The organism is Clostridium guangxiense, assembly GCF_021043395.1.
GTDB lineage: Bacteria > Bacillota > Clostridia > Clostridiales > Clostridiaceae > Clostridium_S > Clostridium_S guangxiense.
On record NZ_JAJNKE010000023.1, the window covers coordinates 1 to 42013 of the forward strand.

The 42013-nt window shown below is 32.5% G+C and carries 41 protein-coding genes; 15 read left to right on the plus strand and 26 right to left on the minus strand.

Annotated features, from left to right (window positions below):
* Positions 1-171: 171 nt before the first annotated feature.
* The 5 genes from LQK79_RS13230 to LQK79_RS13250 form a co-directional block, all read right to left on the minus strand.
* A complete protein-coding gene (locus LQK79_RS13230) occupies positions 172-420 on the minus strand; it encodes a hypothetical protein (protein ID WP_053242399.1) in 249 nt (82 codons plus the stop codon).
* Between the two features lie 41 nt (positions 421-461).
* Positions 462-680: a hypothetical protein gene (locus LQK79_RS13235; protein WP_231016837.1), complete on the minus strand. Its 219-nt coding sequence runs from the start codon at positions 678-680 to the stop codon at positions 462-464.
* 168 nt (positions 681-848) lie between these two features.
* A complete protein-coding gene (locus tag LQK79_RS13240; protein WP_231016838.1) occupies positions 849-2537 on the minus strand; it encodes a carbon starvation CstA family protein in 1689 nt (562 codons plus the stop codon).
* Positions 2538-2904: 367 nt separating this feature from the next.
* Complete coding sequence (locus LQK79_RS13245; protein ID WP_231016839.1) at positions 2905-3486, minus strand: aminotransferase-like domain-containing protein; 582 nt, start codon at positions 3484-3486, stop codon at positions 2905-2907.
* Positions 3377-3709 (minus strand): GntR family transcriptional regulator, encoded by a 333-nt coding sequence (locus tag LQK79_RS13250; protein ID WP_053242396.1) that lies wholly within the window; start codon positions 3707-3709, stop codon positions 3377-3379. Before LQK79_RS13250 ends, LQK79_RS13245 begins: the two co-directional genes overlap by 110 nt.
* A gap of 123 nt (positions 3710-3832) precedes the next feature.
* Between LQK79_RS13250 and LQK79_RS13255 the strand changes: the two genes are divergently transcribed.
* From LQK79_RS13255 to LQK79_RS13275, 5 genes are all read left to right on the plus strand, one after another.
* Positions 3833-4510 (plus strand): phenylalanine--tRNA ligase beta subunit-related protein, encoded by a 678-nt coding sequence (locus LQK79_RS13255; RefSeq protein WP_231016840.1) that lies wholly within the window; start codon positions 3833-3835, stop codon positions 4508-4510.
* 192 nt (positions 4511-4702) lie between these two features.
* Positions 4703-5563: an AraC family transcriptional regulator gene (locus tag LQK79_RS13260; RefSeq protein WP_231016841.1), complete on the plus strand. Its 861-nt coding sequence runs from the start codon at positions 4703-4705 to the stop codon at positions 5561-5563.
* A 17-nt stretch (positions 5564-5580) separates the two neighbouring features.
* Positions 5581-6039: a GyrI-like domain-containing protein gene (locus tag LQK79_RS13265; RefSeq protein WP_231016842.1), complete on the plus strand. Its 459-nt coding sequence runs from the start codon at positions 5581-5583 to the stop codon at positions 6037-6039.
* 1 nt (position 6040) lies between these two features.
* On the plus strand, positions 6041-6982 hold the full coding sequence (locus LQK79_RS13270) for an ABC transporter ATP-binding protein (protein WP_231016843.1): 942 nt from the start codon (positions 6041-6043) through the stop codon (positions 6980-6982).
* A 4-nt stretch (positions 6983-6986) separates the two neighbouring features.
* Positions 6987-7742 carry an ABC transporter permease gene (locus LQK79_RS13275; protein ID WP_231016844.1) on the plus strand — a complete coding sequence of 252 codons (756 nt, stop codon included), beginning with the start codon at positions 6987-6989 and terminating at the stop codon, positions 7740-7742.
* Here LQK79_RS13275 and LQK79_RS13280 read toward each other — a convergent pair.
* The 4 genes from LQK79_RS13280 to nudC all read right to left on the minus strand — a co-directional run bounded on the left by LQK79_RS13280 (position 7739) and on the right by nudC (position 11650).
* Positions 7739-7879, minus strand: a complete 141-nt coding sequence (locus tag LQK79_RS13280; RefSeq protein WP_231016845.1) for a hypothetical protein — start codon at positions 7877-7879, stop codon at positions 7739-7741. The two genes, LQK79_RS13275 and LQK79_RS13280, sit on opposite strands and share 4 nt — an antisense overlap.
* 57 nt (positions 7880-7936) lie before the next feature.
* On the minus strand, positions 7937-9649 hold the full coding sequence (locus tag LQK79_RS13285) for a sensor domain-containing diguanylate cyclase (RefSeq protein ID WP_231016846.1): 1713 nt from the start codon (positions 9647-9649) through the stop codon (positions 7937-7939).
* Between the two features lie 131 nt (positions 9650-9780).
* Entirely contained in the window at positions 9781-10701 is a 921-nt protein-coding gene (locus LQK79_RS13290) for an aldo/keto reductase (protein ID WP_231016847.1), read from the minus strand.
* 136 nt (positions 10702-10837) lie between these two features.
* Positions 10838-11650: an NAD(+) diphosphatase gene (gene nudC, locus LQK79_RS13295; protein ID WP_053242391.1), complete on the minus strand. Its 813-nt coding sequence runs from the start codon at positions 11648-11650 to the stop codon at positions 10838-10840.
* 203 nt (positions 11651-11853) lie between these two features.
* Between nudC and LQK79_RS13300 the strand changes: the two genes are divergently transcribed.
* Entirely contained in the window at positions 11854-12783 is a 930-nt protein-coding gene (locus tag LQK79_RS13300; RefSeq protein WP_231016848.1) for a selenium metabolism-associated LysR family transcriptional regulator, read from the plus strand.
* 70 nt (positions 12784-12853) lie between these two features.
* On the opposite strand, the gene glgB is transcribed toward LQK79_RS13300, so the two are convergent.
* From glgB to LQK79_RS13310, 3 genes are all read right to left on the minus strand, one after another.
* Positions 12854-14761: a 1,4-alpha-glucan branching protein GlgB gene (gene glgB / locus LQK79_RS13305; protein ID WP_231016849.1), complete on the minus strand. Its 1908-nt coding sequence runs from the start codon at positions 14759-14761 to the stop codon at positions 12854-12856.
* A 76-nt stretch (positions 14762-14837) separates the two neighbouring features.
* A complete protein-coding gene (locus tag LQK79_RS20900; protein WP_269144148.1) occupies positions 14838-14963 on the minus strand; it encodes a hypothetical protein in 126 nt (41 codons plus the stop codon).
* 27 nt (positions 14964-14990) lie between these two features.
* Positions 14991-15890: a GNAT family N-acetyltransferase gene (locus tag LQK79_RS13310; protein ID WP_231016879.1), complete on the minus strand. Its 900-nt coding sequence runs from the start codon at positions 15888-15890 to the stop codon at positions 14991-14993.
* Between the two features lie 749 nt (positions 15891-16639).
* Between LQK79_RS13310 and LQK79_RS13315 the strand changes: the two genes are divergently transcribed.
* Together LQK79_RS13315 and LQK79_RS13320 are read left to right on the plus strand one after the other, a co-directional pair.
* Entirely contained in the window at positions 16640-17674 is a 1035-nt protein-coding gene (locus tag LQK79_RS13315; RefSeq protein WP_053242389.1) for a threonine aldolase family protein, read from the plus strand.
* A gap of 153 nt (positions 17675-17827) precedes the next feature.
* On the plus strand, positions 17828-18100 hold the full coding sequence (locus LQK79_RS13320) for a CD3324 family protein (protein WP_053242388.1): 273 nt from the start codon (positions 17828-17830) through the stop codon (positions 18098-18100).
* Between the two features lie 41 nt (positions 18101-18141).
* On the opposite strand, the gene LQK79_RS13325 is transcribed toward LQK79_RS13320, so the two are convergent.
* Positions 18142-18705, minus strand: coding sequence for a nucleotidyltransferase family protein (locus tag LQK79_RS13325; RefSeq protein WP_231016850.1), 564 nt, complete (start codon positions 18703-18705; stop codon positions 18142-18144).
* A 93-nt stretch (positions 18706-18798) separates the two neighbouring features.
* On the opposite strand from LQK79_RS13325, the gene LQK79_RS13330 reads away from it, so the two are divergent.
* Positions 18799-19668, plus strand: coding sequence for an FUSC family protein (locus LQK79_RS13330; RefSeq protein WP_269144151.1), 870 nt, complete (start codon positions 18799-18801; stop codon positions 19666-19668).
* Between the two features lie 628 nt (positions 19669-20296).
* On the opposite strand, the gene LQK79_RS13335 is transcribed toward LQK79_RS13330, so the two are convergent.
* Positions 20297-20734 (minus strand): nucleoside-triphosphatase, encoded by a 438-nt coding sequence (locus tag LQK79_RS13335; RefSeq protein WP_231016852.1) that lies wholly within the window; start codon positions 20732-20734, stop codon positions 20297-20299.
* Positions 20731-21399, minus strand: coding sequence for a hypothetical protein (locus LQK79_RS13340; protein ID WP_231016853.1), 669 nt, complete (start codon positions 21397-21399; stop codon positions 20731-20733). The genes LQK79_RS13335 and LQK79_RS13340 overlap by 4 nt, the downstream gene beginning before the upstream one ends.
* 140 nt (positions 21400-21539) lie before the next feature.
* Here LQK79_RS13340 and LQK79_RS13345 point away from each other — a divergent pair, with 140 nt between their 5' ends.
* The 3 genes from LQK79_RS13345 to LQK79_RS13355 are packed head-to-tail and all read left to right on the plus strand — an operon-like array spanning position 21540 to position 25173.
* Positions 21540-23885 carry a xanthine dehydrogenase family protein molybdopterin-binding subunit gene (locus LQK79_RS13345; protein ID WP_231016854.1) on the plus strand — a complete coding sequence of 782 codons (2346 nt, stop codon included), beginning with the start codon at positions 21540-21542 and terminating at the stop codon, positions 23883-23885.
* Positions 23872-24702, plus strand: coding sequence for an FAD binding domain-containing protein (locus tag LQK79_RS13350; protein ID WP_231016855.1), 831 nt, complete (start codon positions 23872-23874; stop codon positions 24700-24702). Before LQK79_RS13345 ends, LQK79_RS13350 begins: the two co-directional genes overlap by 14 nt.
* Positions 24703-24705: 3 nt before the next feature.
* Positions 24706-25173 (plus strand): (2Fe-2S)-binding protein, encoded by a 468-nt coding sequence (locus LQK79_RS13355; RefSeq protein WP_053242878.1) that lies wholly within the window; start codon positions 24706-24708, stop codon positions 25171-25173.
* 54 nt (positions 25174-25227) lie between these two features.
* On the opposite strand, the gene LQK79_RS13360 is transcribed toward LQK79_RS13355, so the two are convergent.
* From LQK79_RS13360 to LQK79_RS13370, 3 genes are read right to left on the minus strand one after another with little or no spacing between them, the layout of a single operon-like run.
* Positions 25228-26337, minus strand: a complete 1110-nt coding sequence (locus LQK79_RS13360; RefSeq protein WP_231016856.1) for a GerAB/ArcD/ProY family transporter — start codon at positions 26335-26337, stop codon at positions 25228-25230.
* A gap of 12 nt (positions 26338-26349) precedes the next feature.
* On the minus strand, positions 26350-27507 hold the full coding sequence (locus tag LQK79_RS13365; RefSeq protein ID WP_231016857.1) for a Ger(x)C family spore germination protein: 1158 nt from the start codon (positions 27505-27507) through the stop codon (positions 26350-26352).
* 30 nt (positions 27508-27537) lie between these two features.
* The gene (locus LQK79_RS13370) at positions 27538-29151 is read right to left on the minus strand and encodes a spore germination protein (protein WP_231016858.1); all 1614 of its coding nucleotides are present in this window, start codon (positions 29149-29151) and stop codon (positions 27538-27540) included.
* 236 nt (positions 29152-29387) lie between these two features.
* On the opposite strand from LQK79_RS13370, the gene LQK79_RS13375 reads away from it, so the two are divergent.
* Complete coding sequence (locus LQK79_RS13375) at positions 29388-30941, plus strand: ABC-F family ATP-binding cassette domain-containing protein (RefSeq protein WP_231016859.1); 1554 nt, start codon at positions 29388-29390, stop codon at positions 30939-30941.
* A 60-nt stretch (positions 30942-31001) separates the two neighbouring features.
* Here LQK79_RS13375 and LQK79_RS13380 read toward each other — a convergent pair whose 3' ends face one another.
* Positions 31002-32180: an iron-containing alcohol dehydrogenase gene (locus LQK79_RS13380; protein WP_053242874.1), complete on the minus strand. Its 1179-nt coding sequence runs from the start codon at positions 32178-32180 to the stop codon at positions 31002-31004.
* A gap of 218 nt (positions 32181-32398) precedes the next feature.
* Here LQK79_RS13380 and LQK79_RS13385 point away from each other — a divergent pair, with 218 nt between their 5' ends.
* Positions 32399-32800 (plus strand): winged helix-turn-helix transcriptional regulator, encoded by a 402-nt coding sequence (locus LQK79_RS13385; protein ID WP_231016860.1) that lies wholly within the window; start codon positions 32399-32401, stop codon positions 32798-32800.
* Between the two features lie 115 nt (positions 32801-32915).
* Here the strand turns inward: LQK79_RS13385 and larB are convergent, their stop codons facing one another.
* From larB to LQK79_RS13420, 7 genes are all read right to left on the minus strand, one after another.
* Positions 32916-33662 (minus strand): nickel pincer cofactor biosynthesis protein LarB, encoded by a 747-nt coding sequence (gene larB / locus LQK79_RS13390; RefSeq protein WP_231016861.1) that lies wholly within the window; start codon positions 33660-33662, stop codon positions 32916-32918.
* A gap of 67 nt (positions 33663-33729) precedes the next feature.
* Entirely contained in the window at positions 33730-34551 is an 822-nt protein-coding gene (larE, locus tag LQK79_RS13395; RefSeq protein ID WP_053242872.1) for an ATP-dependent sacrificial sulfur transferase LarE, read from the minus strand.
* 110 nt (positions 34552-34661) lie between these two features.
* Positions 34662-35852, minus strand: a complete 1191-nt coding sequence (larC, locus tag LQK79_RS13400) for a nickel pincer cofactor biosynthesis protein LarC (RefSeq protein WP_231016862.1) — start codon at positions 35850-35852, stop codon at positions 34662-34664.
* A 394-nt stretch (positions 35853-36246) separates the two neighbouring features.
* Complete coding sequence (locus tag LQK79_RS13405; RefSeq protein WP_053243480.1) at positions 36247-36972, minus strand: energy-coupling factor ABC transporter ATP-binding protein; 726 nt, start codon at positions 36970-36972, stop codon at positions 36247-36249.
* 117 nt (positions 36973-37089) lie between these two features.
* Positions 37090-37887, minus strand: coding sequence for an energy-coupling factor transporter transmembrane component T (locus LQK79_RS13410; protein WP_053243481.1), 798 nt, complete (start codon positions 37885-37887; stop codon positions 37090-37092).
* Positions 37884-38867 carry a cobalt transporter CbiM gene (gene cbiM, locus LQK79_RS13415; protein ID WP_053243482.1) on the minus strand — a complete coding sequence of 328 codons (984 nt, stop codon included), beginning with the start codon at positions 38865-38867 and terminating at the stop codon, positions 37884-37886. The genes LQK79_RS13410 and cbiM overlap by 4 nt, the downstream gene beginning before the upstream one ends.
* Positions 38868-39076: 209 nt before the next feature.
* Positions 39077-40237 (minus strand): aldo/keto reductase, encoded by a 1161-nt coding sequence (locus LQK79_RS13420; RefSeq protein ID WP_053243483.1) that lies wholly within the window; start codon positions 40235-40237, stop codon positions 39077-39079.
* 392 nt (positions 40238-40629) lie between these two features.
* On the opposite strand from LQK79_RS13420, the gene nagZ reads away from it, so the two are divergent.
* On the plus strand, positions 40630-41859 hold the full coding sequence (gene nagZ, locus LQK79_RS13425; protein WP_231016863.1) for a beta-N-acetylhexosaminidase: 1230 nt from the start codon (positions 40630-40632) through the stop codon (positions 41857-41859).
* Positions 41860-42013: the final 154 nt, after the last annotated feature.

Below are 42013 nucleotides of genomic sequence, written 5' to 3' on the forward strand. Positions count from 1 at the left end.
TTTACATTTTATAAGTAATGATCCTCAAAACAAAGATAATTGGGATAAACTTTTAAAAGTTGAAAATGATATAAATTTTTAATATGTTTTATCGAGAAACATAAACGTGAGCTTGATCTGTATCTTTTGAAAGGCTCAATGATACACTTGGTATTCCATGTATATCTATACTTATACCTCCAAAAGAAACTTGCTCATGTAAATAATTACTGTATAAAATGAACCTATACCTTGTATAAGTGCCAGAAGTCCCGTTACTACAGACATAATTGTACCGTTTATCCTGGTACTGTAAGTATCTTCAGTAACATAATAATAGGTATAACCATCAGATCCAGTAAAATGTTTTGAAGTTCCTAAAATACCAGCACACATAATAATAGATAAAGCTTTAGCCATAATGATTTTTGTTTTTTTCATAAATATCACTTCTCAACATATCTCGTGTACTTGCTTGTACACTACTTTTTTGATTTTGCTCTCGATAAAAGGTAGATATTAAATAAAATACCTAAAATACTAATAGGCCCAGCTATAATAAAAATCAAATCATTTGTCTTCTTCCAGGCAATAACAGAAATTATTCCCATACATATCATTACAATCAATGAAATAAAAACAATTATATTAATAAGCTTGTTATTTAGACTTTCTTTGTTATTAAGATTTTTATTACTCATAACATCCTCTTTTCACTAATGTTTGCAAGATCAAAAATATAAATTAATAATGTATTTTTCAACATTATTAATTATTTACTTTATTATACATTAAAGTCATATAAATAAAAGCAGATAGCCTCGTTTTTAAGCAAGACCATCTGCTTTTTTTATGAAAACTATGAATTTCTATGCATCCATTTTTTCAGCACTAATTTCCTCTTTACCTAAAAGCTTTTTAAAGCAAGATAAAGTTACCATAATACCAAGTGCTGCAAGTAAAACAGCAAATATGAGCTGAAGCCCATCAGTTAAGAATACAAAATTTCCAGTTGATAATTTTTTTACAATACCAATGATTGCTTGAGCCAATGCTGTAAAGGTAACTGCAAGCATAATACACATTGGTCCCCAAAGCATGAAGCCTTTACGTCCAGTTGTTTTAAGAAATACTGACAAAGCTATTAAAACAAGCGCTGAAAGAAGCTGATTTGCTGATCCAAACAAAGGCCAAACGTTGTTGTATCCTCCAAATGAAAGAGCGAGTCCAATTGCAAGCGTAATAATAGTAGCAAAGTAGTTATTAGTCATTAACTTCTTAAAAGGTGACATTTTACTTCTATCAGTAGTATTATCTATGAAAAATTCCTGAAAGGACATACGACCAATACGTGCAACAGAATCCAATGTTGTTAATCCAAGCGCAGAAACAAACATGGTCATGACACATACAGCAATGTACTTCGGAATACCTAAAATTCCAAGAAATCCAGCTATAGCAGACGCAAAGAGTGAAAATGGTGTTCCCTTTGGTATTTTCCCTCCTACAGCAAGCGAACCTACTGCAACTAAAGCAATAACAGCAAGTAGAGATTCAACAAGCATTGCTCCAAATCCAATGCTTAACATATCCTTTTCATTTTGTACCTGCTTTGAAGAAGTTCCAGATGAAACTAAACTGTGAAAACCAGATACAGCTCCACAAGCAATAGTTACAAATAAAGTTGGAAAAAGCATTTTACCATTTACCACAAAACCATTAAATGGTGCAAGGTTCATAGATGGTCTAGCAACAGCCACCCCAAGTACAGCTCCAACAATCATTCCTATAAGTAAGAAAGAGCTTAAATAATCTCTTGGCTGCATTAAAAGCCACATAGGTGTTATAGAAGCAAGAAAAATATAAGCAAATACAATTACAAGCCAAAAATTTTTACTAAAATACAATGGGAAAGAAATACCAACTGCTAACATTACTAATAAAAGAATAATACCCATAACAAATTCAAGCAGTTGACTTGGCTTTTTATAACGAACAAATAATCCAAATAATACTGCAACTACAATAAATAACATTGATATTGATGCTGCGGCAGCATTAGGTGTATTTTTCACTCCATTTGCGCCAAAACCATTAAATGTACTAGTAACTATATCTGCAAAAGCTGCAATAACTAATGCTGAAAATATCCATGAAAATAATAAAAATAATTTTTTTCCAGTTCTGCCTATATACTGTTCTATAATGCATCCGATAGATTTTCCTTCATTCTTTACAGACGCATAAAGTGCTCCAAAATCATGAACGGCCCCAAAGAAAACGCCTCCAACAAGAATCCATAAAAGTACTGGTAACCATCCAAACATTGCTGCAATAATTGGTCCAGTTACAGGTCCTGCTCCTGCAATAGATGAGAATTGGTGAGCAAAAACTACTGCCTTAGGTGCTGGAATGTAATCTTCTCCATCTTCTTTTGCATAGGCAGGTGTTTTAGCTTTAGGATCAATTCCCCATTTGTTAGCAAGCCATTTACCATAGATAACGTATGCTCCTCCAAGAACCACAATAGCGATTCCTATCATTAGAAGTCCACTCATTTTATAAAATCCCCCTTTTTATTGTTGAATATCTTTGATAATAAAATTGAATTTTCCCCAATCAATTTAATATCTTTTACACTCACTTATTTCTATTATTACAATACTTTTACCCCTTTTATGGATTATTGTCTACGAGTTTATTTCATTATTAACAACTTGTTAATGTATGTTTGTGATTTTTACACATATACAAATTGTAACGTATACACTTGTTACATTGACAATGTTTTTCGCATACATAAAATCAGCGTATCAAAAATATTATTTATATAATCTCGACTCTTACATTTTTAAAACTTCAGCTAATCTATCTATGCCTTCTGTGATTTCACTTACACTAAGATGTCCATACCCTAAAATTATTTCATTTTTGTGTTTGCCTTTTTCTAGCGTATTCCTTTTTCATTTTCCAAATATGTCTTTCAAGTTTTCCATCATCAAGGAATTTGGCAAGTACAAGCTGAGACATAGACTCCGTATGCACATCGGTATACATTTTAAGCTTTAAATATTTAGGTATTAATGCATCAGGAAGTATAATATAACCAAGCCTAAGGGATGGAGCGAGGATCTTACTAAAAGAGCCTATATATATCACTCTATCAGGCTCCAATTCATAAAGAGAACTTACTGGCTGACCACCATAGCGAAATTCACTATCATAATCGTCCTCGACAATATAACAATTTTTTTCTTCAGCAAACTTAACCAATTCTATTCTTCGTTGAATTGACAGAACACTTCCTAGCGGAAATTGATGAGACGGTGTCACATAAACAAATCCAACTTCGTTATTCGTATTGAGTTTATCTGTCCTCATCCCATTATTATCAACCTCAACAGAATTTATTGAATATCCGTATTTTGAAATGACATTTAAAAGTCCATAATGAATAGGATCTTCTAAAATATTTACTTCTTTTAAAATAAAGCTCTTTTGCCACAAAAGTACCTGCTCCAGCTCTACTTTCAATATATCCTTCTGCCATAAGTTCCTCGTATGCCTCTAATATAACGTTTCTAGAAACTTTTAAATCGTAAGAAAGTCTTATAGTTGATGGTAGTTTTTCCTCACCTTGAAGTTTCCCTTCCAATATCATGGTTTTAATTTGACTATAAACCTGCTTTATAAGCGATAACTCACTATTTTTATCAATAATAATTTGCATACTTTTTCATCTCCAAACCAAAGTGGTACCATAATAAATCATAAAGATTGGAACTATATAAACCACTTTACATGTGGTAATATTATAAAATAATAGCCATAATATTACAATAAAATTTAAGGAGTGAGACGATTGTTAACAATATCAGAAAATTTAAAAGAGCTTTATCCAGATGCCAAATTTGGAATGCTTGTGATGAAGAACGTAAAAAATTTACATAGTGATCCAAAATTCAGTGAAGTTAAAGCTTCAATACAAAATGAATTATTGAATAAATATCCAAACTTTAATAGAAAAGAATTTGTTAAAACTGAACCGATTTGCTTTTACAAAAATTATTATAAAAAATTTAAAAAGACCTACCCTGTTCAGCTTGAATTGGAATCAGTAGTCTTAAAAGGCAAATCCATACCAAACGTATCTACCTTAGTAGAGGCTATGTTCACAGCTGAATTAAAAAATTTGCTTTTAACTGCTGGACATGATCTTGATAAAATAAATTTTCCTCTTAAACTCAGCTTGGCAGATGGTTCTGAGAGTTTTACTGGCATTTCCGGTAAAGATCAGTCTCTTGCTAAAAATGATATGATGCTTTCAGATAGGACTTCTGTTATATCAAGCATTTTAAATGGTCCTGATTACAGAACAAGAATCACAGCTGATACAAAAAATGCACTATTCTACACTTACATACCATCTGGCATTAGTGATGATGCTATTTTCAAGCATCTAAAAGATATTAGTGACTATGTTTCTATATTTTCTCCTGATGCAAAAATTGATTTAATGGAAATATTTTAATCAATATATAGATAAACAAGCTAAAAAGTTGAAATTGCTAATACCAAATTCATTCCCATAAATTTGGTATTAGCAATTTTAATCTTTAAGCTTATTTATCCATAGTCAATTAAGTTTACAAAATAGAACACTAAAAGAGAGGATTAAAAATTTATATAGTGCTAAACTTTTACTTAAAGAGGAGGTGCAAAAATGAAATGGCTAAGACAATTAAGTCAGGTTATTGATTATATAGAAAAAAATTTAGATGGTAATATTTCTTACGATGAAGCTGCAAAAATTGCTTGTTTATCAACTTATTATTTTCAAAGAATGTTTTCGTACATTACAGGCATTACCTTATCCGAATATATACGCAGAAGACGCATGACAAAAGCAGCTTTCGAATTGCAGACAACTAATAAAAAAGTAATGGATATAGCTTTAAAATATGGCTATGAATCACCAACTGCTTTTAACAGAGCATTTCAAAGTATTCATGGGGTTTCTCCAACGGCCGCACGTACGAAGGGAACCTTGTTAAATGCATATCCACCTATCAGTTTTTCAATTTCGATCATAGAAGGTGAAAATATGAACTATAGAATTGAAACAAAAAAGGCAATTAGAATTGTTGGAATTAAAACAGCTCTTAATGAAGATATGGAGGAAAACCAAAAAATTGCTCCTGTGTTTTGGAATAAAGTACTTAAAAATCCTTTGTTTTCTGATATCTGCAAACTTACAAATAAAGAGCCCAATGGTATCTTAGGCGTAACCGCCTATATAAATCCACAAAATATTTACTACTACATTGCTGCTCCAACGGATAAACCTGTACCATCCGGCATGGTTCAATTTAAGATACCTGCCGCAACATGGGTGATATTTGAATGTAATGGTCACTTTAAGGAATCTATTCAAGCAATCTTTAAGCGCTTTCTCACAGAGTGGCTTCCTACTTCAGGCTATGAATATGCTGAGCTTCCAGATATAGAAGTTTATCCAATTAACACAGCTGGAGGGAAAAGTGGTCATGCAGAAGTCTGGATAGCTGTTAAAGCCCAAAATTAAAGAAAGAAGTGAAAAATATGAATTATCAAATTGAAATTAAAGATATTGAACCTATTAGAGTCGCATTTATGAAATACAAAGGAGTTGTCACTGAAGCAAATAAAGTATTTCCTAATGTGTTTAAATCTATTCGTGGCAAAGCAAACGGAGCCCCATTTTTCTGCTACTATGTGATGGACCCAAAATCAAAAATCGGCGAACTAGAACTGTGTGTTCCTACTCTCGAAACACCAAATGATAATGGCATTACAGTAAAGGAAACACCTAGAATAAAAGCTATTTGTGTTACTCACATTGGACCTTATGAAACTATGAATTTAGCATATGACGCAATCAATCACTATGCTCAACAAAATAGCCTAACTTTACAACCACCATTCAGAGAAGTTTATATAAAAGGACCTGGAATGTTTTTTAAAGGTAATCCAAATAAGTACATTACTGAAATTATATTTCCCATTAAAGAGGGGGTATAAAATGCTTGCAATAGAAATTAATAGTTTAGTTAAACAGTATAAAAATGGAGTTAAGGCCCTTGATAATTTAAGTTTAAAAGTAAAATGTGGAGAAATTTTTTCCTTGCTTGGACCAAATGGTGCGGGCAAATCTTCACTTATTAATATTCTTACCACCTTTTATAAACCTACTTCTGGAAACGTAACTGTACTTGGTAAAGATTTATACAAAGAACCTGCTTGGGTCCGCACCCAAATTGCCTGTGTTGCACAGCGTGTTTCTATCGATGATCACTTGTCTCTTATGGAAAACATGATGTTTCAAAGCAGGCTCTACAAAGTAGACAATACCACAGCAAAAAAAAGAATAAGCACCTTCATTGATAGTTTTGGACTATCGCAATATTTGAAATACCCAGTTGCCTCCTATTCCGGTGGAGTGAAACGTCGACTAGACATTGCAATGAATATGGTATCCATGCCTAAAATACTTTTTTTAGATGAACCAACAGTTGGTATGGATATTATATCTCGAAAAACCATGTGGAAAACTATGCAAAAAATCAAAGAGGATTTTAAAACTACTATTTTTCTAACCACCCACTATCTTGAAGAAGCAGATGTACTTAGCGATACAATTTGCATCATGAAGGAAGGACACGAATTGATCCAAGGAACCCCCGAAAGTCTTAAACAATATATAAAACAAAATATACTTCATATTGGTTTTTCTGATACACAAAAGGCCAAAGAATGTGCTAGTATACTTTCCAAAGCACACATACTTCCATCAATAAACGTCCGTGAAAATTCAATTTTTTCAGATAGCGGAAACAATGGAAAGATTTTTGAGAATATTAACAAGTGGCTTCTAGAAAATAATATTTATTTTAAATCAATTGAAATTATAGAACCCAGTCTTGAAGATGTGTTCTTGAAGTTAACTGGTATGGAAGGAAGGTAATTAAATGGATACAATGAATATTTTATGGCGCAATATAAAGTGGCGCTTTCAAAACCCTATTTCAATCGCACTTACTATTATACAACCGCTTATTTGGTTAGTATTGTACAGTGCAATCGCAGGTCAATCTATGCAAAGCATATCACATGGCAACTATACTTCCTTTATGTTACCTGGTATTATGGTACTTGTTACACTTGCATGCTGCAGCAGCAGCGGTTATATCAATTTCATCATGAAGTCTAAAGGCAGTTTTTACAGAATACTCATAGCACCCGTAAAGCGAAGCTCCATTGTCCTAGGTCAAATGCTGGAATCCGTCTGTGTTTCCTTCATTGAAGTGGCAATTATGCTTATTCTGTCTATATTCTTATCCGTACACATTGCATCTGGATTTATTGGACTCTTATTAATGCTGCCCCTCATTTTCATTACAGCCTTTTTTATGTCTGGACTTTGTTATGCTATTAGCTTAAGTTTACCCAATGAAGTAATTTATGAAACAACCATGAATCTAATCGTACTATCCATCTTCTTCGCCAGCACAGCATTGTTTCCAATGAACAATATATCCGGAGGTCTAAAAATCGCAGTAATGATAAACCCCTTCACACATATTATAAACTGCCTGAGAAACCTAATTATAGGAACATCCATCGACTTAAAAAGTTTATTATTTGTGATTGGCCTATTTGCATTGCTTTGCTCAGTCAGATTTGCACTGGCACTTTGGAAACTCAAATCGCAAACAGCAAACTAATTTTTGCTAGCAATGTTAATAAATGATTTTAAAATTTCCTTTGAATAATTAAGATTTGAAATTTCACTATTAATCTTCTTTAACTGCTTTTTAAAACTACCGATGGCATACTCACTGTTTTTTTGTCCTTCACACATATCACCTACCGCTTTTTCTGTATGATAAAGATTATAAACTCATACACGGCGTTGATGTCAACAAGAATATACTATTTGATCTCTTCCATTTCTCTTGGCTTCATAAAGCTTATCATCAGCATTTTTTATACATTCTTTTTTTATATGTGTACGGTTTTCATATAGACCGCCACTTATAGTAATCTTAATACCATTCTCCCACGGAAAATTCTTAACATTACTTCTGATCCTTTCCGCTATTTCTCTTGCTTCTTCCTGAGCTGTATCTTTTAAAATAACTATGAATTCTTCTCCTCCATATCTTCCAACATAATCTACATCTCTTACACTTTCTATGATTATATTGCTCACAGTAGTTAAAACATTATCCCCTTGAAGATGTCCATAAGTATCATTAATTGCCTTAAAATAATCAATATCAAACATCAACACAGTAAATATTTCACCTTCATTTACATACCGCTCCATGGATTTATCTAATATTTCTTCAATATAATTTCTATTATATAAATTTGTTAGATTATCTCTGATCGATTTTTCATATATAATTTTATTTTCCAACTTTATCTTTTCTGAATTAATTATCTCATGAGAATATTTAATTATAATTACATATGTTTGGACTAATATGAAGATGAACATTCCTATTTGAGCCCCATATTTAGTATTCAAAACTCCATTATTTACAAGTATATCATTAAGTGCTGTTACCATTAAAATTATAAAGGCCAAAAGTACCATATCACTATTTTCTTCTTTTTCTCTTACCTTTTTTATCAAAAACACTAGTATTTCAAACAAAATTATGCTTAAAATTGCTTGGCTCAAAAATCCTAACTTATCATAAAATATATTATTGGTTACAATGCATATAATAGAAAATACTCCTGAAAAGTACACAGATATTTTAATTATTCTTTTGGGAAAATTAGAAAACAACTCGTTTAGAAATAACACGTAGGCCGGTATTAAAAGATAATATGTAAGTGCTGCCGTTTTACTAAGAAGCTCAAAGGGCATGCTTTGAAAAAATCGAACTATAACTCGTTCATTCAAAAATAAACATCTTAATTGTATGAGAAAACATATAATTAAAAAATAAATAGAGGATTTATTGCTTTTTAAATTTTTATGCAATAACAAAAATAATATTTCTATAATAAATAATGCTCCTACTATTGTTAAATCCACACTTGCATTTAATATGAATTTATTCATGATTTTATCCTTAAGTCCAAATTCTATGGATTTTAACGAAGCAGAAAGATTTCTATAATTTGACGTTTGAATTACTATATCAACAACTCCATTTTTAGGTACAAAGTACATGTAAATTGGTAAATATATTGATTTTTCATCTTCATAGCTTGTTCCTACTTTACCTACTTTTTCTTGTAAAATACCATTTATCCAAATCTTTGAGGCAGATAACATTTCTTGTATTCTTACTCCATAAACAGCATTATCACTAGCAAATATTTTTAAATGTAATGTCATATATCCTGTATTTTCACCGTTTAACTGTGATTTTAAACTTTTAGAAACAGTTAAGTATTTATCAGTTTTTTCATATTTTAAATCATCTGGATTAAGCAGCTTATTATTATATAATTCCAACTGTCCCTTGATTTTTATATTTCCATTCTTCTGAAAATTATAATTTTTTAAATTTAAGGTACCTTTAACAGCTTTAATACTTGTACCATTGAAATCTTGGCATACCAATATTAGTGAGATCACAACCACAATAGAAAGGATAATTTTTTTCACTTACAACATCCCCCGAAAATATACTCAACATAATATAAAAATCATATTATATTATTATCAAATTATCAATAGTATTGCAAATTTTTTATCCTTTCTATGGGGGTACCATACCAAAACTAGAAGTTAAGAATTTATGGGAGCTTATTTCCTGCCGCTCTGTATATCTCGTACCATTCCTGCCTTGTAAGTTCAATCTCCGATGCTTTACAAATTTCTTTAAGTCTCTTTATATTTGTCGTTCCAACTATTGGCTGCATCTTAGCTGGATGTCTCAAAAGCCAGGCAACTGCTATAGTCGTGTTTGTAACACCCTTATTTTCCGCTATTTCATTTATTTTTTTGTTTAGTTCTGGAAATTTATTATTGTCTAAAAATACTCCCTCAAAAAATCCATATTGGAATGGAGACCATGGTTGAATTGTTATATCATTTAAACGACAATAATCTAAAATACTTCCATCATGATCAACTGAAGAAGTGTTTGTCATGTTCACATTTATTCCCGCATCAATCATTCCAGTGTGCATAATACCGAACTGAAGCTGATTAATAATAATTTTTTTATTTAAATATTTGTTTAAAAGTTCAATTTGCATAGGGTTTTGATTGCTAACCCCAAAATATTTAACTTTTCCACTGCTGCTTAATACATCAAAAGCTTCTGCAACTTCCTCCGGCTCCATAAGTGCATCAGGACGATGAAGAAGCAGTACATCTAAGTAATCAGTTTTCAATCTCCTTAAACTTTTATCCACCGAATTTAGTATATGTTCTTTTGAAAAATCATAATATCCCTCTCTAATACCGCATTTTGATTGTATTATAAATTTTTCCCTAATACTTGGCTTCATATCAATTGCTTCAGAAAAAATCTCTTCACATTTACCGCCGCCATATATATCTGCATGATCAAAAAAATTAATTCCTGCTTCAAGTGCAGTATTAATAAGCTTATTTGCTTCTGGTATAGTGAGAGCATTAATTCTCATACATCCAAGCGAAATTTCGGACGCATTACTTATTTTTCCTTTACCTATATTAATCGATTTCATTAACAACACCCCTTACTTATAATTATATTATCCGGTAATAATAAACTTTATTGAACAATACAATTATAAGCGTTAAAGTTAACTATAAGTCAAGCATTTTTAATAAATTATTAGAATTTTTTACATTTACTTAAATTTACTTCTTGGCAAATTCATCTATTATCTTTCTTGCAAGACTAAACTTCTTAGGGAGATTAGGAAAGTTGTCCTTTGTAAACCAATCCGCAGCCATTATTTCTTTTCCATCAACCTTTATTTCTCCCGAATCGTACTCCGCAAAAAAACCAATCATAAGTGAATTAGGAAATGGCCATGAGGAGCTCTTGTAATATCTAATGTTTTTTACTTTTATTCCAACTTCCTCAAATATCTCTCTTTTAACAGCACTTTTTAGGTTTTCGCCAGTTTCCACAAAACCTGCAATTAAGCTGTACATATTATTTTTAAAATTACTATTATGGGCAAGCAATATTTTATCTCCATTCGTAATTCCAACTATTATAGCCGGACAAATTACAGGATACATTATATTTCCACATTTAGGACAAATCTTTGCCATTTCGTCTTTTTTGTTTTCTGTTTTAGACCCACATCTTCCGCAGAACCTGTGATTTCTATCCCAATTTAATATTTCACTTGCCCTTCCTGCTGCTTCAAATATTTCTTCATCCATAATTGCGCCTATTTCACGTAAAGAAATAAACTCAAATCCCTCTGATAAATTAGTTTCATCTGAAGCTTCCACAGTAAAACACGCCTTTTTTTTAAATTCTCCCAAAAAGAACTCACTTTCATAATTGATATTTAGCTTTTTAATTTCATCAAAGGTTGGTATATATAAGTCTCCTTCTAATTTTTTTACAAGCAGGCTTCCTTTAAAAAATACAAAACCCAAATCGCAGCTACTGCTTTTTTTCAACACACCAGGCAATATCTTAAAATTACTCATATTTAATCTCCTTAACATTTTTATAAATAAACAACATCAAATATTAAAATTACCAATATCAAATTCAGCTTTACAAACTGGAAGTTGTAATTTCTATATTTTAACTTGCACATCTATAAGTATTTTATCATGTTTTTCATTATTTTTTTAATAATAAATTTGGTATAATCATAACAAGAATATTTGAGAAGGGACATTTTCTAATGAATGAGAAAAAGCTAAGGATTTTTTATGAAGTAAGTAAAGAATTAAATATGACTAAAGCTGCCGAAAAACTATATGTAAGTCAGCCATCCATAAGCCAGGCAATAAGTGATTTAGAAAAGGATTTAGGCGTAAAACTCTTTGATAGAATAGGAAAAAAACTATACCTAACTTATGAAGGTGACATCTTTTTAAATTACACTAGAAGAATTTTAAATATATATGATGAAGGTATTAAAGTTGTTAAAGAAATGAACACCCTAAAACGCGGAAAGCTAAAAATTGGAGCAAGTACTACCATTGGAATATATATATTACCAGACATTATAGGCAGTTTTTCTAAAATATATAGCAACATAGACATATCCTTAATCATAGAGAATACAGAAAATATCGTAAAGCTAATAGAGGAAAATCAAATAGATATAGCTTTTGTAGAAGGTCCTACACACTCTGATGAAATAAAATTAGAGAAATTTTGTGATGATGAATTAGTATTTATAACAGCTAAAAATCACCCTTGGACCAAAACAAAAAAAATATTAAAAAGTGATATTGCCAATGAAAAAATGATATTAAGAGAAAAAGGCAGCGGTACTAGAGAAGTTTTTACAACAGCATTAAAGCAAAAGTCCATAGATTACAAAATTTTCATGGAACTTGGACATACCGAGGCTATAAAAAAAGCCGTAGAAGCTGGACTTGGTATTTCATGCATATCTAAAAGATGCATAAAGGATGAAGTTAATTACGGAAAATTAGTTGCAAGCTATATAGAGGATTTAAGAATAAAAAGGAAACTTTACACGATTAATCATAAAGACAAATATATAACTAATGTAATGAATACATTTTTAGAATTTGCCAGAGAAAAAGCAAATATACAGGATAATGAAAGACATAAAAAACTTTCAAAATACCCAATGTAATGTTACTTATTATCCAAAAATATTAGGACTGTTATACCAAGTATGACAGTCCCTCCAACAAATTAGCGTCTTACTTATTAAATTTTTCCAGCTTAGTTTTAGTTTTTAATGTTACTTGTTGTTGTTTTACTTCACTTGAATTCATATTTTCATTTTCCTTACTATAATTATTTTGTTCTTCATCAAATATCTCAAATAACATACCACTAAATGCTGATATTTTCACAGTTAATTTAGCTTGTCCATCACTATCATCAATTTTATATATTTCCTCTTCTTCTGAGACTGTACCATTATATCTGTCCCAATTGCTGTGAAGAATTAATTTAGATTTTTGTCCTTCTTTTAATGCTACACTATAATTTTCTAAGTCTTTGTCTCCAAAATTAAAAATCGCCAATAATGTTTCTTTGGCTCCATATCTATTGATAGCATAAATACAATTGTCATTTTGGCTGCAATCTGCCCATCTAAAATTATCCTTATTATAGTCATCATGCAGTGCTTCATAATGAGTATAAATTTTATTCAAACCTATCATATATTGATGGAAAGCACCATGAATAGGAAACTTAAGAATATCCCAATCTTGTTCTCTTTTTTCGTCCCACTCTCTTAATTGTCCTATCTCATTTGCCATAAAATTAAGCTTCTTACCCGGATGCATCATCATATATAAATACATTGCTCTTGCCTGAGGAAATTTACAATCATAAGCTCCATTCATTTTCTGAAGTATTGTGGCCTTTCCATGAACTACCTCGTCATGAGAAAGTGCTAAAATATATCTTTCATCATAAAAATACATCATAGAAAAAGTCAATTTGTTATAATCCCTAGGACGATATTCCGGGGCTGTTTGAAAGTATTCTAAGGTATCATGCATCCAGCCCAAGTCCCATTTATAGTCAAAGCCCAAACCGCCCATCCAAACAGGTTCAGTAACTCCCTTGTAATGTGAAGAATCCTCTGCAATCAGCATAGCTGTTGGATGAAGCCTTTTTAGACCTTCATTCATTGCTTTAATAAATTCTACTGACTGCCCATTTTGTCCTCTTCTTTCATCTCCCTGCCAATAAATAAGTCGGCTTACCGCATCCATTCTAAGTCCATCAAAATGAAATTCTTTGAGCCAATAATTAGCTGCCGACTGTACAAAACATCTAACTTCTCGTCTCGAATATATAAAATTACAGCTTCCCCATTCGCTTACCCCTACATCACTACTTGGGTATTCGTACAAACAAGTACCATCATATTTCTTTAATCCATATCCATCTATGGCAAAATGAGCCGGAACAAAATCTAAAATAACCCCAATACCAGCCTTATGCATCTTATCTACCATTTCTTTAAGTTCATCAGGTGTTCCATATCTTGAAGTAGACGCAAAAAATCCAGTATTTTGATACCCCCAGGAGCCATCAAAAGGATGCTCTGACAGTGGCATAACTTCAATATGCGTATACCCATTTTCTCTAACATAATCAACTAGCAAATCTGCAATTTCAGAATAAGAATACCACCCAGTTTCTTCTTCCGATTCCTTTTTCCAAGATCCTAAATGAAGTTCGTATATGTTAAGCGGCTTGTTATAATTAACACTGCGCTTACTCATCCACTCACCATCATGAAAACGGTATGATTTTAAATCTGCAATTATAGAGCATGCCCCTGGTCTAAGTTCCATAAAAAGTCCATATGGATCACAATGCTCTTGCCTCCCTCCATTACTTCCATAAATACAATACTTATACATCATGCCATAATCTGCATTGATTCCACTTATAGAAAAAACACCACTTTGAGCTTCCTGATTCATTATTTGCTCATTCCAACCATTAAATTCCCCTACAATTGTAACCATTCTTGCACTTGGCGCATAAGTACGGAAAGTAAATGTGTCATTCTCCTTATGTGCTCCAAAATACTCATATGCATCAAATGACTTTCCATCATAAAAATCTTGAAGTTTCATATCTCCCCCCCCTTTGTACCCTATTTTTAATTTTAATGCTTATCTATTTATTGGTAATTATATCATATATTTCGAATCAATTCACTTCACTTTTTATAAAATTTATAATCATTTCCACAACTGGCTTTGCAATATCATCATCTGTCACAATGCCATACCTAACAGGCAAATTAGTATAACTCATTCTTTGAAGTAATTCCATAAGAGTTTGAAAAATAAACATTTAATTTTAAGTATGCGACAACTCAGGAAACATAAATTTCTTTCCTTGAAATAATGCTTTGTCTTTTCCCATTACAAATAAAGTACCTTCCAATTCTAACCGTTTAACTTCATAAGAAGCTGTTTCCTTTGGTGTAAAATAAAGTTTCACTTTTTTTATGTTTTCATTTACAACGCAGTTAATTATATCATCTGCAGAAACTTTTTTCTCACAAAAAATATCAAATAATTTAAGCTCATCTTTATTAAAATCTACAACTACAACTGCATCATAACAGGGAACATAGTAGACACTATTTTTCATAAACCCATCGCAATAAAACATAGTGAGTTCACCATTATTACACATAAAAATTTGAGCTATAGGAAAAGCTGCTTTTGCCTTATTGTACACTAAAACTCTATCATTTAAATCATTCATATTTAACTTTCTAAAAGCTCCACCATTTTCTGTTTTACTTATGACTTTAGTGCAAACATATTGATCTATTTTAGTAAAACCAAATTTAGGATAAAAATGAACAGCAGAATCATTGGCAAACAAATAAATCAAATCGCTCTTATCTTTATAATCTGCAAGTACTTTTTCCATGAGTCTCCTAGCTAATCCTTGTTTTTTATAGAATTCATCCGTCATAACAGTTCCTAACTGAATATATTTTTTCTTTTCACCAAAAACCTCTAAATCCATCAAGTTAGCTGATACATTTGAAACAACTTTGTCTCCATCCATAAGTGAATACGGTATATACTTGCCTTTCCAATATCCACCTTGATACCAATTTTCAAAATTAAATCCAAAGGTTTTTTCAGTTAAAGCATTGAAACTGCCTCTATAGCTATCATCCTTGCCATTTCCAATAACAATCTTATATTTCTTCTCATTAATATTTACATACTCCATAATTATTTCCTCCAATATATAGATACACAGCCTGAAAGTTTCAAATGACTACTACCAAATTGATCCTGTTAAACTGGAATTTGTGAAGTAACAATGCTTCGTCGCGTTAAAAAAATCCTATAAATCTAAGTGGTTATTTAAAAAAAGTGGTTGCTTTGGGTTCTAGAAGGATAATGGGCAAAGCCCAAACCCCGCGTATGTTTATACTCGCATACGCTTAAACAGATTGAAATATCTAAGCATTTTACAATTTTTGAACCAAGATTTATTAGAATTTTTTTAAACCGTTCCTACGGAATTTTGACGTGAATATTTATAATACTTTATTTAAACAATTTAGCATTTATTTTATTGTAAAATATCATTTACAGTGTGTTTTTCGTAGAGAATCGGAGTATAGAAAGTACATAACATTTTGTTCATGAATCATATGGGCTTACGCCCAAACTCCAATATGTGTATCTTCCTTGCTTTTTCGGGCTAAGTGAAGTGATGTTGATTTGGGATGGTTTAAATAAAACTTTATAAATTTCAAGTTCTAAGCTCTCCATCTATATTATCCCTTACTCTTTCCTTAACAACAACCTACTACTTAATTCTTAAACAAGAATACACCATATACGGTCATATTTACTCGTATAGTCAATGAGGTAATAATGAGTTGAAGAAATCTCTCTTAATTTTAAATTTGGCTTTGAATTTTTTAATCTTTATATTATACTTAATTTAATTAACTAAAGGGAGGAATTTTCATGATTCGTTTCGATTGTGACTACACAGAAGGCGCACACCCAAAAATATTAGAAAAACTATCAATGACTAACTACGAGCAAACAATAGGCTACGGCGAAGATAATTACTGCAAAGAAGCTGAACGCATAATTAAGGAAAAATGCGGACGTCAGGACATAGATGTTCACTTTTTAGTAGGTGGAACTCAAACAAATCTTACAGTTATAGCAGCTGCCCTTAGACCCTACCAAGGTGCAATTGCAGCAACAACCGGTCACATTAATGTCCATGAAACTGGAGCCATAGAAGCAACTGGTCACAAGGTGCTTGCTCTTAATAGCAGCAATGGTAAATTAACTGCAAATCAAATACAAGACGCATACGACACCCATTTTAATGATCCATCAGCCGAACATATGGTACAGCCTAAATTGGTATACATATCAAACCCTACTGAAATAGGAACTATTTATTCTAAAGCTGAATTAACAGCCCTAAGCCAAACTTGCAAAAAAAACAATCTTATACTGTACATGGATGGTGCCCGCCTAGGATATGGCCTTTGTGCAGAAGATAATGATTTAGATTTGCAGACTATTGGAAAGCTTTGTGATGCTTTTTATATTGGAGGCACTAAAATAGGAGCTTTATTTGGAGAAGCTGTTGTAATTTCTAATGAAGCTTTAAAAGAAGATTTTCGCTATTTAATAAAACAAAAAGGAGGTATGCTTGCCAAGGGAAGACTTCTTGGAATACAGTTTTCCACTTTATTTGAAGATAATTTATACTTTAAAATGTCAAAACATGCAGACGAAATGTCTATGCTTATTAAAAAAGCTTTAATAGAAAAAGGATATCCTTTTCTTATAGAATCAAGTACAAATCAACAGTTTCCTATCATGCCAGATACTGTGCTTGAAAAATTAGGTAAAAACTATGTGTATTCTTACTGGCAAAGAATAGACGGCATCCACAGTGCTGTTCGTTTTTGCACAAGTTGGGCCACAAAGGAAGAAAATGTGATAAAATTAGTAGAGAGTATTAAATCAATATAAGGAAGTGAATTAATTATGTTTTTAGCTAATGTACCACGCTCCATGCAAGGATTGTAAAGCATGAACGACTTTTGCTTGGAGCGAAATTAATTCATGTTTTATTCAGTCTTTGCTTCTTCATTTATAAATTAAATATAGAATGGAGCGAGACTTATGAAATATGAAAAAGCACAAAATATACTACCAGAAAGTATAATTGAAATAATTCAAAAATACACCGATGGATCATATATTTATATACCTAGAAAAAACGAGAACAAAAAATCCTGGGGAGAAAATACTGAAACTAAACGATATCTAAAGGAAAGAGATAACGAAATTTTTAATAAATACCTTCTAGGAGTAGCTGTTGAAACTTTATCTGAACAGTATTTCTTAACAGAAAGCAGTATTAGAAGAATTATACGGAAAGAAAAGAGCGATTAAAGCCACTTATAAGTTGAGGCAAGTTTTTCAGCGCTGAAAAATTATACCTCTCTTTTAATTTTATTATAGTCCTTTGGAGTATCAGCATCCATCAATATTCCCTCATCTTTTACTGAAACAGTTGTGAAGTTATGTGAGTTTATAAAATCCCTCATTGATTCATAATTATCATTCTCCAATATATCATCTATTAAATCACTATTTATAAGTACAGGGTGGCCTTTTTTTCCCTCATACATGGGTATGACAATATCAGCTTTGAATTTAAGTATTTTTTCATAGGTATCTTTTCTTATTAGTGGATAATCTCCTGGAGTTAAAAAGAACCGGTTTCCTTTAACTTTTTTAAGCCCCATCTTTATGGAACTAAACATCCCGTCCATATAATTTTTATTTAAAACAACATTCACTTTTCTATATGGCCTCAAAAGTTCGTTAATTATATTATAATTATAGCCACCAACTACTATGATATTAGAGCAGCACTCATACATAGCTTCTATGCAATTTTCTATGATTGTCTTTTGCCTAAATTTCAACGTCATTTTATATTTTCCCATCCTGCTGGACAATCCGGCTGCCAACACAACTCCATCAATACTCACTTTAACACCTCTACTCTGTTCCCTTAATTCCACAATGTATATTTTCTCCAAGAAACACAAAAAATATAACTTATATTAACTTGAATTATTAGGATGGTGATTATAGTGTGGTTAGGAAATAAAGCTTTACGGTCTGGCATTTCAGTATGTCTTTGTATGATTGTATCAAAATTACTAAAACTTAAATATCCTTTTTTCGTTGCTCTTCCTGCTGTTATGCCTATATCGTCAAATCTTGAGGACACTATAAAATCAAGCGGAAACAGAATGATAGGAAGCTCAATAGGAGCAGTAATTGGAATTTTATTAGCTTTAATTAGGCCTACAAATGCGTTACTTACTGGAATTGGAGTTATAATAATTATTTATACCTGTAAATTTATTAATTGGGAAAACTCAGCCGCAATAGCTTGTCTTATATTTATATCAATAATGGTAGGAATTAAAGGCGAAACAGTATGGCTCTACAGCCTTAATAGACTTCTTGATACCTTTATTGGAATTGCCATTACGGCTACTGTTAATAACCTTGCACTTTCATTGACCACCTATTCTACAGTCATAAAAAATACAAGAATTTTATATAATGACCTTTTAAAAGCAGTTAAATCTAAAATTTTTTTTCATGTAGAAATTAAAACAGATTCACTATATAAGCAGATAAACAATGTTCAAGGTTTACTAACAATCTATAAAGATCAAATTCATTTTAAAAAAATATGGAGAACAAAATTACAAGAAATGACATCAATTTATGAAAATTTAAAACGTGCATATGATGAACTTAACATTATCAACTCAATTGGCAACACATGTTCACCAAATGCTAAAAATGCAGAAATGATAAATAAAATTTTTCCCTTAAAAAATCATTATAAGAAATGTGAAAATAGTGAAATTAGCATAATTTATAACTATCATCTTGAAAGACTTCTAAAATCTATAATGAATGTACCTCGATAAACTGGAATTTGTGAAGTAACAATGCTTCGTCCCGTTAAAAAAATCCTATAAATCTAAGGCTCAAAAATTGTAAAATACTAAGAAATTTCAATAACTCGCATACGCTTAAACAGATTGAAATATCTAAGCATTTTACAATTTTTGAACCAAGATTTATTAGAATTTTTTTAAACCGTTCCTTCAGCATTGTTACTTCACCCCCACGGTAGTGCAAGGAAAAAATTCCTCCGTACCTACGGAATTTTGACGTGAATCTTTATAATCCTTTATTTAAACAATTTAGCATTTATTTTATTGTAAAATATCATTTACAGTGTGTTTTTCGTAGAGAATCGGATTATAGAAAGTACATAACATTTTGTTCATGAATCACATGGGCTTACGCCCAAACTCCAATATGTGTATCTTCCTTGCTTTTTCGGGCTAAGTGAAGTGATGTTGACTTGGGATGGTTTAAATAAAGCTTTATAAATCTTAGATGATAAATCGTAAAAGTCTTAGAGAATTTAATCTGCTTGAGCGTATGCGAGTTATTAAATTCTCTTAGATTTTTAGGATTTATCATCTTAGATTTATTAGCTTTATTTAATATCCCAAATCAATATCACCTCGCTAAATTCTAGTTTATCTATATAATCTTATAGTCTTTTATATTGTATTTACATATTATCATTTTAACACAGCTTTTCCTTATAACAACATATAATTCCTTATTAAGCGTGAGACAGCGCTGAAACAGCTTATGGAAACCCTTGTTTTGAAGTTCTAGAGGACCAATTTCGTCTATAAATATTGGTTCCTCTGATGCAAGCAGTGAATTAATTATTTGTTCTGCAAACTTTAGTGCCGCCCTAGAGAAACTATAGGTTTCATAACTGTATTCCTCTTGCCAGCAATTTGGAAGCTTCCCCTTTAAAGACCATATTACAATTTTCTGTCCTATATAAAAATTTTCATTGTATATCTTCTTATTAAAAAATCCATCCCCTTTACCTAAATTTTTATAGATATTAACAAGCTTTGTTGATTTTCCTGAATTAACGCTTCCAGTAATTATATTAATCATATGAATTTATGCAGCACTATAGCAAATAAAAACATTGCAATGGATAAAGCAATTTTTATACTTATGCCTCCTTGCTTCTCCTTTACCCGTTTTTTTGAAAATCTTTCTCTTAATATTAAATATGCTTCAATAATGATAGTATTTGCGGCACTTTCAAGCAGCATGAATTGTAAAAATGGATTTAACGCTCTGAGCTGCGATGTAGATATAACTGTTTTTGGCATAAACAAAAAAATATATGTTAGGAAAATTGCTCTCCATGCTACATTTACTCCAGCTATGCCTAAAACTCCTACCTTCTTATTCCTTTTTTCCATTACCTTGTACAAAATAAGCAGTGAGACAACCTCAAAAATTATAGAGGCAGATGGATTAACCACCTTAATAACGTTTGGTTCAATAAACAAATCAGTAAGCTTTATTGCTGCTGCGACAAAGCCTCCATAAAGCACGCACCACGCATCCCCTGTTTTTCTATAGATTTTATCCAAAAAATAAAAAGCAAGAGGAAACCATATACACCATCCTACGCTTAAATTCATTCGATGTAATAGGTATCCAAGTGTAGCTTCAACTATACCCCAAATAGATCCAAAGAATACAACAGTGCAGAAATTTTTCCATAGTTTCTCCTGCTGACGTAATTTTATTAACCAATTAATCATATAAATCCCCCAAATTTAAATATTCCTTATATTTTATTTTTCTTATTTAATTTTTATGACATTCAAAGTAAACTGCATACTTATCATTGAATTGGGAAATATATACTATAATAATATCTTTTCATAAGGAGGTAAATCACTTGAGTAACACAGTAGGAATTGGAGTAAGCATACCAAGAAAAGAAGCTTTTGATAAAGTTACAGGAGCGGCGAAATATACTGATGATCCACTACTTCCTGATACTTTACACGCAAAAATACTTACAAGTCGTTATGCACATGCAAAGATTGAATCAATAGATGTATCGGCAGCAAGAAAAGCATCTGGTGTTCAAGCAATAATAACAGGGGATTCCTTTCCTACCATGTGTGGCTCAGTAATAAAAGACAGACCTCCTATAGCAAAGGATAAAGTTCGTTATTACGGTGAACCAGTAGCAATAGTAGTTGCAAACAGCGAGCAAGAAGCAATGAAGGCTCTAAAACTAATAAATATAAAATATAAACCTCTGCCTGTTGTCAATTCAATAAATGATGCATTAAGGCCAAATGCGGTCCTTGTACATGAAAATTTAATGCAGTATGAGCATACAGTACATGATGTATATCCTGAGAAAAACACAAATATTTCCGATAGAATTCAAATAAGAAAAGGCGATATAAAAAAAGGATGGGCGGAAAGCGAAATTACTGTAGAAGGAAACTTTTCTCTCCCACAGTCTGACCATATCGCAATGGAAACTAGAAACTCCAAAGCTCAAATTATGACTGATGGAAGAGTAATAATTTATACCTCTTCCCAAGCACCATATTCTGTAAAAACTCTTTTAAGCAAATATTATAATATACCTGAAGGAAACATAGTCGTTAAAGTACCTTTTGTAGGTGGTGGATTTGGCGGAAAGGCGACTGTGAATTTAGAGCTTCTTGCATATATTGCCTCAAAAGCTGTTAATGGTAGATTAGTTAAAATATCAAACTCAAGGGAAGAAGATATTAAAACTTCGCCTTGTAAAATAGGTCTCGAAGCAAACTTAAAAATAGGGGCAGAGAAAAATGGAATTATTAAAGTCCTTGAAGCTAAGTACATGGTTGACAGTGGTGCTTACGCTGATAGTACTCCCCGCATAGCTAAGGCCATAGCTGTAGATGGTTCAGGTCCATATAACATTGATAATATATGGTGTGATTCATTATGTGTTTACACCAATCATACTTATACAACTGCTTTTCGTGGATTTGGTCATACAGAATACACTTTTTGCATGGAAAGATTGATGGATAAATTAGCAGAAAAGCTTGGTATTGATCCGTTAGAACTAAGAGCTAAAAATGCTATAAAACCTGGTCAGCATACGCCAACACAAGTAAAAACAACCGTAAGCAATATAGGAGATTTATCCTCTTGTCTAAAAAAATTAAAAAAGCTAGCAAAATGGGAGGAAGGTCAAATAATAAGAACAAAAAATGGCATGATAAAAGCCAAGGGAATAGGCTGTCTTTGGAAAACCTCAGATTCACCAACTGATGCTGTTTCTGGAATTTTTCTAACCTTTAATACAGATGGAAGCTTAAATCTCAACTCTGGAACTGTTGAAATTGGTCCTAGCACAAAGACCACTTTAGCTCAAATCCTTGCCGAAAGATTAAAAATGGATGTAGCAAGAATTCATGTATTTATGGGCGTAGACACCCAGGTTTCACCGGAGCATTGGAAAACTGTTGCAAGCATGTCGACATTTATGGCAGGAAGAGCTACCCTTAGAGCTGCGGAAGATCTTATCCGCCAACTAAAAAGTGTAGCTGCTACTGTTATGAAATCTCCTCCAGAAGATTTAGACATTAAAGAAGAAAAAGTATATTTAAGGCAAGATCCTGAAATATACGTTTCTTTTAAAGATTTAGCCAGAGGACATAAACAAGCAAATGGTCTTGCAGTTGACGGACAAATACTTGGACGTGGAAGCTTTATAATGAGCCATATTACCGATATAGATGAAGAAACAGGAAAGGGTAAACCTGGCCCAGCTTGGACTGTAGGTGCTCAAGCTGTCGAAATAGAGTATGATCCAAAGAATTTTACATATAGACTCTTAAAAGCCATTACAGTCCTAGATGCAGGCAAAGTAATCAATCCTAAAACCGCAAGAGGGCTTATAATGGGAGGAGTAAATATGGGATTTGGGATAGCCACTAGAGAAGCCTTTGAATACGATGCTGATGCTAAACTTCAGACTACTACGCTTCGAACTTATAAACCAATAAGATTTGGTGAAAATCCTAAGTATGTAGTGAAATTTATTGAAACACCACAAATTGATGCACCCTTTGGAGCTCGAGGACTTGCGGAGCATGGAATAATAGCAATCCCAGCTGCATTTTCAAATGCTATATCAAAGGCAGCCGAGTATGAATTTGATAGCCTTCCCATAACACCTGAAACAATTTGGAAAGCTAAAACTGGAGGAAATTATGATACCCTTTGATTTTGAATACTATAAACCTGACACAATTGAAGAAGCCATCAAATTATATTTAGATTTAAGCATTAAAGGAAATAAGCCTTTATATTATGGCGGCGGAACTGAAATCATAAGTATGGCAAGAGCTTACAATGTATACACTGAAGCAGTTATTGATATAAAAGGCATTGCAGAATGTAATGTTCAAGAATTAAAAAACAACAAACTTATTATTGGAGCTGCTGTTACTCTTACACAAATTGCCGAAGCAAATTTATTTCCTTTACTTGCCTTAACAGTGCAAAGAATCGCAGACCACACTGTGCAGGATAAAATCACGCTTGGAGGAAATATAGCAGGTACTATTATATACCGTGAGGCTGTATTACCACTTTTAGTATCTAACAGCGAGGTAGTTATAGCAACCCCAAACGGGATAAAGCAGGTTTTATTAAAAGATATATTTGATAAAAGAATAAAATTAAGCAGCGGTGAATTTATAGTAAGCATAGTAATAGACAATCATTTTTTATCTTTGCCATATTGTCATGTAAAAAGAACTAAAAGTGATAAAATAGACTACCCATTAATTACACTTGCAGCACTTAAAGATAATAACGGAATAAACATAGCCTTTAGTGGACTTTGCAACTATCCATTTAGATCTTCTTTAATTGAAGGTTATTTAAACGATCCTAATCCTCAAAATAAAATTAAGATCAACAACACCATAGATAACATACCAGGCTCAATACTAACTGACTTAACTGGATCAGCTAATTTTAGAAAATTTATGCTGCAAAGAATGCTTATAGAAGTTTTAAAGAAATTGGAGGGATAGCATATGTTAAAGATCTCTGGCAAAACCATAATCGTATTAAATGTAAATGGAGAAGATAGGGAAGTGGCTGCGAAACCATCGGATATCTTGCTTAATACCCTTCGAAATGAGTTAGGACTTACAGGAGCTAAACCTAGCTGCGAAAATGGAGACTGTGGTTCATGCACCATTCTTGTAGATGGCTGGCCAATAAAATCCTGCTTAATGCTGACAGTTGAAGCAATAGGTAAAAAGATAGTAACTGTTGAGGGCTTAAAAAATGCACCAATACAAAAAGCTTTTGTAGAAAACTGGGGCTTTCAATGCGGCTATTGTACTTCTGGATTTTTGATGGTCTGTCACGCTCTAGCTACTATCCATCCTGATGCAAATGATTATGTAATACAGCAGTGGCTGCAATCAAATATTTGTCGATGTACAGGTTATGAAGAAATAGAAAATGCAATTAAATCGATTCTAAAAAATAATTAATTTTTTAAATTAGCGTTTGAAAAATCGAGAAAAAATTATTTATCAGTATACTCTTTACTTTTTTCTCCTATATTTACGTATTTTTTTTACACCCAAAGCTAAAGCAATTAGCAATGGTATTCCGAAATCAATTGGAATAGAAAAATACTTCCATACATGTTCTCTTAAATTTAAAAAATACACCCTATTATTAGCCATATAATATGTGGCAACTATCATTGCTAAACCAAAAATAATAATCAATAGCTTTTTCTTTTTTATTCCAGTAGTTTGCACAAATGCCTCTAAGGAGCATGAACTCAAAACCCCTGCTTGAATCATTATGCTCCAATACCACAATGCAACCATAAATGATTCAAAACGATGAAGGTATTTAGTAATTTGAATAGATCTTACAAAATCCATGCTAGCAATACGCATTAATGCTACTACTTTCGGTCCCATAACCATTAATTCTACAACAAAATAGAATACAAAGAAAAAGCCTCCGATAATCACCCCAGAAACAGCTGCTCCAAAAATACTTTTTCGATCATGCACCATTGGCAAAAGCATTGGCACAACTAGTGGAGATAAGCCTACAAATGTATCGACCTGCAGACTTGACTTAAATACATTCACAACTCCTGAATCAAAAAAAGGTTTAATCCTGCTGATATCTATTTCACTAAGAGAAGCTGCAAAAACCATCAAATAAAAAATTACAGCTGCTTTAAATGCAATAACTCCTACCCTTGCAATAACTTCAGGTCCCTTCCATATTAAATAGCATATTACAGAAACATGCATCGTAATAATCACCAAAAAAGGTGTTCCTGTGAGTAAAAAATCACTAAGATGATGTATGTACATAGATATTGAACTAGCAGCAGAAATAAAAAAATATACTACAAGCAGTACTCCCAAAACTTTCCCCAATACGTTTCCCAGCAGTTCCTCACTGTATTCTATTATTGTTTTGTTCGGAAATTTTTGTCCCATATAAATAATAAGAAGAACAAATGGCAGTACGGTAAGTACGCTTATACTACCACTTATCCACATATCACGCCCTACCTCTCTCGCTAACATGCCACTGGCATAATTAATTGTTGAAGGCCACATAATGCAAATTAATATATCTCTGAACTGCTTATTGTTAATGACTTTCTTTTCTTTTACCATGTTATTTACCCCTTATTTCGCTTTGGTTATTTCAAGCGGTTTTGCCAATGATACATGACGAATATCTACTTTTACAGCTACATTTACCTCAACATTTTTAAAAATTTCCTTCCATTTCGGATACATTTCATGCCACTTTTCTTTGTGCTGACTGTGAAGTACGCGGCCTAAACCAATAAAATCTATTTGATCATTTTTTGCCGTTATTATTGTAGATTGTATATCCTTTGCAATGGCTGTTTCCATCGCCTTCTCAAGTTCATTCAATTTTTGTATATCATTAAAATTAGTATCACATGATTGCTCAGTAATGTTGGCGCTTACATTTACTTTAACTGTAAAGCTTGGCACTCCACTTTGCATATGGCTTTTCAGGGATGTCTTAGCTTTTTTAATTTCCAGTGTTACAGGTTTATAGTCATAGGGACAATTGACAACCATTATAGAATCTTTCATTTGGTTTTTAATCCATAAAAGTCCTCTTGTCTGTTCTTCCTTCAATGCACCAGATACCTTACCACCATCAAAAACATATGCGCCGCTTGTTTTTAAAAAATGTGGTAATTTTGACTTATCAAGAATAATTCTTGAAGTTACCGGACCTACATTAGGATCAAGATAGTCTTCAAGAAAATCTTTAAGCATTATCATGTAAGACTTACCATTTAAACTTCTATTTTCAATTATTTTTTCCAAATATATAGATGGATCTTTTTCCGTTTCAGGTACAATATCAATAACCTTTGCCGCCTCACCCGGTGTAACTGCTACTAAAGCTCTCAAACGTATTTCGGGATTTCTGCTAAAAAAATCAAATATTTCTAAGGTATTACTTCTTGCCAAATCTTCACTTATAACTATTACTTTAATATGAGACCAAAAAATACGACGGGATGATATTGAAGACATATTACGTATTGCCTCAAAGATTGTTTTGCCCGTACTTGAAATTATCCAATAAGGTTTAGCCTTTTGGCTGGCAGAACCTGATGGTGTCTTACTGTAAGTATCAGGACTTGCAATTTGTGCTGTCACTTTAAATCCATTATCAGTTTTATCCAAGCCTATACTTAATACAAAAACAAGTTCATCAATTTCTCTAGCATCCCAACACCCAGTCTGCAAAAGTGAAAATATAATAACTAACACACAAGCTATTTTCCTCTTCATCCGTATTTCTCCTTTCACTTTAAAACAGAGTTATTTATTGTCGCTTTTTTCGTTGGAATCTGTTTTGAATTCAGGTTTTGCATTGTGCCTCATCCTTCTAAATCCTTTACGAGCAATATAACTTGGAAGCCAATTCATTTTCCACCATGGAGGTCTTACCATAATGTCTTTGTTCCCATTTTTACCTGCTGATGTAAAAGGCTCCAAATAACTGACCCCAAAAGAACGCAGGCTATTTAAATGAATAACTATTATACTTAATCCTGCTAAAATACCAGGCAAACCGAGTACCGCAGCCAGTATCATAAGCGGAAACCTTAGCAATCGTCCTGAAATTGAGGCATTAAAGGCTGGAATAGCAAAAGAACTTATTCCTGTTAAAGCTACAACAATTACCATTGCCTGTGAAACAATTCCGGCCTGAACTGCAGCCTGACCTATAACAAGACCACCTACTATGCTCACCGCTTGACCTGCCTGCCTTGGTAAGCGCAGACCTGCCTCCCTTAAAATTTCAAATGTAGCTTCCATCATAAATGCTTCTCCTATACTAGGAAAAGGTACGCCCTCACGAGAAGCTGCAATTGACAAGGCCAGTGTAGTAGGAATCATTTCCTGATGAAAGCTTGTTAAAGCAATATACGTTGCAGGAAGAATAACCGAAATAAAATAAGCACTGATTCTAACAAACCTTGTAAGTGTTCCTATTGGAAATCGTTCATAATAGTCATCTGTTGATTGAATAAACTGAAAAAAAATTGTAGGAACTATTAATACATAAGGAGTTGTATCTACAAGAATGGCCACGCGTCCCTCTAAAAGAGCTGCAGAAACCTTGTCAGGTCGTTCGCTGTGTTCTATCTGAGGAAATGGAGATAAAGGAGTATCTTCTATTAGTTCTTCAACATAACCGCTCTCAAGTATACCGTCAATTTTAATCCTCTCCAATCGACTTTTAACTTCATTTATTATCTCCTTCTTTGCTATACCTTCGAGATAGACTACTAATACCTTTGTTTTGGTTTTTGCACCTATTTTAAATGCTTCCATTCTTAAATCGGAACTTTTAATACGACGTCTTATTAAAGCAGTATTATTTTCAATGTTTTCTGTAAAACTATCCTTTGCTCCTCTCACTGAATTTTCACTGGTGGGTTCAGAAATAGCTCTATCTTTCCATCCAGAACTTCCTATTATAAGTGTCTTATCTATTTTGTCCAAAAGAAAAATTGTATTTCCACTAATTAATTCATTTACTATATTATTAACATCAGATTCTTCACTTACACAGATATTAGGTATACCATATCCTTCTATCCCTTGAAAAAGCTCAGCATTGTCTTTGACCCTGCTAAACCTTCCATTCGACATCAATGAACCTATAACTTGTTCATTAATGAGCTCTCTTTCAGCCAAGCCTTTAATCAAAATAACCGCTGCTTTTATTATTTGATTCTCTGTAATAATGGTAAACTCCCTAACTACTATATCACTGGCAAAACCCATTATTTCTTTTATTGTTTCAATATTAGAAGTTAAATCTAAGGAGAGTTTTATTTCCTGCGGTACTTCTTTTTCAGATTTTTTATCTTGTTTTAAAGCTCTATCTTTCTCCGCATTGTTGAAATGTTTTAAAAATGACACAGCAACCCCTCCTTTAGAATATAGTTACAAATTTAGTATGGTTAATATAGTTAAAATTATTCACACAACTAAATTCAGCAGCAATTATGGTGTAAAAAGTGTACTACCTACTTATAATAGATAGATTTCTAGCCAATCCCCCTATACACGACCCAAAACGTTACAGAAATGTTTATAGACTTGAGAGCTAAAAAAAACTTATGATATGATTTTAATAAGCAAAGGAAGTAGATAACATGAGTATTTTAACAGTTGAAAATATGAGCCACTCATTTGGTGATAGAGTAATATTTAAAAACGCAGCTTTTAGACTCTTAAGAGGAGAGCACATTGGTCTAATTGGCGCCAATGGAGAAGGCAAATCGACTTTTATGAAGATTATTACAGGTGAACTCCTGCCAGATGACGGCACAATTGAATGGAATAAAAAGTTTAGCATAGGTTATATGGATCAGCACGTCGATTTAAAAAGTGGAAACACTACCCTTACTACTTTAAAAGGTGCATTTTCAAAATTATTTGATATAGAGAAAAAAATCAATAACTTGTGTAATGAGCTCGGTACTATGGATAAAAATGAACTTGCAAAAGCCATTGATAAACTCTCAAACCTGCAAGAAATTTTAGACAAAAACGACTTTTACAGCATAAATACAAAAATACAGTCAACTGCTGCAGGCCTTGGAATTAGGGGACTTTTAGATAAAGATGTTTCGGCTTTAAGCGGAGGCCAAAGGACTAAAGTTTTACTTGCTAAGCTTCTACTAGAAACACCAGATATTTTGTTATTAGATGAACCTACTAATCATCTTGATGAAGAGCACATAGAATGGTTAAAAAATTATCTAATAAATTATGAAAATGCATTTATATTAATATCACATGATAATAGCTTTTTAAACGACGTAGTAAATATAGTTTATCATCTTGAGCATAAAATCTTAACAAGATATGCTGGGAATTACGATTATTTTCTAAAGCTTTATGAAATAAGAAAGCAGCAGCTTCAAATTGAATACAAAGAACAGCAAAATGAGATTGCAAAGCTTGAAAATTATATAAGAAAAAATAAAGTAAGAACTGCAACTGCAAAACAGGCAAAAGCAAGAGAAAAAAAGCTAAATAAAATTGAAAGAATAGAAATAAAAAAGAATACAATAAAACCTCATTTTAACTTTAAATGTGCTAAGATGCCAGAAAGCATAATTTTTAGGACTAACAATCTAGTTATCGGATACATCACTCCCTTAAGCAAACCTCTAAATCTAAAAATGAAAAGAGGAGAAAAAATTGCAATAACCGGAGCTAATGGTTTAGGAAAAACAACTCTCTTAAAAAGTCTGCTTGGGCTATTAGAACCTATAGATGGTCAGGTAACTTTAAGCGAATATACAAAAGTAGGATACTTTGAGCAAGAAATTGCAGAAAATAATACCAACACAGTTTTATATGACGTTTGGAATACCTTTCCTGACTTAACCCAAACTGAAGTTAGAAGCGATCTTGCTAAATGCGGATTAACGCGCCAACACATAGATAGCCCAATTAATATATTGAGTGGAGGAGAGCAAGCCAAGGTTAGATTATGCAAACTTATCAATAGACCTACTAATATATTAGTATTAGATGAGCCTACTAATCACTTAGATATCTACGCCAAAGATGAACTTAAGCGTGCTTTAAAAGAGTATGAAGGCAGTATAATTTTAGTATGCCATGAACCAGAATTTTACGAAGATATTGTGGCAAATGTATGGAATTGCGAAGATTGGACTATTAAAACACATTAAGAAGTTTATGTTCCAAAAATAATATAAAATCGCCAAATTTTATGCTTGGCGATTTTATTTTTACTTATAAGCTTTATTCATAATATCTATTGTTTCTTCAAGTGATAATGAATATGGATCTACCTCAAACAATCCACCCATTGTTGTACGGGCATTTTTTGCAAGTGCTGGAATTTCCTCTTTCGTAATTCCGTAGTCGGACATTTTAAGCTCACGTACGCCGCACTCTTCTTCAAGTTTAACAAGTGCTTTTACAAATGCCATAGGTCTTTTTTCTTCTGGAAGAGAAGAAACATCTATCCCCATAGCCTTGGCCATATCTATAAATTTATCAGGTGCCTTGGATGCAAAGAACGTATAGTATTCTTCTGACAGCATAATTAGTCCAGCACCATGTGGAAGCTTATTATGATTAGCGCTAAGAGCATGTTCCATTGAATGTTCAGAGGTACAGCTTGATGTAGATTCAACAAGCCCAGAAAGAGTATTTGCTAAAGCCACCTTAGTACGTGCCTCTATATTGCTGCCGTCTTTTACGCAGATAGGCAAATATTTAGCTATTAACTCAATACTTTTAAGAGCATAGGCATCACTAATTGGCGTTGCTATTTTTGCAATATAACCTTCAGTTGAATGAAAAAGTGCATCAAAGCCTTGATAAGCTGTTAAATTTTGAGGGACAGTTAGCATAAGCTCTGGATCAACTACAGAAAGCACTGGAAATGTATGTTCACAGCCAAAACCTATTTTCTCATTAGTATCCTCTTTTGTTATAACTGTCCATGGATCAGCTTCTGTACCTGTTCCTGCTGTCGTAGTTATTGCAACAATAGGGAGAGCTCCATTTTCTAAAGACTTTGCCTTTCCTGATCCACCAACTACATAATCCCAATAATCACCAGGATTTATTGCCATAACAGCAATACTCTTTGCAGAATCAATACTACTGCCACCACCAAGTCCTATTACAAAATCGCACTTTTCCTTCTTAGCAAGTTCTGCTCCCTCCATAACATGTGATTTTATAGGATTAGGTAAAATTTTATCAAACAAAACATATTTAATCGATTTATCAGTTAAAATTTTTTCTAAACGATCTAGATATCCATTTCTCTTCACAGAATTTCCTGAACTAATAACTATTAGTGCCTTCTTACCTGGAAGTTCTTCTTTCGTTAATTCATTTAATTTGCCAGGTCCAAATAAAATTTTTGTAGGAATAAAATAATTAAAATTCATAGCAAAGTACCTCCAATATAATAATATTATTTGTAAAAATATAATTTTAACCTTTTATGCAAGTACATATATAGTATAATAAGTTATATAATTACTATCAAGAATGCACTTTATTGATACATTGTATCATGTATGATACCACGTACATCTAAAAAAGAAAGGAAGGCAGTTTTAGTGAAGAGCTAATACTTATTACACACTTTCACTAAAAATAACTTATGAGCAATAAAAATGAAAAGCCAAAGGAAGCTATATGTGAACTTGAAGTAAGCTTTGGTGTTATGGGCGGCAAATGGAAGCCCTTAATTCTATGGTTCTTATGGAAATTTCACACTTTAAGATTTAGTCAACTACAACACTTAATACCTGATATAACCCATAAAATACTAACAAAGCAACTAAGGGAACTTGAAGAAAATGCGCTTATAGAAAGAAAAGTATACCCAGAAGTTCCACCAAAGGTCGAGTATTCTATTACTAAAAATGGCAAAGAAATAATTCCCATTCTTGATAAACTATGTGATTGGGCATACAAAAATAATTTTTTTGGATACAAACTAAAATATAATATATGTGACATATATATAAATGAATCATTATTAGATGATAATAACCTTTAACAAAATTTATTATTATCACTTTTATATAAACCATTTAAAGTGATAATCAAAAAAATCGCCGAGCTTTATAGTTTGGCGATTTCACTAAAATTAGCTTACCGGGAAATCCGTTTTTTTATAACTTATTTATCATACTAGCAGTATATGCTGCACCAAAGCCATTATCAATATTAACCACACTTACACCACTTGCACAGCTATTTAACATTGATAATAGAGCTGTAACTCCTCCAAGGCTTGTTCCGTAACCAACACTAGTTGGGACTGCAATAACTGGCTTATCCACAAGGCCTCCCACAACGCTGGCCAGCGCCCCTTCCATTCCTGCAATAACTATTACAACTTTAGCTCCCCTAATAACATCCAATCTTGCAAAAAGTCTATGGATGCCTGCGACTCCTACATCCACAACCTTAATAGCTTTATTCCCTAGTATTTTAGCAGTTTCATAGGCCTCCTCCACAACTGGCAAATCCGAAGTACCAGCAGCCACGATTGCAATATAACTATCTGTTAATGCTTGTTCCTTTTTCTTTATGGTTATTGTCCTCCCAAGTTCATTATACTCTGCTTCCTCACATATTTCTTTTACTGCTTCATACATTTCTTTGGTAGCTCTAGTTCCTAATATGTTATTGTTCTTTGCAAGCATAAACTTAACAATATCTCTAACCTGGTCTACCGTTTTTCCAGCACAATATATTACTTCTGGATAACCAACCCTCATTTCTCTATGGTTATCTATTTTAGCAAAACCTAAATCTTTAAAAGGCAAATCTTCTAGCTGCTCGAGAGCTTCTTCTACATTTATTTTATTATTTTTAACACCTTCCAATAAAACTTTAATTTCTTTTTTATTCACTAGCTTTCCCTCCTAAGATTTCTACTTGCTTTTCTAAAATTTTCATCTTTACCGATACTTTATCTAATTATTTCTTTTCTTCTGCAGAAAGAACTTCATTCATACTACCAGTTCTATATCCTAGGATATCTAAAGTAACATAAGTAAATCCTATCTTTTTAAACTTCTCTCCTATCTTATCCATTACGTGAACATCAAAAAATTTAGCCCTTTCCTCAGGAGAGACTTCAATTCTAGCTATTTCACCATGATGTCTTACTCTCACTTGTTTTATACCCATATCAATTAAAAACTGTTCTGCTTCCTCTACCATTTTAAGCTTTGGAATAGTTATTTTCTTTCCATAAGGAAATCTAGAAGATAGACATGCAAAGGATGGTTTATTCCAAGTTGGAAGTTCCAACTCTTTTGAAAGTTCTCTTATATCTGCTTTAGTAAGATTCGCTTCTTTAAGTGGACTTATTACTCCTAACTCTCTAGCTGCTTGCATTCCTGGTCTGTAATCACCGTTATCATCAAGGTTTGAGCCATCAAAAATATACTCCACCCCATTTTCCTTTGCTACTTTACCTATCTTTGTAAAAAGTTCTTTTTTGCAATAGTAACACCTATTTTTAGGATTGCTAGCAAATCCCTCTATATCTAACTCTTCTGAAGATATAATTAAATGCTTTACTCCCATATTCTTAGCATATTTAATTGCTTCATTTAATTCTCTCTCAGGATAAGTTGATGATGTAGCTGTAACTGCTATCATTTTATCACCTAATACCTCATGTGAAACCTTAACTAAAAATGTACTATCCACTCCACCTGAAAAAGCGATTGCTGCACTGCCCCTTCTTTTTATATTATCTTTTAATAATTGAAATTTCTCTTGTAATAGCATATTTGATTTCCTCCCCAACATTACTTTTTTTCATTAAAGTTTATCATTCTATATCCTTGTAGACCAATGATGCATATTTAAAACCACTTCTCCTATTTATTAACCGAAAATCACTCTTTACTCTGTTTTAGCGTTTCTCTATAAACTTCTGCAATAGTTATTCCATTTTCCCTTGCTACAATTCTGCATTCTTCATACTCTGGTTTGTATTTAATCAGTCTTCCTTTATAATAGCATTTCTTGATCGTGATATCTCCATACTTGGTTTTTACCCTCGAGAATTCTCTATGCAACATCGTCTTTTCAACCTTATATTTTCTTACACCTATTGAAGTAGTTTCTTCAAAAATAATATCCAAAATATTATCTTCACTTTTTTCATTAACAAGTACGCTTAACTTTATTGCTGGTCTTCCCTTTTTCATAATTATAGGTGTTTTAAATACATCTAAGGCACCCACCTCAAAAAGCTTTTCTTCTACATATCCATATAACTCTGGATTCATGTCATCTATGTTAGTTTCTATTATATACTGTTCTTCTATTTCCTTTCCAGCTCCTACCGTTCCCAAGTACACTCTTAAAACATTGGGAATTTCTAAATCTCTATGACCTATTCCATATCCAATCTTATCTACAGAAAAATCCACTTTAGCTGTAAACTCTTTAACATTAGCGGCTAAAATAGCTGCTCCTGTAGGTGTAGTTGTCTCGAAAGGTACTATTCCAGTATTAATTGGTATATCTTTTAATATTTCAACAGTTGCTGGAGCAGGGACCGGCATAACCCCATGAGCGCATTTAACAAAACCTCCTCCAACTTGAACAGGAGAAGCAATGATTTTATCCACATTTAAGTAACTTATTGCTATGGCTGCTCCCACAATATCCACAATTGAATCAACAGCTCCTACCTCATGAAAGTGAACTTCATATAAAGTTTTTCCGTGTACCTTTGCTTCTGCCTCTGCCACCTTCATAAATATATCTAAGCTTAATTTTTTAACTGCATCTCCTAGCGAACTTGAATTTATTATGTTTTCTACATCCTTTAAATTTCTATGATGATGGTGTTGTTCATGTTCATGGTCGTGATGATCGTGCTTCAATATAACATCTACCCTTGTTCCCGTTATCCCTAATTTTTCTGACTTTTCAATCTTCATTTCATATTCAGAATCCAAATTGAGCTTTGAAAGTTCGCTTAATATATATTCCTTAGGAACCCCTAAATCCATTAATGCTGATAAATTCATATCTCCACTTATACCGCAAAAACAATCGTAATACAGTACTTTCATTTCAATTCACTCCCTAAATTTATTTGCTTAACTTTCGTAATTTAAAAATAATGCGAAGTAATAACTAACTTTTTTCGCCTAAAAATAAGGCGAAAAAGCTAAGGGTGAAGTGTTTTAACTTGCGCTGCTTGTTAAAAGGTGAACTTTTTTACCTTCAGTAAAAAGCTAATGATGATTTTCCTACGTTTCTCTACGGAAAATCTTTAATTTAAATCAATAATTTTTCAGCAGCGGAGCGGAAGAAAAATCACCTTAACTTTTGGCTTTAGCCGAAAAATTCACCTTTGACGTGCAAAGCATCGTCAAACCCTTCACTTTTTACCAAAGGTAAAAAAGTTAGTCTTTTAACTAGCAAAGCGAGTTAAAACCTTTCACTATAGTTGCTTCGCAATCTTTATATAATATTACAATTTCTTAAAAATTCCTCATCCCTTATAATACTTTCATATTTACCATCTCTGACAATTCTATGGTCCTCAGAAAAGACAATAGCCCTATTGAAAACTCCCTTTATATACTCAAAATCGTGAGTGGCACATATTATAGTTTTACCGCTTTTATTTAAATCATGAAGCAACTCTCTTATAAATCTCTTTCCTTTTGGATCTATTCCATTCATGGGCTCGTCCAAAGTTATTACTTCTGGGTTCATAGCCAAAACACTAGCAATTGCAACTCTTTTCTTTTCTCCACCACTTAAATTATACGGATGTTCTTCCTTTAATTTATATATGTTAAGGAGCTCAAGGCAATCGCCTACTCTTTTATTTATTTCATTCTCTGGCAAACCCATTTGCATAAGTCCAAAAGCCACCTCCTCAAAAACAGTGGAACAAAAAAGTTGAGCATCAGAATTTTGAAAAACAAAACCCACCCTCTTATGAAATAGCTTTAAGTACTTAGTGTCTTTTAAAGCATTTTCATTTATTTCTGTCTTATCAAATGTGTACTTTCCCTTACTCGGAAAAATAATACCATTTAACAGCTTTAAAAAAGTGGATTTTCCGCTTCCGTTTGGCCCTATTACAGCTACAGCCTCCCCTTCTCTTATATTGACACCTACACTGTCGAGGGCCGTCTTATTTTTATATGTGAACGAAACATTTTCTAGCTTTATCATCAATATTCTTTAGCAAAGAATTAAAAAATTCTTACTAAAACTCACCTCATTTTTTATTCATTTTTCAGGCGCAATCATAAATTTTATCAATATTCCTTTAAAACATAACCCTCTATCTTAACGTTTTAAACAATATATAAATAAACCAACTAATGTCAGTGTTATTATCAAATAAAAACAATCTAATTTTCTAAATTTTAAATTAACTTTTGTGGTATATTCCCCCACAAATCCTCTGCATTCCATGGCTTGAAACATCTCTTCGCTCATCTTATAAGCTTTTATAAACAAATTCCCCATAATACCTGTAAGGTAATTATATTTGCTTGGAGCTTTACCAACAGATCTAAGCTTTAATGCATATAATAAATCAATTGAGTGCTCTCCAAGTAAAACTATGTACTTTATGGTTATATCCATTATCCATATGAATATATCTGGTACAAATAATAATTTTAAAGACTTACTAACTTCACTCCACTTAGTGGTATGTGACATTAGATTCATAAGCAGTATGGTTACTATTATTTTTTGAAACAGCATTAAACTGTTATAAATATTGCCATAAAGCATAGATGGTATTAAAGCAATCAAAGTTATAATAGGAAATATTAAGCTTCTACATAGTATCATTTTTATGATTTTCTTTTCCATGAATAAAAGGTTTGCTAAAGCATACATATCAATTACTAATAAATAGACCTGACTTCTTGAAAGTGATATACATATTATTAATACTATGGTGCTTAGAACCTTTAAAGTTGGATTTAATGAATATATTAACTTATCCCTACTTTTGCTTTGTCTGATAATTGAAAGTGTTTTTATCAAAGAAAAAATACTCTTTTCTATATATGTGCTTTTTTCTTCCTTGGGAACATAAGTATCCTTTACTGAAAGCCATTCTGGAATCATTTATTCTCCTTTTGTTTCCTATTAAAAATTATTTTTGCTAAAACTCTTATAACTGCTAGTATTAATACTACTCCTATTATTGCCGATGCTATATAACCGAAATACTCTCTCATATTTTGAATGCTGTAAGCTGCCATTGGTGAATTAAACTTCACTCCATTTTTCATCCCTTTAGGTACAAATCCCATTAATTTTTGAATTTCATCTGTTCCCCATTCTCCCCAAGCTGTTCCCTTTGCTAAAAGACCCAGTGGAGTTGCTAAAACAAGAATTCCTATTATAATATACAGTGCCTTTGCACTTTTAATTTTTTCATTATATATTATTTCTGGGGAAAACTTTTTTATATAACTATATGCTCCAACAGTTATTATTCCTTCTAAAATTCCAACTACCAATAAATGCGGCACCATCATAGCTGGAATAGATATATTTAGTCCATATGGACTGTACAGCGGTCTTCCAAGAGAATCTTTAAAAAGCAACGGCTGAACACCAAATTCAATTGCTGCAAATAAAGCTGCTGCATTAACAGAAATGTATGCTGCTAAAAAAGCGCCAAGGAATTCGCTCTTTTTGCTTTTAAATAGCCTTTTTATAATTTTAAATAAATAAAAAGCTGTGAAGGGCATTATAAAAGCCATATTAAAGCAATTTACCCCTATTGCTAAAATTCCTCCATCTCCAAAAAACAATGCTTGAATTACAAGAGCTATTGTAACTGCAAAGGTTGCTGAGTATGGTCCTAGTAGAATAGCTACAAGCGCTCCTCCAATAGCATGTCCTGTGGTTCCACCCGGAAGCGGTACATTGAACATCATAATCAAAAATGAAAAAGCTGCTGCCACCCCAAGAAGAGGCATCTTTTGTCTAGTCATTTCTTCTTTGACCTTTATGCTTGCTCTTCTCCATACTGGTACCATTACTGCTCCAAAAACCACACAAGTAGATGGACTTAAATAATTGTCTGGTATATGCACTTACTTAGCCCCCAATCAAAAGAAATTGCATAAAATTTTTAAATTAATAATATTACAAAACTTACAAGTGATTTTTGACAGGAGTAGAGAGTACAGTGAAGGTTGATTTTCCTCCTCTTTGCTGCTAAAAATCTATTACCTTGAAAAATTTTTCGTAGTTCTAATTGAGAAAATACCTTCGCTCTACTTTCTCCTCCTTACCTTTTACTCTATTTAATAAATAAAGCTTTAACGTTTTCTAATTCTTCACGAATTTTAATGCCTTGTGGACAAGCTTTTTCACACTTACCGCATTTTAAGCACTTATCCGCTCTTTCTGATGCAGCTACCCCATTATATATTCTCTTGAGTTCCACTTCCGTTTCTGGAGTAACAAACGTACTGTACTCATTATAGCAAGAAAAGTTCTTAGGAATGTTAACTCCTCCTGGACAAGGCATACAGTATTCACAGCCTGTACAGTTAACTTTTATTCTTTCTTTAAATGCATCTTTAACCTCATTAATTATTTTAAGTTCCTTTTCTGTTAGCGAATTAGGTGCAGCATCACTTGCAGTTTTTATGTTTTCTTCAACATTTTCTTTAATACCCATACCACTTAAAACTACAGATACTTCTGGATGATTCCATACCCACCTAAGTCCCCATTCTGCTGGAGATCGCTTAACATCTGCTTTATCAAAAGCATTTTTAGCCTTTTCTGGAAGGTTTGCAGCTATTCTACCACCTCTAAGTGGTTCCATGATAACAACGCCCAAGCCTTTACTTGCTGCATACCTAAGTCCTTCTGTTCCTGCTTGATTATTTTCATCTAAGTAATTGTATTGAATTTGGCAGAAAGACCAATTATATGAATCAACTATTTCCTTGAATGCATCCACTTTATCGTGGAAGGAAAATCCTGCATATCTTATTCTTCCATCTTTTATTGCTGAATCTAAAAATTCAGTTACTCCTAATTTTTTTAAATTTGCCCAGCGCTCTGCGCTTAAAGCATGTAATAAATAAAAATCTATTCTGTCAGTTTGAAGACGTTCTAATTGCCTATTTAGATATTTGTCCATATCTTCTCTAGTTTTAATTAACCAGCTAGGAAGTTTTGTAGCCAAATTAACTTTTTCTCTATATCCGTCCTTTAGAACTCTACCTACAAATGGTTCGCTTTGTCCTCCTTCTTCTCCTCCAGTACCATGATAAGGATATGCTGTGTCTATATAATTAACCCCTTCATCAATCGCATTACGAATAATTTCTGTAGCTTTTTTCTCATCAATTTTGGTACCATCCCCATCGATAACAGGAAGTCTCATGCAACCAAAACCTAATTCTGAAACTTTTTCATTTGTTTTTCCCAAAGTTCTATACAACATAGTAATTCCTCCCTAAATATTAAATAATCGTTTATACTTTTACTAATATATTAAATTTAAACCTTATAGTATGTCAACTAAATAATTAATCAGATTAAAATCCCTCCTTATTATAATTACTTTTTTTATTTCAATTTACAGTATAATTATCAGTATAATTATTAACAAGAATGCACTTTATTGATACATGGTATCATTTATGATACTAAAGAAATATTTTACTTGTATTAATTTATAATTATCATTATAATTAGCACTAATATAGGAGGTTGTGAAAAAAGGTATTCTATAGGTTTTACTACACCACGCATAAAGCACTATGGGCGGCCCGTAAAAAAGAATACCTACATTTTTCACATCCTGCTATAGCTACCTAACAAGAGGTGAATTTGATGAAGATAAAAAGAATATCATTGTTTGCACTAATCTTAACTTTGCTATTTACGTTCGGCTGCAGCAAAAGCATAACTCTAAAAAAAAATAATCAAAACCGAGCTAATAATATCCATAAGCAGCCAATAGATCCAGTTAAGCAAAAATTAAATAACATGACTCTTGATGAAAAAATAGGTCAATTGATTATAGCGGGCATAGATGACTATACAAATAACGAACATTCAAAAGCCTTAATAAATAGTTATCATGTAGGAGGGTTTATTTTATTTGGTCGAAACATTAAAAATGCTGATCAACTATTAGAGCTAATTAATTCCTTAAAAGAAATCAATTCATCAAATAATAAAATTCCTATACTCCTTGGAGTTGATGAGGAAGGCGGCAGAGTTTCAAGAATGCCTTCAGAATTTGTAAGGCTACCATCCAATGGAGCTATTGGTCAGGTTAATAATTCAAACTTTTCTTATAAAATTGGAGAAATACTAGGTCAAGAAATTAAATCCTTTGGACTAAATGTGGATTTTGCTCCTGTTCTGGATGTGAACAGTAACCCTAAAAATCCTGTTATAGGTGATAGGTCCTTTGGCTCTACTCCTTCTTTAGTTTCTAAATTAGGACTACAAACAATGAAAGGAATACAATCACAAAACATTATACCTGTAGTAAAGCATTTTCCGGGACATGGAGATACCTCAATTGATTCACATGTTGGACTTCCTATAGTATACAATGATATGAAAAGATTGAACAGTTTAGAACTTATCCCATTTTCTGATGCAATCCAAAATGGAGCAGACATGGTAATGGTAGCTCATATACTTCTACCTAAAATTGATTCTAATAATCCTGCTTCATTTTCAAAAACCATTATTACGGATATACTTAGAAAAAGCATGAATTTTAATGGTGTTGTAATTACTGATGACATGACAATGGGAGCAATTGTCAAAAATTACAACATAGGAGAAGCTTCTGTAAACTCACTTAATGCTGGTTCAGATATTATTTTGGTTTGTCACGACTTTGATAAAGAAGTTACTGTTTTAAATGCCATAAAAAATTCAGTTGCCAAGGGTACTCTTTCTGAGGAATCTATTAATGAAAAAGTATATAGAATTTTAAAACTTAAGGAAAAATACAATTTAAAAGATACTAAAACAGCCTCCATTAATGTACAGGAGATTAATAATAAGATAAATAATTTGCTAGGCAATTATATGAAATGAGGCACGGGGTTGGAATTCAATCCTATTATCCTTCCATAACTAAATAAATGAGCCCCGCGTTCTTGATTTCTGCTTACTTTTTATTTTGCCTGTTGCTTAAACAGTGCTTGCTTTTAGTTCTAGAAGGATAATGGGCTCCGCCCAAACCCCGCGT

Bases quoted from the DNA above. Each gene is read 5' to 3' on its own strand.
- LQK79_RS13240 (WP_231016838.1), bottom strand. From the start codon at position 2,537: ATGAGTGGACTTCTAATGATAGGAATCGCTATTGTGGTTCTTGGAGGA.
- glgB (WP_231016849.1), bottom strand. From the start codon at position 14,761: ATGAAACTTCAAGATTTTTATGATGGAAAGTCATTTGATGCATATGAG.
- LQK79_RS13360 (WP_231016856.1), bottom strand. From the start codon at position 26,337: ATGGTAAAAGAAAAGAAAGTCATTAACAATAAGCAGTTCAGAGATATA.
- LQK79_RS13235 (WP_231016837.1), bottom strand. From the start codon at position 680: ATGAGTAATAAAAATCTTAATAACAAAGAAAGTCTAAATAACAAGCTT.
- LQK79_RS13355 (WP_053242878.1), top strand. From the start codon at position 24,706: ATGTTAAAGATCTCTGGCAAAACCATAATCGTATTAAATGTAAATGGA.
- larE (WP_053242872.1), bottom strand. From the start codon at position 34,551: ATGCTATTACAAGAGAAATTTCAATTATTAAAAGATAATATAAAAAGA.
- LQK79_RS13230 (WP_053242399.1), bottom strand. From the start codon at position 420: ATGAAAAAAACAAAAATCATTATGGCTAAAGCTTTATCTATTATTATG.
- LQK79_RS13280 (WP_231016845.1), bottom strand. From the start codon at position 7,879: ATGTGTGAAGGACAAAAAAACAGTGAGTATGCCATCGGTAGTTTTAAA.
- LQK79_RS13385 (WP_231016860.1), top strand. From the start codon at position 32,399: ATGAGCAATAAAAATGAAAAGCCAAAGGAAGCTATATGTGAACTTGAA.
- LQK79_RS13260 (WP_231016841.1), top strand. From the start codon at position 4,703: ATGAAATGGCTAAGACAATTAAGTCAGGTTATTGATTATATAGAAAAA.
- LQK79_RS13335 (WP_231016852.1), bottom strand. From the start codon at position 20,734: ATGATTAATATAATTACTGGAAGCGTTAATTCAGGAAAATCAACAAAG.
- LQK79_RS13250 (WP_053242396.1), bottom strand. From the start codon at position 3,709: ATGCAAATTATTATTGATAAAAATAGTGAGTTATCGCTTATAAAGCAG.
- LQK79_RS13405 (WP_053243480.1), bottom strand. From the start codon at position 36,972: ATGATAAAGCTAGAAAATGTTTCGTTCACATATAAAAATAAGACGGCC.
- LQK79_RS13410 (WP_053243481.1), bottom strand. From the start codon at position 37,887: ATGATTCCAGAATGGCTTTCAGTAAAGGATACTTATGTTCCCAAGGAA.
- LQK79_RS13300 (WP_231016848.1), top strand. From the start codon at position 11,854: ATGAATGAGAAAAAGCTAAGGATTTTTTATGAAGTAAGTAAAGAATTA.
- LQK79_RS13375 (WP_231016859.1), top strand. From the start codon at position 29,388: ATGAGTATTTTAACAGTTGAAAATATGAGCCACTCATTTGGTGATAGA.
- LQK79_RS13340 (WP_231016853.1), bottom strand. From the start codon at position 21,399: ATGATTAATTGGTTAATAAAATTACGTCAGCAGGAGAAACTATGGAAA.
- LQK79_RS13420 (WP_053243483.1), bottom strand. From the start codon at position 40,237: ATGTTGTATAGAACTTTGGGAAAAACAAATGAAAAAGTTTCAGAATTA.
- LQK79_RS13320 (WP_053242388.1), top strand. From the start codon at position 17,828: ATGAAATATGAAAAAGCACAAAATATACTACCAGAAAGTATAATTGAA.
- nudC (WP_053242391.1), bottom strand. From the start codon at position 11,650: ATGAGTAATTTTAAGATATTGCCTGGTGTGTTGAAAAAAAGCAGTAGC.
- nagZ (WP_231016863.1), top strand. From the start codon at position 40,630: ATGAAGATAAAAAGAATATCATTGTTTGCACTAATCTTAACTTTGCTA.
- LQK79_RS13265 (WP_231016842.1), top strand. From the start codon at position 5,581: ATGAATTATCAAATTGAAATTAAAGATATTGAACCTATTAGAGTCGCA.
- LQK79_RS13275 (WP_231016844.1), top strand. From the start codon at position 6,987: ATGGATACAATGAATATTTTATGGCGCAATATAAAGTGGCGCTTTCAA.
- LQK79_RS13380 (WP_053242874.1), bottom strand. From the start codon at position 32,180: ATGAATTTTAATTATTTTATTCCTACAAAAATTTTATTTGGACCTGGC.
- LQK79_RS13350 (WP_231016855.1), top strand. From the start codon at position 23,872: ATGATACCCTTTGATTTTGAATACTATAAACCTGACACAATTGAAGAA.
- larC (WP_231016862.1), bottom strand. From the start codon at position 35,852: ATGAAAGTACTGTATTACGATTGTTTTTGCGGTATAAGTGGAGATATG.
- LQK79_RS13315 (WP_053242389.1), top strand. From the start codon at position 16,640: ATGATTCGTTTCGATTGTGACTACACAGAAGGCGCACACCCAAAAATA.
- LQK79_RS13365 (WP_231016857.1), bottom strand. From the start codon at position 27,507: ATGAAGAGGAAAATAGCTTGTGTGTTAGTTATTATATTTTCACTTTTG.
- LQK79_RS13290 (WP_231016847.1), bottom strand. From the start codon at position 10,701: ATGAAATCGATTAATATAGGTAAAGGAAAAATAAGTAATGCGTCCGAA.
- LQK79_RS20900 (WP_269144148.1), bottom strand. From the start codon at position 14,963: ATGGAATTACTTCAAAGAATGAGTTATACTAATTTGCCTGTTAGGTAT.
- LQK79_RS13270 (WP_231016843.1), top strand. From the start codon at position 6,041: ATGCTTGCAATAGAAATTAATAGTTTAGTTAAACAGTATAAAAATGGA.
- LQK79_RS13330 (WP_269144151.1), top strand. From the start codon at position 18,799: ATGGTGATTATAGTGTGGTTAGGAAATAAAGCTTTACGGTCTGGCATT.